This window comes from Amorphus coralli DSM 19760, from assembly GCF_000374525.1.
Taxonomy (GTDB): domain Bacteria; phylum Pseudomonadota; class Alphaproteobacteria; order Rhizobiales; family Amorphaceae; genus Amorphus; species Amorphus coralli.
This window is the reverse complement of the sequence record NZ_KB894571.1, coordinates 222,800-279,294: the sequence shown is the minus strand read 5'-3', so window position 1 is coordinate 279,294 and position 56,495 is coordinate 222,800. Positions and strand designations below refer to the sequence as shown.

The window sequence follows — 56,495 nt, the reverse complement described above, 5'->3', positions numbered from 1 at the left end:
CGGCATCTACTGGTTCCACTACACGCCGGACGCCATCGTCGTGCCGGCCGACAGCGACTTCCAGTCCCTGCAGGACCTGATCGACTACGCCAAGGAGAACCCGGGCAAGGTCACCATGTCCGGCTCCGGCAAGGGCACGGCCAACCACCTCGCCTCGATCCGCTTCGACGAGATGGCCGACATCAAGACCACCTACGTGCCGTTCAAGGGCACCGGTGCCGCGGTGACCGCGCTGCTGGGCAACCAGGTCTTGGCCGAGTGGGGCTACACCACCGTCGGCGCCCAGCAGGGCGACAAGGTGCGCATGCTCGCCGTGGCCATGGACGAGCGTCATCCGGCCTTCCCGGACGTGCCGACCTTCAAGGAACTCGGTTTCGACCTGGTCGGTGGCGCCTATCGCGGCATCGCGGTTCCGAAGGACACCCCGGAAGAGCTGCGCCAGAAGTGGTCGGACATCGTCGGATCGATCAACGCCGACGAGAAGTTCAAGAAGCAGATGCTCGACGGCGGCTTCGCACTGATCGACGTGCCCTACGACGAGGTCCCGGCCTTCATGGAGAAGCGCAAGGCCGAGTACCTGAAGGCCGCCAAGTCGGCCGGCATCGTCAAGTAGGACGGCTCTGCCGAACGCTTGAAACGGTTTGCCGGCGGCGCTTGCGTGCCGCCGGAACCTGCGGGCCCGGCCTGCGTGCCCACTCGGCCTTCGCCGGCCGGATCCCCGCTGCCCTTTCTCACAGTCGATCGATAGTCTCCGTCATAACCGCGCGGGCCTTGCCGCCTGCCGGCGGTTCGACAAAGCGATGAGGCCGCGATGCTCGGAGAGCACCTGGCGCAGGCACTGACGCCCCTCAACGTCCTTCTGGCGCTGGGCGGCGTCGCGGCCGGGACGATCATCGGATCGATCCCGGGACTGACGGCCACCATGGCCGTGGCGGTTCTCGTGCCGCTGACCTTCACGATGGATCCGGCGTCGGCGCTCATTCTCCTGGGCGCGATCTACACCGGCGCCATCTATGGCGGCGCCTACTCGGCGATCCTGCTCAACACCCCCGGTACGCCCTCGGCGATCGGCACCACCTTCGACGGCTACCCGATGGCCAAGCGCGGCGACGGCGACCTGGCCGTCACCATCGCCTGCCTGGGCAGCGTCGTCGGCGGCCTGGTGGGCGCATTCTTCCTGCTCACCCTGTCGCCGCCGCTGTCCGAGGTCGCGCTGGCATTCGGACCGGTTGAGTATTTCTGGCTCGCCATCTTCGGCCTGTCGCTGATCGCGGCCCTGTCTGAGGGCGCACTCGCCAAGGGGCTCATGGGCGCCTCGCTCGGCCTGCTCCTGTCCTGTGTCGGCGTCGCCGAGATCAGCGCCGACGTGCGTCTGACCTTCGGAAGCCAGACCATGATCGGCGGCATCGAGGTGGTTTCCGCCCTGATCGGCCTCTACTGCATCCCCGTGCTGATCGATCTCGTCGCCACGCCCGACCGTCACCTCAAGGTCGAAGCGGAGCAGCGCGGCTTCCGGCTGTCGGAGGCCGTGCCCATCGTCTGGCGCGAGAAGATCAACGTGGTGCGCTCGTCGATCATCGGCACCGTGGTGGGCATCCTGCCGGGCGCCGGTGGCTCGGTGGCCGGCCTCGTCGCCTATGCCGAAGCGCGGCGGGCGGCCCGCCAGGGCCAGAAATATGGCAGCGGCGAGCCGGGCGGCGTCATCGCGACGGAATCCGCCAACAACGCCACGGTGGGCGGCGGGCTGATCCCGACCCTGGTTCTCGGCATTCCCGGCACGCCGCCGGACGCCATCATCCTCGGGGCGCTGCTGGTGCAGGGGGTGCGGACCGGGCCCCAGCTCTTCGAGTCCCAGGGCTCCATCGTCTACACCTTCATCTACGGCCTGTTCCTGGCGACGCTTCTGATGCTGCCGGTCGGCCTGCTGATCGGCCGCTATGCCTACAAGACCGTCGTGACCCTGCCGAAGGCGCTGCTGGTGCCGTCGGTGGCCTTCATGACGATCATCGGCTCCTACGCCATCCGCAACTCCGTCTCCGACGTGATCATCATGATCTCGCTCGGCGCGGTCGGCTGGGTTCTGGCCCGGGTCGGCATCGCGGCCTCGCCCATCGTGCTGGGGATCATCCTCGGCCCGATCGCGGAACAGGGCTTCGTGCAGGCCTGGACCATCGGCTCGGCCATCGGCGATCTGCCCGGCATGTTCTTCGGCCGGCCGATCTCCATCGCCATCATCCTGTTCACCCTGGTGTCGCTGTTCCTGCCCGTCATCCAGGCCCGTATGCGTGCGCGGAGGATGCCCAATGCAGATTGATGCCCGTTCCACCGAGAGCCGCGATGTCGGCGGTGTCGTTGCCGCCTTCGCCCTGGTCGTCATCGGCGCCATCGCGCTCTACGATACCGCCGGCTACGCGGACATCGATTCCGCGGTGTTCCCGAGGACCGTCGCGATCGCGCTGATCCTCTCCTCGCTCGGCTACATCGTCTACGCGTTCCTGCGCCGGCCGCCGGCAGAGGAGCGCAATCCCGGCACCACGCCCCGGCGCGTGGCCCTGGTCGCGGTGATGCTCCTGTCGGTGGCGGCCATGCCGTGGATCGGCTTCATCGCCTCCGGGATCATCGCCTTCCTCTGCCTCATCCTGGTGGCGATGCACGACCCATGGACCCGGCAGCGGGCGATCCTCTACCCGATCGTTGGTATCGCTATCGTTCTCGGCTTCTTCGCGCTGTTCCGGTACGGCCTGCTGGTGCCGCTGCCGAAAGGCCGCCTGTTCTGATCCCCGGAGCGGGATGACGGCCCGGGCCCCTGGGCTCGCCGCCTCCCGCTCCCTCTCCTCGGCCCCGACCGCGGAGCGCGTGGTACTGGCTGCCATCGCGCGTCCGTGCTCCAACCCGATACAGGAACCTCCATGCGCATCCTCGACATCCGCGAGCGCTCGGCGTCCATCGAGTCCGACATCGCCAACGCCTACATCAACTTCTCCAAGATGACGGTCAGCGTCGTCGCGGTCGTCACCGACCAGATGCTCGACGGCAAGCCGCTGGTGGGCTTCGGCTTCTCCTCCAACGGGCGCTACGCCCAGGGCGGCATTCTGCGCGAACGGCTGATCCCGCGGATCATGGAGGCCGATCCCGACAGCCTGCTCGACGCCGACGGCATCCTCGACCCCGTCGCCGTGTCGAAGGCGGCGCTCACCAACGAGAAGCCCGGCGGCCACGGTGACCGGGCCGTCGCCATGGGCGCGCTGGACATGGCGATCTGGGACGCCACGGCGAAAGCCGCCGGCCAGCCGCTCTGGAAGCTGCTGTCGGAGCGCTATTCCGGCGGCCGGGCCGACGAGACGGTGATGGTCTATCCCGGCGGCGGCTACTACTACCCGGGCAAGGGGCTCGACGCGCTCCAGGACGAGATGCGCGGCTACCAGGACGACGGCTACTCCGTCGTGAAGATGAAGATTGGCGGCGCGCCGCTGAAGGACGACGTGGCGCGCATCGAGGCGGTGCTCAAGGTGGTTGGCGGCGGCCACAACCTGGCCGTCGACGCCAACGGCCGCTTCGACCTGGAGACCGGGCTTGCCTATGCCAAGGCGATCACCCCGTTCGAGCTGTTCTGGTACGAGGAGATCGGCGATCCCCTCGACTATGCCCTGAACGCCGCCGTTTCCGAGCTCTATCCCGGCCCCATCGCCACCGGCGAGAATCTGTTCTCCCACCAGGATCTGCGCAACCTGCTGCGCTATGGCGGCATGCGGCCCGATCGCGACTGGATCCAGCTCGATCCGGCGCTCTCCTACGGACTGACGGAATATCTGAACGTGCTCGCGGTGGTGGACCAGATGGGCTGGTCGCGGCGCCGCTTCATCCCGCATGGCGGCCACCAGCTGGCCCTTAATATGGCGGCGGGGCTTGGCCTCGGCGGGTCGGAGTCCTATCCCGGTGTCTTCCACCCGTTCGGCGGATTCGCCGACGACTGCGTCATCCGCGACGGCCGTGCGACCCTGCATGACACGCCGGGCCTCGGCGTCGAGCTGAAGCAGGTCCTTCACGCCCATCTTCGCGAGATACTGGAGCTCGACTGACCATGGCCGACGTCCTCATCACCGAATTCATGGACGAAACGGCCGTGGACCTGTTGCGGTCCCGCTATTCGGTCTACCACGATCCCTCTCTCGCCGACCGCCAGGGCGAACTGCCGGGCCTCATTGCGGATGCTCGCGCCATCATCGTGCGCAACCGCACGCAGGTGAACGCGGCGCTGCTTGCCGCCGCGCCGAAGCTGGAGGCCGTCGGCCGTCTCGGGGTTGGGCTCGACAATATCGACACGGCGGCCTGCGAGGCGCGTGGCGTGACGGTGTTCCCGGCCACCGGTGCCAACGCCATTGCCGTCGCCGAGTACGTCATCGCCACCGCTTTGGTGCTGGTGCGCGGCGCTTACCTGTCCTCCCAGCGCCTGGTGGCCGGTGAATTCCCGCGGGCCGAGCTCACCGGAGGCGAACTGCACGGCCGGCGCCTCGGCCTCGTCGGCTTCGGCGGCATCGCCCGCGAGGTCGCCACCCGCGCCCGTGCCTTCGGCATGGCGATCTCCGCCTACGACCCGTTCGTGGAAGCGGGCGATCCGATCTGGAAGGGGGTCGAGCAGGTCACCGACATCGACCGGCTGGCGGCGGAAGCCGACGTCATCTCGCTGCACGTGCCGCTCACCGACGCCACCCGCAACCTCTTCGGCGCCGAGACCATCGCCGCGATGAAGGACACCGCCATCCTCATCAACACCGCCCGCGGCGGCATCATCGACGAGCCGGCGCTGGTGGCGGCGCTGAAGGCCGGAACGCTGGGCGGCGCCGCCATCGACGTCTTTGCCGGCGAGCCGCTGGACGCGGAGAAGGGTGCTGTCTTCGCGGACTGCCCCAACCTGATCCTCACCCCGCACATCGGCGGGCTGACCGACGAGGCCAACGACCGCGTCAGCCGGCTCACCGCCGAGAACGTCCTCAAAGCGCTGGAGGCCCGTCGATGAGCGGTCAGACCGTATCCTTCGACGAAGCGGTCGCCTACGTCGCCCGCGTGCTGGAAGCCAGCAACACCAGCGCGCCCAACGCCCGCCGGGTGGCCGAGGCGCTGGTGCTGGCCGAGGCCGACGGCCTGAAGGGCCACGGCCTGTCGCGGCTCGACTCCTATGCCGCGCAGGCGGCGTCGGGGAAGGTCGACGGCTTCGCCACGCCCTCGGTGGCCCGTCGTGCCAGCGCGGCCCTGGCCATCGACGGGGCCAACGGCTTCGCCTATCCGGCCATCGATCTTGCCGTCGACGGCCTCGCCGGCCTTGCGCCGGTGACGGGTGTGGCCGCTGCCGGGGTGCGCCGCTCGCACCATTGCGGCGCGGCGGGGCACCACGTGGAGCGCCTGGCGGAAAAGGGGCTCGTGGCGCTGCTCTTCGCCAACACGCCGGAAGCCATCGCGCCCTGGGGCGGCTCGAAGGCCGTGTTCGGGACCAACCCGATCGCCTTCGCCACGCCGGCGGCCGGCGGCCTGCCCATGGTCGTCGACCTGTCGCTGTCGAAGGTGGCGCGAGGCAACATCATGAAGGCCAAGCAGGAAGGCGCGCCGATCCCGGAAGGCTGGGCGCTCGGCCCGGACGGAGAGCCGACCACCGATGCCGAGGTCGCTCTCAAGGGCACCATGGTCGCCATGGGCGACGCCAAGGGCGCGGCGCTGGCGCTGGTGGTGGAAATCCTGGCCGCCGGACTGACCGGGGCGAACTTCGCCACGGAGGCAACCAGCTTCTTCGATGCCGAAGGGGCGCCTCCCGGCACCGGCCAGCTGATCCTGGCCTTCGATCCGAAGGCGTTCGGCGGCGACGGATTCGCGGCCCGCATGGCGGCGCTCGCCGGCCTGATCGAGGCCCAGGACGGCACCCGGTTGCCCGGGCGCCGGCGCTACGCCAACCGCGAGAAGGCCAGGGCCGAGGGCATCGTTCTGCCCGCGGCCATGCTGGAGAAGTTCGGAGCGCTCTGAGCAATCCCAGGAAAAGTGGGAACCGGTTTTCCGTCCGGGATTGCGTTGAAAGAGAGCAATCCCAGGAAAAGTGGGAACCGGTTTTCCGTCCGGGATTGCGTAGGGAAAAGTCTTTTCCGCTCACGCGAGCTCACTTCGTTCGCCGCTGCGCGGGCGCGCCCTGACCGGGCGGCGCGCGGTCGCGCGCTGGCAAGAGCAATCCCAGGAAAAGTGGGAACCGGCTTTCGTCCGGGATTGCGCGGTAGGGGAATCTTTTTTCCCCTCACGCCGAGTTCGCTTGCGCTCACCGGCTCCGGGTGGGCGCCCTGACCGGGCGGCGCGCGGTCGCGCGCTGGCTTCCCGAATTCCGGTGGGCACCGGTTTGCCGGATCGGCAGGGAGGGCGCTTCTGCCTCAGTGGGCCATGAAGACCGGTACCGGCGATTCGGCGATCAGGTAGCGCGTGGCGCCGCCGAAGATCATCTGCCTGAGCCGGCTCTGGGTGTAGGCGCCCTTCACCAGCATGTCGCAGCCGAAGGCGTTGGCCTCGGCCAGGATCACCTCGCCGGAGCGGATCTTGCCGTCCGGCAGCAGCTTCAGCTCGGCGTCGACGCCGTTCTCGGCGAGCCGGCGCTGGATCTGCTCGCCGCCGGGGCGCAGTCCCATGCCGCCGTCGTCGGCGAAAATGATGGCGCGGCTGGCCTGGCAGATCAGCGGCTTGGAGAAGGCGATGGTGCGGGCCGTCTCGCTCGACCCGTTCCAGACGATGCCAACCGACGCGCCGAAGCTCTCCACCGGCTTCTGCGGCGCCACCATGATCGGCCCGCCACTGTCGAAGAGCGCGGCCTCCAGCGAGGTGATGGAGCTGCCGCTGGCGCGGGCGGTGGGCTGGCCGACGACGGTGAGGTCGAAGGCGCGTCCGAACGAGCCGAGAAACTCGTCGCCGCTGGCGGGGTCGGAGTGCCAGCGGAAGCGCGCCCCCTTCGGGGCCGGTATGTCCACCGATTCCGCCGTGCCCAGTCCCGCCTCTGTCATGATGCGTTCGAATTGGGCGCGCGCCTCCGCGTCGGAGCGCTGGTCGTCCCATTCCGGGTCGGTCACGATGGCCACGCTCGCCGGGTCCCAGCCGATGGCGGCGATCTGCGGGCGGCGCAGCGCGAAGCCCGTCACCACCGCGTCGAGCTTGCCCGCAAGCTGTGCGGCTAGCGACAGGATCCGGCCGCTTCCGTCATGCGGCTCGACAGGCACCAGGATTGTTTTCATCTCACCCCTCCGAAACGCAATTGCCGCTAGAGCATTTTACTCCCGAAGGAAACTCCCGAACCGGCCGGTGTCCCGGATTTCCGGACACCGGAGGCTCCCGCGCGGCCAGCCGGTGGTAGTGTGCGGCGCGAACATGGTCCGAGCCTGCCCTCGACTTCATCGAACCCAGACCCTAAAGACGCCTTCTCTCGTCTGCGCGACAACGCCACGTCGCGCGTTGCCAGTGTGAGAGCCTGCCGCCAGATGTCCACCTCCGAGCCCGAATCGCCCGTGGAAACGACTCCGCGGCAGCGCTCGGCCTTTCTGGCAATCTTTCCATCCATCATTCTGCCGATCTTTCTGGCGGTGGTCGATCAGACAATCGTCGCCACCGCGCTGCCGGCCATCGCCGCGTCGTTCGGCGAGGTCGACCGGCTGTCCTGGGTGGTGGTCTCCTACCTGGTGGCGGCGACCATCGCCGCGCCCGTCTACGGCCGGCTGGGAGACGTGCTGGGCCGCCGGCGGCTGATGTTCGTGGCGCTGTTCGTCTATCTCGGCGCCTCGCTCCTGTGCGGCCTGTCCGTCTCCATCGAGATGCTGACCCTCGGCCGGATCCTGCAGGGCTTCGGCGGCGGCGGGCTGATGACGCTTTCCCAGGCGCTGGTTGGGGAGACCGTCACGCCGCGCGAGCGGGCCCGCTATCAGGGCTACATCGCCACCGTCGCGGTCTGTTCCAGCACCTTCGGCCCGGTCGCGGGCGGCTTTCTCACCGAGCATTTCGGCTGGCAGTCGGTGTTCCTCATCAACCTGCCGCTTGGCGTGCTCGCCTTTGTGCTGGCGCTCAGGCTTCCCAGGCGGCCCGGCTCCGGCGAGCGCTTCCGCTTCGACGGGCTGGGGCTCCTGTGGTTCTCCATCTTCATCAGCTCGGTGCTTATCATGCTGGAGCAGGTGCAGGACGTGCTGCTCGGCGTCTGGGTCTGGCAACTGGTCCTGTTCGCCCTGGCCCTGCTGGCCATCGTGCTGCTTTTCCGGCGCGAGCGCCGCGCGTCGTCGCCGCTTCTGCCACTGCCGCTGATGGGCGCTCCCGCGATCTGGCGCTCCGATGCGCTGGCCGCGTGCCACGGCGGCATGCTGGTCGCCATGATCACCTACCTGCCCTTCTTCTACCGGGTGGCGCACGGGGCGTCCGCCGCGGAGACCGGCCTGCTGCTGCTGCCACTGACCGCCGGCATCGGCCTCGGCTCCATGGTGACGGGCCGTATCGTCGGCCGCACCGGCATGACCGCGATCTTCCCCTCGGTCGGGCTGACGGCGGCTGTCGCCATTCTGGTCTTCATCGCCTTTGCCGCGCCCAGCCTGACCACCAACCAGACCTCCGCCGTCTTCGGCGTCCTGTCGCTCGCCATGGGGACGGTAATGGGCGTGGTGCAGCTCACAGTGCAGCTCGAGGCCGGTGCCAAGCAGCTGGGCGCAGGCGCCGCCACCGTGCAGTTCTCCCGCTCGCTGGGCGCGGCCGTCGGGACGGCGCTGGTCGGCGTGGTGCTGTTCTCCTCCATGGCGGTCTCCAACCCGGAGGCCGCGGCGGCCTTTTCCAGCCTCGTTCAGGCCGGCCCCGAGGCGCTTGCCAGCCTGCCCCACGATCAGCAGGCGGCGATCCGCGAAGGGCTCGACGACGCCTTCCGCAACGCCTTCCTGTGCATCGCCGGCTTCGGCGCCATCGCCATGTATCTCGCCTGGTCGCTGCCGCTGCGGCGCATCTGACAGGGTCGAGAATCCCGCTCAGAATATCGAAATAACGGGCAGGGCGGTGCCGGCTCAATCGCAGGTGAGGGTGGCGTTCCGGCGCAGCCTGTGGCCGCTCAAGCCTCGTTTTGATCCACGATCTGCCCAGTTTTCGGGCGAAGCCTCCAAGCTTTGCGCAGCTCGCCCAAACGGTGCGTGCATTGCCCGAATTTCCATTGCAATATCGAAATTTGCTGCCCTATCCTGCGCCCGGACGAGGGATCCATCACCGTTTTGAGGGGAGAACGGGACATGGCAAGACTGGCCGCAACGCTCTTGGCGAGCGCGCTTTTCATCGGACAGGCCGCCGCCGCGGAGCCGCTGAAGCTGGGTTTCGTGGCCCCGATGTCGGGCGCCCAGGCCGAGTACGGCCTGCAGATGATGAACGGCATGAAGACCTACATGGCGCAGAACGGCGACAGCGTCGCCGGGCGCGAGGTCGAGATCATCGTCAAGGACAGCGGCGGGCCCAACCCGGACGTCGCCAAGCGCCTCACCCAGGAACTCATCGTCCGCGACAAGGTGGATTTCCTGGTCGGCTACGGCTTCAGCCCGAACGCCTTCGCGGCTGCACCGCTGGCGACCGATTCCGAAACGCCGCTGATCATCTTCAACGCCGCGACGTCCTCCATTCCGACGAAGTCGCCCTTCATCGCGCGGGTGTCCATGACGCTGGCCCAGCATGCCTATGGCATCGCCAAGTGGGCCAACGGCGAGGACATCAAGACCGTCTACACGCTTTACGCCGACTACGCGCCGGGCCGGGACGCGAACGCCCAGTTCACCAAGATCTTCACCGAGGGCGGCGGCGAGATCGTCGGCGAGATCGGCGTGCCGCTCTCCAGCCCCGACTTCGGCCCCTACATGCAGCGCATCAAGGACGCCAAGCCGGACGCCATCTTCATGTGGTTCCCGTCCGGCGAGCTGGCCAACACCATGCTCAAGGCCTACCGGGCGCGCGGTCTCGACGACGATGGCATCGTGGCGCTCGGCACGAGCGACCTGGTAGACGACAACTCGCTCGATTCCATGGGCGAGGACGCCGTCGGCCTGATCACCGCCGCCCACTATTCGGCCGCCCACGACAGCGAGCTGAACAAGGCTTTCGTAAAGGCCTACGACGAGGTCTCCGGCGGCTCGCCGCGGCCGAACTTCATGGGCGTCGCCGCCTATGACGGCCTCGCCGCGATCTACCACGTGACCGAGGAACTCGGCGGCGACGTCTCCGACGGCAAGAAGGTCATGGAGCTTCTAACCGGCCTGACCTTCGAGAGCCCGCGCGGGCCCATCGAGATCAGCGCCGAGGACCGCGACATCGTCCAGAACATCTACATCCGCGAGACCAAGGACACCGGCGAGGGGCTCTACAACATCGAGTTCGAGACGATGCCGATGGTGGTCGATCCGGGCAAGGACTAGGTGAGGGGGCCGGCGCGGGCCGGATGCCTTCGGGTGTCCGGCCCGCGACGAGCGGCCTGACCGGACTGAGAACAGAAGGCCGCGATGCGGTGCTTTTTATCGTGTCGACGGACTCGCTTTTGAAGGAAGGGCGCTTGGAATGGGAATTGTCGTCTTCGACGGCCTGGCGTTCGGTGCGCTTCTCTTCCTGATCAGTGTCGGCCTGTCGGTGACGATGGGCCTGATGAATTTCGTCAACCTGGCCCACGGCGCCTTTGCCATGGCCGGCGGCTATGCGGCGTCGGTGGTGATGAACGCCTATGGCTTCGGCTTTCCGGCCGCCCTGCTGGCCGGCTTCGTGGCCGGCGCGGTCAGCGGCGCGGCGGTGGAAGTCCTGTTCGTACGCCGGCTCTACCGCTCGCATCCGCTGGAGCAGGTGCTGTTCACCATCGGCCTCGTCTTCGCCTCCATCGCCACGGCCACCTATTTCTTCGGCCCGACGATGCAGCCCTTCTCCATTCCGCCGTACCTGGAAGGCAATTTCGCCTTCCTCGGCGCCGAGCTGTCCCGCTACCGGCTGTTCCTCATCGTGGTCGGCGTCATCGTCGTGGCGGCGCTGGTGCTCGGCCTCGACCGGACCCGGTTCGGCGCCATGATCCGCGCGGCGGTGGACAACCAGCGCGTCGCGCGCGGCTGCGGCATCAATGTCGACCGGCTGTTCCTGGCAACCTTCACGCTCGGCTGCGGCCTGGCGGGCTTCGGCGGCGCGCTCAGCCTCGGCATGCTGACGCTGAACCCGATCTTTCCGCTGAAATACATGGTCTACTTCCTGATGGTCGTCTGCGTCGGCGGCGCGGGCACCATCACCGGGCCGTTCCTGGCGGCGCTGATCGTCGGGATCGGCGACGTGGCCGGCAAGTACTACGTGCCGCAGACCGGCGGCTTCCTGATCTATCTCCTGATGCTGGCGCTGCTGCTCGCCCGGCCCAACGGCCTGGTCGTGAAGAAGGGGGCGCGCTGATGCCCCTCACGCTCCCCCGCCGCGGGCTCTTCGCCCTGGAAATCCTGTTCTGGATCGCGCTGGCCGCCAGCTTCTTCGTCTTCCCTGACCGGCTCTACCTGCTGACGCAGATCCTGATCGCGGCGCTGTTCGCCGTCTCGCTCGACATCGCGCTTGGCTATGCGGGCATCCTCACCCTCGGCCACGCCGTCTTCTTCGGCATGGGCGCCTATGCCGCCGGGCTTCTGGCCAAGGCCGGCTGGGCGGAGCCGCTCACCGGGCTGGCGCTCGCCTTCGTGCTTTGCGGCCTCGTCGCCTACGCGCTCAGCGTCATGATCGTGCGCGCCGGCGAGCTCACGCAGCTCATGGTGACCATCGCTGTCGGCGCCATCGTCGTGGAGATCGCCAACCAGGCCACCCCGATCACCGGCGGCTCCGACGGGCTGCAGGGCATCTCCATGTGGCCGGTGCTCGGCGCCTTCGACTTCGATCTCTGGGGCAAGACGGCCTTCGTCTACACCTTCGTCGTGGTGCTGGCGCTGTTCATCGTGGTGCGGCGGATGCTGCAGTCGCCCTACGGGCTGGCGCTGAAGGGCATCCACGGCAACCGCAAGCGCATGTACGCGCTCGGCTCGCCGGTGGAGGGGCGGCTGCGCTTTGCCTATGCCGCCTCCGCGGCGATTGCCGGCGTCGCAGGCGCGCTGCTTGCGCAAACCACCGAGTTCGTCGGCCTCGACACCCTGTCCATCGACCGCTCGGCGGCCGTCCTCATCATCCTGGTGCTCGGCGGCACCGGCCGGCTCTATGGCGGCATCGTCGGCGCCATCGTCTACATGGTGGTGCACGACTTCTTCGCCGACCTCTCGCCGGAATTCTGGATGTTCTGGCTCGGCCTGTTCCTCATGGCCATCGTCATGATCGGCTCGGGCGGCATCCTCGGCGGCCTGTCGCGGCTGGTGCGGAGCGAGCGCTCATGACCGCCGCTCCCGCGCTCTCGGTCGCCGGCCTGACGGTGGCGTTCGGCGGCATCGTCGCTGTCAACGACGTCACCCTCGACCTGCCGGTCGGCGCCCGCCACGCCCTCATCGGCCCGAACGGTGCCGGCAAGACCACCTTCGTCAATCTCCTCACAGGCACGCTGAAGCCCACCGCCGGCACCATCCGCATAGGGGATGAGGACGTCACCCGGCTGGACACCCGATCCCGGGTTAAGCGCGGCCTGACCCGCACCTTCCAGATCAACACGCTGTTCGCCGGGCTGACGCCGCTGGAGGCGGTGTCGCTGGCCATCGCCGAGCGCGACGATCTCGCCGGCATCTGGTGGCGCCGCCTCGGCGGCTTTCCCGCCGTGCGCGACGAGGCGGAGGCGCTGCTGTCGAGCCTTCGGCTGATCGAGCACGCCCGGGTGCCCACCGGCGAGCTCGCCTACGGCAAGCAGCGGCTTCTGGAGATCGCGCTGGCGCTGGCCGCCAAGCCGCGCATCCTGCTTCTCGACGAGCCCGCCGCCGGCATTCCGGCTGGCGAGAGCCGCGAGGTGTTCGAGGTGGTCGATGCGCTGCCCGACGACATCTCCGTGCTGTTCATCGAGCACGACATGCAGCTCGTGTTCCGCTTCGCCCGTCGCATCGTGGTGCTGACCTCCGGCTCGGTGCTGGCTGAAGGCACGCCCGACGAGATCCGCCGCAACGACGATGTGCGCGCCGCCTACCTGGGGAGCACCCATGTCTAGTGCCGGGACGGCTGACCTTCTGCGTCTCGAGGGCGTCACCGCCGGCTACGGCGACGGCATCGTGCTCGACGACGTTTCGCTGTCGATCGCGCCGGGCGAGAGCCTTGCCGTGCTCGGCCGCAACGGCGTCGGCAAGACGACGCTCCTGGAAACCATCGTGGGCAACACGCGGCTCAGGCGCGGATCCGTCCATCTCGGTGGCCGCGATGTGACGCGCCTGTCGCCGCACGCCCGGGTGCGCGCCGGGCTCGGCTGGGTGCCGCAGGAGCGCGAGGTGTTTCCCTCGCTCACGGTGGAGGAACACCTGACCGTCGTTGGCGGCGGTGGCCCCTGGACGGTTGCCCGCGTCTACGAGGTGTTTCCGCGCCTGGCCGAGCGTCGCCGCAACTACGGCAACCAGCTCTCCGGCGGCGAGCAGCAGATGCTGGCCATCGGCCGCGCCCTGATGACCAACCCGCGCCTCCTCTTGCTCGACGAGCCGATGGAAGGCCTCGCGCCCATCGTGGTGGAGGATCTCTCGCGCCGCGTGGTGGCGCTGTCGCGCGAGGAGAACCTCACCTGCATCGTCGTGGAGCAGCACCCGATCGTGGCGCTGACGCTCTCGACCAACGCCCTGTTCCTGGAGCGCGGCCAGGTCGTGCACACCGCCCGCTCGGAGGATCTGGCCGGCGACCACGAGACGCTCGACCGGCTGCTCGGGGTCGGCGACGAGCCGGAGGGGGCCGAGCCGGCCGGGGCGCAGGGCGCATAGAAAATTCGTGCTGACCGTCCGCGGACCCGGTGGGGATCGGTCCGCAGACGGGGACGGATGACGAGAAGACATCAGAGGGGAAAGGATCCGACGATGACACGCATGACGAAACTGATGGCGGCCACGGCCGCGCTGCTGACACTTGGCGCCGGCGCCGCGATGGCGGACACGGTGAAGGTGGGTCTGGTGGGCGAGATGTCCGGCCCATTCGCCGTCTTCGGCGAGCAGTTCAAGGGCGGGGTCGAGGCCTTCCAGGCGATCAACGGCACCGAGGCCGGCGGCAAGACCGTCGAAGTCATCATCAAGGACGTCGGCGGCCCGAACCCCGACGTCGCCAAGCGCCTCGCGCAGGAACTTGTCGTGCGCGACAAGGTGGACATCCTGACCGGCTTCGGCTTCACGCCCAACGCCGCCGCCGTGGCCCCGATCGCCACCGAGGCGAAGGTGCCGATGGTGATCATGAATGCCGCTGCCGGCGGCCTCACCGGTGCGTCCGACTACATGGTCCGGGTGTCGTTCAGCCTGCCCACCGTGGTGCCGCCGATGGCCCAGTGGCTGGTGGATAACGGCTACGAGAAGGCCTACGTCATCGTCGGCGACTACCGTCCCGGCCACGACACGGAAGCCGCCTTCCTCGAAGCCTTCCCGAAGGCCGGCGGCGAGGTGGTGGGCAACGTCCGCACGCCGCTGATGACCGTCGATTTCGCCCCCTACATGCAGAAGATCAAGGACGCCAAGCCGGACGCGATCTTCGCCTTCGTCAACGCCGGCGACGTGATGGCCGGCCTCATGAAGGCGTACCGGGAGAAGGGACTGGAGGAAGCCGGCATCAAGCTTGTCGGCACCGGCGACATCACCTTCGAGCCGTCCATGCCGGCGGTGGGCGATGCGGCGGATGGCGTGGTCACCTCCTACCCCTATTCGATGGAGCACCCGTCGGAGCTCAACAAGGAGTTCGTGAAGGCCTTCAGGGAAGCCGCCGGTTCCGATGCCATGCCGTCCATCATGGCGGTGGGCGGCTACGACGCCATGGCGGTCATCTACGCCGCGCTGGAGAAGACCGGCGGCGACACCGACGGCACCGCCCTGGTGGACGCGATGAAGGGGATGGAATGGGAGAGCCCGCGCGGGCCGATCTCCATCGATCCGGAAACCCGCGACATCGTGCAGAACATCTACCTGCGCAAGGTCGAGAATGTCGGCGACCACTACGGCAACGTCGAGTTCGAGACGTTCGAGCCGGCCAAGTAGCGCACCCGCGCCACCATCAAGGCCCGGACGCGCTGGCGTCCGGGCAGGGAGAACATCGATGCCCAAAGAGATCATCCAGTCGAAGAGCGCCCCGGTCACGGGCTTTACCGACCAGACCAAGCCGTCGCCGCTCGCCCAGGCAATCCGCGCCGGTGACTTCCTCTACGTTTCCGGCCAGGGGCCGCTCGATCCGGAGACCAAGCAGGTCGTTTCCGACGACATCCGCGAGCAGACCCTGCAGACGCTCACGAACCTCAAGAACGTGCTCGACGCCGGCGGAGCCACGATGGAGCATGTGGTCAACATGCGCGTCTGTCTGCGCGACGTTGCCGACTTCCCTGTGTTCAACGAGGTCTTTCGCGACTTCATGGACGGGGTGAAGGTCACCCGCACCTGCATCGGCGGCACGCCGCACCGTACGGGCGTGAACGTCGAGATCGACTGCGTCGCCTATCTGGGCTGACGCAACCAGCGGCGCCGCAAAGGGCCCACGCAACAGGGAGAAGAGACCGATGTACTACGAGCGCTCATTGTCGAATGCGCCGGTCATCCAGCTCGAGGACGCCGTCAAGGAGCTGTCGGAAACCGGCAAGCGCGTGAAGGTGCTGTGGCAGGAGCCCGACGCGCTCACCTTCGTCGCCCGCGGCCGCGAATATCGCAGCGAGTTCCACATCAATCCGTCCGACGAGATCATGTACATGATCCGCGGCCAGATGAACCTGCACATCCGCAAGGAGGACGGTAGCGAGGAGATCGTCGTCGTGCCGGAGGGCGGGCTCAACTTCACCCCGGCCGGGATGCCGCATTCGCCGCGCTTTCCCCCCGACGCCTTCCTGCTCGTGTCGGAGCGTGTCCGCCGCCAGGGCGAGGCCGACCGCTTCCAGTGGTACTGCCCGAGCTGCGATGCGCTGCTGCACGAGGAGACCTTCACCGTCTCCGACTATCGCGCCGATCCCGTGTCGAAGGCCTACGCGAATTTCTTCGACAGCGAGGAGAACCGCACCTGCGGCAAGTGCGGCAACACCATGCCGCGTCCCGAGGGCGTCTGAGGCGCACGTCTCGACCCGCGTCGCGGCGGAGATCGCGGCGCTCCGCCTTCCTGTTGCGTGCCAACGGCGAACCTGACCCCGCTTCGCCCGGAAATGCTTGAGCCGAGGCTATCCATGCGCCAGTCCGGACCGCCCGAACCCGACCGGATCCTCCACAACGCCAAGATCGTCACGGCCGACGCTGATTTCTCGGTCGTCTCCGCGCTGGCCATCAAGGGCGAGCGGATCGTGGCCACCGGCACCGACGCCGAGGTGCTTGGCCTCGCCGGGCCGGCGACCGTGGTGGAGGATCTCGGCGGTGCCACCATGCTGCCCGGCCTGATCGACACCCATGTCCACGTGGAGGAGGCTGGCCTCCTCAAGCACACGGTCGATTTCCAGGGTGTGCGCAGAGTCGACGAGGCGCTGGCGCGCCTCAAGCAGTTTGTCGACGGCCGCGCGCCGGGCGAATGGATCATGGGCCAGCTCTGGCACCCGCAGTCGCAGCTTGCCGAGAAGCGCTTTCTCACGCGCGCCGAGCTCGACAGCGTCGCGCCGGACAACCCGCTCTACCTGCCGGTCGGCCACTTCTCGATGCTGAACTCGCTGTCGCTGGCCGCCGCCGGCGTCACCCGCGACACGCCGGACCCCGAGGGCGGCACCATCCACCGCGACGCCGACGGCGAGCCCTCCGGCGTGCTGGAAGAGGCGGCCGAGCGCATGGTGATCGCGGCCTTTCCGGGCTGGAGCCCCGAGGCGCGCCGCCAGCAGCTCGTGGACGCCCAGGCCCATCTCAATTCCTTCGGACTGACGAGCGCCATCAGCGCCGCCGTCAATCCGCAGGACGTGCGCCACTACAATTCCATCCGGCTCGCCGGCGAGCAGACGCTACGCCTCAGCCTGATGTTCGCGCCCACCGGCGACCTCAACCCGGCCATGACGGCGGAGGAATGGGAGCGGTTCTTCGCGCTCACCGGCGCCACCTCGGACTTCGGCGACGAGTGGCTCAGCCTCTCCGGCGTCAAGCTGCAGGTCGACGGCGGCATGACGCTGCGCACCGCGGCCATGCGCGAGCCCTATCCCGACGACCCCGACTATCACGGCACCTGGGTGATCGAGCCGCGCCGGCTCGACCATCTGGTCGCGGTCGCCAACCGCAACGACTGGCGCGTCGGCATCCACGCCGTCGGCGACGCGGCCATCGACGCGGTGCTCGACGCCTACGAGGCGGCCGACGCGGAACGCTCCATCCGCGAGCGCCGCTTCATCGTCATTCACGGCAGCCTGATGCAGCCCGACCAGATGGACCGGGCGAAGCGCCTCGGCGTGCGGGTCGATGCCCAGCCCACCTTCCTGTGGACCAAGGCCGCCGCCGTTGCCCGCTTTCTCGGGCGGGAGACAGCCGACCGGGCGGTGCCCATGCGCTCGATGATCGACCGGATGGGGCTGGATCTGCTCGGCGCCGGCACCGACTACGGCATCAACGACCTGGATCCGTTCATCAACATCGCCTTCATGGTGACGCGCCGCGATGCCGGCGGCACCGTCTACGGGGCAGGGGAGGCGATCAGCCGCGAGGAGGCCATCCGCCTCTATACGAGCGCGGCCGCCCGTTACGCCTTCCAGGAACACCGCACCGGTTCGCTGGAGCCCGGCAAGCTCGCCGACCTCACCGTCCTCTCCGACGACATCCTCACCGTGCCCGACGACAAGCTCCCCACCATCCGCGCCCTGCGCACAATGGTCGGCGGCCGCACCGTCTACGAGGCCTGAGCCCGGCTGCCCGGAACCTCGCAGACGCGAATCTGGGGCGGCAGACGCGATTCGGCCGCACATGCGGCAGAGCCGGACGGACGATCGATCGATTCGAAATTCAGGAGAAGGTGAGGGGACATGCGCCGGTCGCGGCCGGCGGCCCTTCCACGCGACGAGGGGACGTCGCGGCGGCTCTTCAGATCATCGATGTCTGGAGAGAAATGGAGCGGGCGATGGGATTCGAACCCACGACCCCAACCTTGGCAAGGTTGTGCTCTACCCCTGAGCTACACCCGCATTCGCCGAAGCGCGTCGCGTCCGGCGTCCATTGAGGTTGTCGATATGGCGGATCGCGCCGGGGAATGCAACACCCTTTCTCGTGCCTGTGGGAAAATCCTTTCATCCGGCAAGGATGCGCACGAAGTGCGCGCTCTTGCGGCCTGGAGTGGTCCTCCCGCTTGATCGCGGTGCGTCCGCCGTTGCGTCTCACCGCCTTGGCTTACTTGGGCTGGAAGCGGCGGCCCTGCAGCGACATGGCGAAGCGCGTCGGGGTGCGGGCAAAGGCGGCAAGGCCTTCCAGGGCCGGGCGCTCGTGCGTGACGAGCGCGGTCGGGATCGTCCGCATGATCGCCTCGTGCGGCGCCTTGGCCTCGAAGGCCGCGCGGAAGTGGCCGTCGGTGAGGAAGCGGCGGATCTTCGGCGCGATGCCGCCGGCGATGAACACGCCGCCATGGGCGAGGAAGATCAGCGCCAGGTCACCGGCGAAGCGCCCCAGATAGGTGCAGAAGAGGCGCATGGCCTGCCGCGCGATCTCGTCGCCGGCCTCCGCCAGCTCGCTCACCTGCTCCGGCGTTTCCAGCGTGGCGGGCGCGTCGTTGTGCGCGCAGATGCCCCGGTAGAGCCGCACCAGTCCCGAGCCGGACAGCAGCGCCTCGCCGGTCACCCGGCCGTGGAAGCGCTCGTAATGCGGCCACAGCGCGAAGTCCTCGTCGGTCTCCGGGCCGAGTGCGATGTGCCCGCCCTCGCCGGGAATCGGTGTCAGCCGGCCGGCGCTCGAAACGAGCGCGGCGACGCCCAGCCCGGTGCCGGGACCGATGGCCACGCGCGGCGCGTGCGCCCGCGTCGTGCCGCCGCCCATCTGGAAGAGGTTGGTCTCGTCGAGAGAGGGCAGGGCCAGCGCCAGCGCCTCGAAATCGTTGACCACCACCACGTCCCGGAACCCGAACGTCTCGATCAGATGGTCCGGCTCGATGGTCCAGTCGGCGTTGGTGAGCGTGATCGGCGGCAGGTCCACCGGTCCCGCGATGGCCATCACGATCGATTTCGGCAACAGCGAGGTGCGCGCCAGCACCGCCTGCTCGATGGCGGCAGCCGGCGAGGGGTAGTCGGACGTCGACACCGTCGGGAAATGTTTCAGATCGCCGTAGGCATCGCGGATCATCGCGAAGCGGGCATTGGTGCCGCCGATGTCCGCGATGAGGACGGGGAAGGCCAGCGGCTCGTTGTCGCCGTGCTGTCGCGCCATGGAATTTCCTCGAAACTCGTGTCGTCGATCGTTGTAGGAACGCGCAAGATCCGGCTTGGATCGCCGCGGCCGGGCGCGGGGCCGAAGTCTGTCGGCAAGGAAGCGGTGCGAGCCCCCATTTGGCCGCGTGCGATGGCACCGGTCAACGCTTGACGGGCGAACGGGACCGACGCCCGCCCGGCAACTTCATGGCGCCACGCCAGGTTCATCCCGATATGAGACCCATCGTATCCCCTTCGGCAAAGATTGCTCCGCCCATGCCAACCCCGCTGAACCGCGCCTCCCATATCCGGCTGACGTCCCATCCCGGAGCCGGCGCGCCGGTGCGCTTTCCCATCCGCTGGGGCGCGCCGACGCCGGCCGCGCGCGGTCCTGTCATCGGCTCCGTCACCCGGCCGTCCGACCGCAACGTCATCGGGACCCATGGCGGCGCCTATTCGCTCTATCGGGCGCTCGCCGTCGCCGCCGGCGCGCTCAACCCGCTGCAGCGTCCCGACCTCGCAAACACCGCGCCAATCGTCGACATCCCCGAGGTGGCGGCGTGGCGCGACCCGGCCGCCATCGTCGCGCTCGACCCGTGGGGGCACCTGGCGGGCGAGGTCTTCGCGCGGGAGATCGGCGAAGGCATCGATATCCGGCCGACCATCGCTGTCACCCGGTCGCGGCTGACGCTGGCAGAGGTGGCCGGTGCCGTGGCGGACGGCCGGCTGACCCCCGACGGACGGATCCTGCTCGCCGCCGGCGAAGTCGCCGTCACCAAGATCGCCGTCGATCCTGTCTGGTACCTGCCGGGCATCGCGGAGCGCTTCGGTGTGGCGGAAAGCGCGCTGCGGCGCGTCCTCTTCGAGCAGACCGGCGGCATGTATCCCGAACTCGTCACCCGGCCGGACATGCATGTCTTCCTGCCGCCCATCGGTGGCGCCACGATCTACATCTTCGGCGATCCGGCCGGCCTGTCGGATCCGAAGCGCGCCGTCACCTGCCGCGTCCACGACGAGTGCAACGGGTCCGACGTGTTCGGCTCCGACATCTGCACCTGCCGGCCCTACCTGCTGCACGGCATCGAGGAATGCATCCTCGGCGCCCAGGCAGGCGGCACCGGGCTCGTGGTCTACAACCGCAAGGAGGGCCGGGCGCTCGGCGAGGTCACCAAATTCCTCGTCTACAACGCCCGCAAGCGTTCCGGCGACACGGCCGACGCCTACTTCGAGCGCACCGAATGCGTCGCCGGCGTCCAGGACGCGCGGTTTCAGGAGCTGGTGCCCGATATTTTCCACTGGCTGGGTGTCTCGCGCATCGACCGGTTCGTCTCCATGTCGAATATGAAGTACGACGCCCTTGTGAAGGCCGGGGTCTCCATCGGCGAGCGCGTGCCGATCCCGGAGGACCGGGTGCCGGCCGACGCGCACGTGGAGATCGAGGCGAAGAAGGCGGCCGGCTACTACACGCCCGAGCCGTCGACCGGCGGCTCGCTGTCGGACGTGCGCGGACGGAGGATCGATGACGGCTGAAGCCAGCGAAGACGACCAGCGCGCCCTGCGCCACCGCCTGTCCACGGCGGCCGCCGTGCGCGACAGCGCCGAGCGCGCTTACGCGCTCGCCGAGGCGGGCGCGCTGCCGGGCCTGACCCTGCATCCAGAGCGGCTGGACGAGGTGGCCGAGCGGGTCATCGCCGTCACAAGGGCCCGCTATCCGGATCTCTCCGTGCCGCTGCATTCGCGCTGGCGCCATTTCGAGACCGGCGGCCTGGATCGTTGGGGCATGCTCGCCGCCGCCCGGGAGTTTTCAGACCCGCGCCAGGCGGCGCGGGCCGCGGGCGATCTCGCGGTCGTCAGCGTGCTTCTCGATGCGGGCGCCGGGCCGGACTGGTCGTTCCGCGAAGACCTCACCGGCGAGACGCATCACCGCTCCGAGGGGTTGGCCATCGCCTCGCTCGCCATGGTCGCCGCCGGCGTCTTCTCCGGCGTTCCCGCCGACCCGCTGCGCGCCGATGCCGTGGTGCTCGCCCGCATCACCGAGGACGAGATCGCCGCCGGCATGCAGGCCGGACCGGACAATCCGATGGTCGGGCTGGCCGGCCGGGCGACGCTGCTCGCCCGGCTCGCCCACGTGATGGAGAATCGCCGCGACCTGTTCGCCGTCGACGACGATCCGCGCCCGGGCGGGCTGGTCGACGCGCTGGTGGCGCGGGCCGAGGACGGGGTGCTGCCGGCCGCCACCATTCTCGACGTGGTGCTCGACGGCCTCGCGCCGGTCTTTCCCGGCCGGCTGGAGCTTGCCAACCTCCCGGTCGGCGACGTCTGGCCGCTGCCGGCGCTCGACACCGGCGCCTACGGCTCGGAGCTTGCCGCCTTCCACAAGCTTTCCACCTGGCTCGCCCTGTCGCTGATCGAGCCGCTGGATCTCGCCGGCATCGCGGTTGCCGATCTCGACGGGCTGCCGGGCCTTGCCGAATATCGCAACGGCGGTCTGTTCCTCGATGCCGGCGTGCTGGCGCTGGCCGATCCGGACGACGCGGAGCGCCTCCACGCCGTCGACAGTCCGCTGGTTGTCGCCTGGCGGGCGATGACCGTGGCGCTTCTCGACCGCCTCGCGGCGGCGGTGCGGACCCGTCTCGGGGTCGACGCGGAGACCTTCCCGCTGGCCTGCGTTCTGGAGGGGGGGACCTGGGCCGCCGGCCGGGCGATCGCCTGGGAGCGGCGCGCCGACGGCGCCCCGCCGCTGCGGGTGGAGAGCGACGGCACGGTGTTCTAGATTGGCCGGATGCGCTTCAGCCCGTCTTTCATCCCTGGTCGCGACATCGGACCGGTCCACCCGACCTCGCCATCTTCTCCGCTCACCCCGGCGAAAGCCGGGGTCCAGGGCGGAGACCTCAGGCGCTTCGGCTTGCGGCCCTGGATTCCGGCTTTCGTCGGGATGAGCGGTGGTGTTTTTGACGGCTTCCCAGACCCCAATCGTGGGCCGGAGGGAAGCGTCCAGTTCCGAAAGGATGACCCATGCAGGGCGTAACGGTCGCTGACCACCCGCTGATCCGCCACAAGCTGACCCTTCTGCGCCGCAAGGAGACGTCCACGGCAAGCTTCCGCCGGCTGGTGCGCGAGGTGGCGACGCTGCTCTGCTACGAGGTCACCCGCGACCTGCCGATGGAGGACGTGGAGATCGAGACGCCGGTGGCGGTGATGCAATCGCCGGTACTGTCCGGCAAGAAGCTCGTCTTCGCCTCCATCCTGCGCGCCGGCACCGGCCTTCTCGACGGGATGCTCGACCTGGTGCCCTCCGCCCGCGTCGCCCATGTCGGCCTCTACCGCGATCCCGACACGCTGCAGGCGGTGGAATACTACTTCAAGGCGCCGGAAGGCCTGGCCGAACGCCTGACCATCGTCGTCGATCCGATGCTCGCCACCGGCCACTCGGCGATCGCCGCCATCGACCGGCTGAAGGAGGCGGGCGCCGCCGAACTGCGCTTCGTGTGCCTGCTGGCCGCGCCCGAGGGCGTTTCGGCGCTGCGCGACCACCATCCCGACGTGCCGATCCTGACCGCGGCCATCGACGAACGCCTCGACGAACACGCCTACATCGTGCCCGGCCTGGGCGATGCCGGCGACCGGCTGTTCGGCACGAAGTAATTTCGGCCGGGCCTATCCCCCGCCGGCAGAAGGATTTCGCGCCTATCGAGTTTTCAACGTCGGTGCGGTGCGCTACGACAAAACCCACCGAACGAAGACGACGCGGACCGAGGAAGCTCCCGATGTTCCCCACGCCGAAGCCCCAGCTGACGCCGAACACCTACGCCTATGAATCCGAGCCGATGGTCAAGGCGACCGGCTTCCGCGAGTACGACGCGCGCTGGATCTTCGGCCAGGAAATCAACATCATGGGCGTCCAGGCGCTCGGCATGGGCCTCGGCACGCTGCTCAAGGAAATGGGCAAGCCGCCGGAGATCGTCACCGGCCACGATTTCCGCTCCTATTCCGCCAACATCAAGATGGCGCTGGTCACCGGCCTGATGGCCGCCGGCTGCAAGGTGCACGACATCGGCCTCGCCGTGACCCCGATGGCCTATTTCGCCCAGTTCGAGCTGGACGTTCCGGCCGTTGCCATGGTCACCGCCTCGCACAACGAGAATGGCTGGACCGGCGTGAAGATGGGCGCCGACAAGCCGCGCACCTTCGGTCCCGACGAGATGGGCCGGCTGAAGGAGATCGTGCTGTCCGCCGCCTTCGACCTCTCCGGCGGCGGCTCCTACGCCTTCGTGGAGAATTTCCCGCAGCGCTACATGGACGACCTGGTGAAGAACCGCGGCATCAAGCGGCCGCTCAAGGTCGTGGCGGCGTGCGGCAACGGCACCGCCGGTGCCTTCTCGCCGCAGGTGCTGGAGCGCCTCGGCGTGGAGGTCGTGCCGCTCGACACCGAGCTCGACCACACCTTCCCGAAATACAATCCGAATCCGGAAGACCTGGAGATGCTCCACGCCATCCGCGACGCGGTGCTGGAGCACAAGGCCGATGTCGGCTTCGGCTTCGATGGCGACGGCGACCGCTGTGGCGTCATCGACGAGAAGGGCCAGGAGATCTACGCCGACGTTGTGGGCGTGATGCTCGCCCGCGATCTCTCCAGGCTGCATCCGGGCGCGACCTTCGTCGCCGACGTGAAGTCCACCGGCCTTTACCAGACCGATCCGGTGCTGAAGGAAAACAACGTTACAATCGACTACTGGAAGACCGGCCACTCGCACATCAAGCGCCGGGTGACCGAGCTGCAGGCCGTCGCCGGTTTCGAGAAGTCCGGCCACTTCTTCTTCAACCCGCCGGTGGGCCGGGGCTACGATGACGGCCTCGTCTCCGCCATCGCCATCCTGGAGATGCTCGACCGCAATCCGTCCAAGTCCATGTCGGACCTGCGCGGCGAGCTGCAGAAGACCTGGCAGACGCCGACCATGTCGCCGCACTGTGACGACGAGACCAAGTACGGCGTCGTCGACAAGGTGGTGAAGCGCTTCCAGGACATGAAGGCGAACGGCGAAGAGGTGGCGGGCCATCCGATCGCCGACCTCATCACCGTCAACGGCGTCCGCGTCGTGGCCGACGACGGCACCTGGGGGCTGGTCCGCGCCTCCTCCAACAAGCCGGAGCTCGTCGTGGTCATCGAGAGCCCGGTGTCGGAAGAGCGTATGCGGGAGATGTTCAAGGCCGTCGACGACGTGCTGCGCGAGAACCCGGAAGTCGGCGCGTATAATCAGAGTATCTGATTTTTTGTTTCCCTCACGCCGAGTGCGCTTCGCGCACCGGCTCCGGGTGGGCGGCCTGACCGGCCGGCGCTCGCTCGCCCGGCGCGCGGTCGCGGGCCGGTTGGAGTGATACGGCTAGGGCGGTGGCGCTCTCTTTCCGCCGCCCGCCGCCCCGCTAGACTGCCCCCATGAAAACCGTCTTCTCGCCCGCCCACGCCCGCCATCATCCCCACCACGAGATTTCCGACGGCACGCTGAAGCCGGCCGTGGAGATCCCGAGCCGGGCGGAGATGGTGCTGGCCGCCATTGAGGCCGCCGGCCTGGGCGAAATCCTGCCGCCCGAGCCCATCGACCGGGCACTCCTGGAGCGCATCCACGACCCCGCCTACGTCGCCTTCCTGGAAACGGTGTGGGACGCCCACCGCGCTGCCGGCCGCGCGGAAGACGAGGCCTTTCCCTTCGTCTGGCCGACCCCGGGCCTGCGCCCCGACCGGGCGCCGCGCCATCTCGATGGCCGCATGGGCTTCTACTCCTTCGATGCCGGCACGCCGCTGACGGCGGGCACCTTCGAGGCGGCGCTGGCCTCCGCTTCCGTGGCCGTCACCGGGGCGGGGCTGATCGCGGCGGGCGAACGCTCCGCCTTCGCGCTGTGCCGGCCGCCCGGGCATCATGCGATGGCCGACCGCTACGGCGGCTACTGCTTCTTCAACAACGCCGCCCTTGCCGCCGAACGGCTCGTGGCCGACGGGCGACGGGTGGCCATCCTCGACGTCGACTATCACCACGGCAACGGCACCCAGGCGATCTTCTACGACCGCGGCGACGTGCATGTGGTTTCCATCCACGCCGATCCGGACGATGAGTATCCCTATTTTCTCGGACATGCCGACGAGATCGGCGAGGGGCACGGGGAGGGCGCCAACCTCAACCTTCCGCTGGCGCTTGGCGCCGACTGGCCGGTCTGGTCGCAGGCGCTGGAGATCGCGCTCGGATCAATCGAGCGCCACCGGCCCGACGCGGTCGTCGTCTCGCTCGGCCTCGATCCGTACGAGGCCGATCCGATCTCGCACTTCCGGCTGACGAGCGACGACTTTTCCCGGCTCGGAGCGCGGCTTGGCCGTATCGAATGTCCGGTGCTGTTCGTGCTGGAAGGCGGCTACGCCGTCGAGGCGCTCGGCGCGAACTGCGCAGCGGTGCTTACGGCGTTCGAGGGTGGGTGAACCCCTTCTCCGCTCATCCCCGCCCAGCGTTCGAAGGGCCCGGCGGTGAGGCAGTCTTCAAGCGCGGGAATCGGGAAGAGCCGGACCCCTCAGCCCGGCCGGCCGGCGATCAGGTAGCGGTAGGCGAAATCGGCGACGATAACGCCGTCCTGGTTGCGGATCCGGCAGTTCAGCCGGGCAAAGCCGCGGTCCGGCTTGGAGGACGAGCGTTTCAGGTCGGCCCACCAGGCGTCGATAGTCAGCCGGTCGCCGGCCATCACCGGGGCGGAGAAGGACACCGAATCCAGCCCCAGCCCCGACAGGACCACGAGCCCGTTCTGGCCGTCCACCACCAGCTTGGTGCACGCCGCCAGCGTGTGGATGCCGGAGGCCACCAGGCCGCCGAAGATGGACTCCGACGCCTGCTCGGGGTCGACATGGAAGGGCTGCGGATCATAGGCGGCGGCAAAGCCGACGATGTCGGACTCGCTCAGGGTGACGGACAGCGACGGCAGCCGCTCGCCCTCCGACAGATCCTCGAAAAAGCGGGGTGCCGGCCGATCGCCCGCAGGCCGTGCCTCGGACCGCGACGCATCCGCTGCCGCCATCTGGATCTCCTTCCCCATTGCAGGCGCGCGAATCCACGCGCGCGTGGCCTGTCGTAGCATTACCCGCGAAACGCGATCCACTCTTTCGTCGGCTTTCCGCCAAGCCCTTGGCGCGGGTCGCGAATTGACCGGCAAGACCGCGGAATCGAAACGGCCCCGCGCCCGGTGTCGGGCGGCGGGGCCGCATTCTGGAGGCTCGCGAACGACGAAAGGCGCGCTCCCTTTGGAACACGCCTTTCGGTCAACCGTTTAGGGACGGGACATAATCCACTGCCACGCACCGCGCGTGGACTCGGAAATGCGGCTCGTGGTCCGCTGTCCGTCATTTTTCTTCCGCGGGCGGACATAAAGTGCCCGACCGAGAACGAGTTCGTTCAACATGGCGGCCTCCTTGTTCTCTCTCATCAGCCTGTAGCCTAATATGCACTTTGTGCGCTCGAGTTCAAGAGGAAAATGCACAAGGTGCGTTTTGGTTCCCGGTCCGGCCGAAAAATGCCCTCGGCATTAGGCGCATAATGTGCGCCTCTTGGGGGTGGTGCGCAATGCCCATCGCATGGTGCGATGGGAGATTTCGTACATCGGCAGGGTTGGCGACCCGCTGCGACCCGGCCTGCAGCCCCGGGGTGTACCGATAATCCGCCGCAATTCGCTTAGAAGAAATTAACCACGGAGCCTGATTCGCCACGGTTGGCAGCAGTCTCGACGGTCCGGTTAACGCTTGCGCAAGGGGCCGATCTTCATGGTCTCGCTCGTGAGGCAGTCGTCACGAGTGAGCCAGAAGAAGATCGGCGTGACGCATTACAAGCGAACAAGCGGGAGTAGGGTCATGCGGACCCGCGTCAAACAGTTGAGCCCGATGGGACGGGACGGAAGCGCCGGTGAGCTTGGGCTCGTCGCGGCTCTTCTCGCATCCGCCATCGCCGTCGCCCTGATGGCGGTGGGCGGTCCCATCGCGGGTCTGGTGGGCTGGATCTTCGGGGCCGGAATCTGATCCGTTTCCGAAAAAGCGGCCGACGGCCTCCGGACCGTCGCCATCGAAGGGCCATGCCTTTCCGCCATCCAACAAGCTGCTAAAAGGTCTCCGGTTCGTCCGCCGCCCTTCCGGGGCGCCGGCGATCGTCCCCGTCGCCCTGGCGGCGGCACCGGACCTCGAAGGAGTGCAGAAGTTGGACGCGTGTCTTGTCGACACCTCGGCCGAAGCCGGGGCCATTCCCGTATATGCCGCCACCACCGACACCGCCGGCGCCGTCGTCGACGGCCTGTCTGCGCCGATGGCCGCCTGGGCCCGGTCGAACGGGTTCACGGGTGCCTCCGGCAGCGTCGTCGCGCTGCCCGACGGCGAGGGGGGTGTCGCCGCGGCGCTGCTCGGGCTCGGCGCGGGCGATGAGCCCTTCGCCGCCGCCGCGCTGCACAAGCTGCCTGCCGGCACCTATAGGCTGGCCGACGGCTTCGACGATCCGGCGGAGGCCGTCCTCGGGTTCGCGCTGTCGGGCTACCGGTTCGAACGCTACCGCAAGCCGAAGGACGTGGACGTCCGCCTGGTGATCCCGGCCACCGTCGACGCCGCCGAGATGACCCGCCTGGCTGCCGCGGCGAAGCTCGCCCGCGACCTCGTCAACACCCCGGCCAACGATCTCGGCCCGGCCGAGATCGCGGAGACCATCCAGGCGCTCGGCGAGCGTTACGCCGCCGCCGTCACCGTTACGGCTGGCAAGGCGCTGGAAGACGGGTTCCCGATGATCCATGCGGTCGGCAAGGCCAGCCCCCGCGCGCCGCTTCTGGTCGACCTGAAGTGGGGGCCGGAGGATGCGCCGAAGGTCACGCTCGTCGGCAAGGGCGTGGTGTTCGACACCGGCGGCCTCGACATCAAGCCGGCCAGCGCAATGCTTCTTATGAAGAAGGACATGGGCGGCGCGTCCCACGCCATCGCGCTCGCCCAGCTGATCATGGACGCCGCGCTTCCCGTGCGCCTGCGCCTGCTGGTGCCGACGGTGGAGAACGCGATCGCCGGCAACGCCTTCCGGCCCGGCGACGTGCTGAAGAGCCGCAAGGGGCTCACCGTCGAGATCGGCAACACCGACGCCGAGGGCCGGCTGATCCTGGCCGACGCCCTGGCGCTTGCCGACGAGGAGGCGCCGGAGCTGATGATCGACTTCGCAACGCTCACCGGCGCCGCCCGGGTGGCGCTTGGCCCGGAACTGCCCGCCCTGTTCACCGACGACGACGAACTCGCCGCCGCCATCGACCGGCACGGCCGTGAGACCGCGGATCCGTCCTGGCGGCTGCCGCTGTGGCCAGGCTACCGCTCCTGGCTGAAGTCGGACGTGGCCGACATCAACCACATCTCCAGCCAGCCATTCGCCGGCGCCTCGACGGCCGCGCTGTTCCTGCAGCGCTTCGTGGAGAAGACGCCCGCCTGGGCCCATTTCGATCTCTATGCCTGGACGCAGACCGACCGGCCCGGCCATCCGAAGGGGGCGGCCGCCCAGACCATCCGGGCGCTCTACTCGCTGCTGAAGGAGCGCGCCGGAGGGGCGAAATGAGCGGCGAGGCACCCGACCGCCGTCTGAACGCCGTCCGTCCTGACCTTGCCGATGCCCGCCTGGAGGGAACGGTTGCGGCCGAGCGCTTCGTGGAGGGCACGCCGCGCCGCGTGGTCGCGGCCACTGCGTCCCTGCGCCGCGAGCCCCGTGCCGACGCGGCCCTGGACAGCGAGGCGCTGGCCGGCGATCTCGTGCGCGTCTTCGAGGAGACGGGCGAGGGCTGGGCCTGGTGCCAGCGCGAGGAGGATTCCTATGTCGGCTATGTGCCGTCCGAGGCGCTGGGTCCGGTCGATCCCGCGCCCACCCATCGCGTGACCGTGCCGGCGACCTTCCTGTTTCCGGAGCCGGACCTGAAGCTTCCGCCGCTCGCCACCCTGCCCATGGGCGCCGCGGTGGCGGTGGAGAGGGTGGAGGAGCGCAACGGCCTGTCCTATGCGCTGGTCGCCGGGGGCGGCGCCGTCGTCGCCGGTCATGTCGCGTCACCGGCGGAACTCGCGCCCGACTGGGTCGCGGTGGCGGAAACCTTCCTCGGCACCCCCTATCTCTGGGGCGGGGTTACCCGGGCCGGCATCGACTGTTCCGGCCTGGTCCAGATCGCCGCGCGGATGGCGGGCATTGCCGCGCCGCGCGATTCCGACATGCAGGAGGCGGGGCTCGGGACGGCGATCGAAGACGGCCGGCTCGCCCGTGGAGACCTCCTGTTCTGGCCCGGCCATGTGGGCATCATGGTCGACGAGCATCAGCTGCTGCACGCCAACGGCTTCCACATGATGACGGTGATCGAGCCGGTCGATGGCGCCCGCGAGCGCATTGCGGCGACCGCCGGGCCGGTCCGCACCGTGAGGCGGATCCTGACGGCGGGGTAAGAGCAAATCCCAGGAAAAGTGCTCTTGCGGTTTTTCCGTCCGGGATTGCGACTTAAGAATTCCGCTCGGTTTTCTTTCCCCTCACGCCGAGTTCGCACTCGCTCACCGGCTCCGTGTGGGCGGCCTCCGGCCGTCGGGCGGTCGCGGGCTGGATAGAGCAAAGCCAGGCGAAGTGAGCACCGGTTCGCCGTGGTGGCCCCGGCCTGGCTGGTGGAGAGGCTCCCGACCCGGACCCGCGACCTGCCGCCATAGCGTAGGGAGGCGGGCAACGGTGCGTTGACTGGGACTGTACGGCCGCAGCCGACCCCACCTGGAAGCGGCGGCCGTGGGACGAGAGGCCCCCCACTCGCCTCTCGTCCCACCCCCGGTTCTCTCCCGCCCGGCGGTCCTCCGCCCCCAGGACACGAGTTCGATCATGCCCTTTCTTCCCCGCGCAGCCCGCCCCCTGGTCGTCTTCGGCGCTCTCCTCGCGCCGACCTTTGTCGGTGCCTTTTCCGGAATGGCCGCCATGCCCGTCGGCACGGTCGTCGATCATGCGCGTGACACGAGCGTGTTCGAGGACAGCGGCAACACCACCATCCTCATCCGCACCGCCGGCCAGCGGCCGGGCGGCGGCGCGCACGGGCAGGTGCCTCCCGGTTTCGACGAGGCGGCGGCATCTCTCGGCGTCACGACGCAGCAGCTGATGGACGCCCTTGGCGATCCGCGGCGCGGCCGGCCGGACCTCGATGAGGCAGCCCGCAAGCTCGGCGTCTCGACGGGCCAGCTCCAGGCGGTCCTGCCTGCTCCGCCGAAGCGGTAGACCGGGCTTAATACCCCAGCGCGCGATCCACCACGTGCTTCAACTCCTCGCCGCGCTCGTGCGCCTCGATCTGGGCGACGATGCCGCGGCAAAGGGCCGACGGATCGCTGATCGCCGCCACGTGCGGGGTGATCACCACGTCGTCGCGCTCCCAGAGCGGGCTCGTGGCCGGCAGCGGTTCCGTCCCGAACACGTCCAGCGAGGCCGCCTTCAGCACGCCCGCATCCAGCGCGGCCAGGATGTCGGCCTCCACCTGCAGCCCACCGCGCCCGGCATTGATCAGCACCGGACCACCCAGCGCCCCGTCGCGGGCGAGTTTGGCGAACAGGCCGGCGTTCAGGATGCCCCGGGTCTCGTCGGTCAGCGGCAAGAGGACCACGAGGATGTCGGTGCGGGCGAGGAAGGCGTCGAGCCCGGCCGCACCCGAATGGGTCTCGATGCCCGGCACGGTCCGCGCAGACCGGCTCCATCCGGCCACCTGGAAGCCGAGCCGGACGAGCACCTCGACCGCATCCCGGCCCAGTTCGCCGAGCCCCATGATGCCGACCCGGACGGCGCTAGCCGCCGGAGAAGCCTCCTCCACCCACTCGTGCGCCTTCTGGCGGGCGAGGAAGGCGAGGGCGGAGCGCTGGTGGGTCAGCACCTGCAGCGTCACCCATTCCGTCATCCGGCCGGTGAGATTGGGGTCGACCACCCGCACGATGGGCACGTCGGGCAGTGTCGTGTCGGCCATCAGCCGGTCGACCCCTGCGCCGAGATTGAAGATTGCCTCAAGGTTCGGAAGCGCGGCGAGGAGGCCGGCCGGCGGCTGCCAGACGAGGGCATAGCGGATGGCGGCCGGGTCGTAGGCATCTGAGCCCTCGACGGCGATGGCGCGTCCGCCCGCCACGGCGGCGATGCGGCGGCGCCAGGCATCGGCGTCGAACTCGGGGGCGGCGAAAAGGATGGTCATGGGCTCAATCGTTCGCTGAGGCGTGCAGACCCTCGTCTAACCGTCTGCCCGTCGCGGGGGAAGGGCGAGCCGGTCGCTGAGGGCGTGCCCGTCATCCCGCCAACTCAGGGACGCCTGTCGGACCTCTGACCCCGATGTTCCAGCACCCGCCCCCCGGCCGCCGCCTCACTCCCCCGCCGCGCGCGCCTCCTCCGGCTCGATCTCCAGCGATTCGATCCGGGCGCCGCGCTTGGCGACCTTCTCGGCGGAAATGACGATCTGCTCCACGTCGCGCTGGGCCTGGCCGAAATGCTGCTGCAGCTTCATCACCCGCTCGAACATCCGGTCCACGTCCTGCATCAGATGGCCCACCTCGGCGCGGATCACGTGCGCCTCCTCGCGGATGCGGGCATCGCGGATCACCGTCACGACCACCTGGATGGCGAGTTGCAGCAGCGTCGGCGACAGGATCACCACCCGGGTCCGGTAGGCGCGCTGCACCACCTCCGGGAAGCGGTCGTGGATCTGTCCGAACAGCGATTCCGATGGGACGAACACGAAGGCGAGGTCCTGGGTCTCGCCGGGCACGAGGTACTTCTTGCGCACGTCGTCGACGTGCTTGATGAGATCGCGCCGCGCCGCCTGCTGCGCCTCCTTCAGCGCCGCGTCGGTCTCCGCCGCCTCGATGCGGGCGAACGCCTCCAGCGGAAATTTGGCATCGATGCACAGCACCGGCGCGCCGTTCGGCAGCCGGATGATGCAGTCGGGCCGCACGCCGGACGACAGCGTCGGCTGGAACGAATAGGCGCCCTCCGGCAGCCCGTCGCGGACGATGGCTTCCATCCGGCCCTGGCCGAAGGCGCCGCGGCTCTGCTTGTCGGCGAAGATGCGCTCCAGCTGCGAGACCTGGTCGGACAGTCCGCTCATGGTCCGCTGCGCCCGGTCGATGACGGCAAGGCGCTCGTGCAGCTGGCGCAGCGTCTCGTGGGTGGCGTTGGTGGATTGCGACATAGACGAGCCGATCCGGTGGCCCATGCCGTCGAGGCGTTCCGACACCGCCCGGGTCAGCTCCGACTGGCGGTTGCCGAACACCTCCGCCACCGTCTGCAGCCGGCCGGAGGTTTCCGCCTGCATGCGCGCAAGCTCCGCCATCTGCGCCTCGAGGGCGCGGGCATCGCCGCCGCCGCGCCCGCGCGCCAGCCGCAGGACGGCGATGAGCAGGATGGCGATCACCAGCCCGCACCCGGCTAGCAGCGCCTCGCCTTGCGTGACCGCATGGCCTTGAAGAAAGAAGACCGGATCCGACATGGAAGGGACGATAGCGCGATTCGCGGTTTGTTCTGCCTTGTCGGTGCGCCGAAGCTTGCGCGAGGGTTAACGCCGACGGCAGCGCGCGCACGGGTGCGTTGACCCGGCGCGTTTCACCCCATAAATCGGCAGTCATGTCCAAACGCTCGATCCTCGTGATACCGGATCCCGTTCTCCGCAAGGTCGCCGCCCCGGTCGGCACGGTCGATGACGGCGTGCGCGCCCTTATCGACGACATGCTGGAGACCATGTACGCCGCCCCCGGCATCGGCCTCGCCGCGCCACAGATCGGCGTGCTCGACCGCGTCGTGGTCCTCGACGTCTCCGGCGACGACGAGGAGAAGCAGCCGATGGCGCTGGTGAACCCGGAGATCGTCTGGTCGTCTGAGGAGCTCAGCATCCACAACGAGGGCTGTCTCTCGATCCCGGAATATTACGAGGAGGTCGAGCGCCCGGCCGAGGTCGGGGTCCGCTTCCTGGACCGCGACGGGGCGGAGCAGGAGATCCGCGCCGACGGGCTCCTCGCCACCTGCATCCAGCACGAGATCGACCATCTGAACGGCGTGCTGTTCATCGACTATCTGTCGCGGCTGAAGCGCGACCGGGTCACCAAGAAGTTCGCCAAGCAGGCCCGCCTCGCGGCCCTGGAAAAGGCGTAACTTTCTCCGGTTTGCCCTGACCTCGAACACACGGGACTCGCGATGCCCCTCAGGCTCGTCTTCATGGGCACGCCGGATTTCGCCGTGCCCACCCTCACCGAGATCGTCGGCCAGGGCCACGACGTGGCCGCCGTCTACACCCGCGCGCCGGCCCGCTCCGGCCGGGGCATGGAGGCGCGGAAGTCGCCCGTGCACGAGCAGGCCGAGCGCCTCGGCCTGCCGGTGCTCACGCCCACCACGCTGAAGGGCGAGGAGGCGGCCGCCGCCTTTGCCACCCACGGCGCCGACGCAGCGGTCGTCATCGCCTACGGCATGATCCTGCCGCGCTCGATCCTGGAGATCCCGGAGGAGGGCTGCTTCAACATCCATGCCTCGCTGCTGCCGCGCTGGCGCGGCGCCGCGCCGATCCAGCGGGCCATCATGGCCGGCGACGCGGAAACGGGCGTTGCCGTCATGCAGATGGAGGCCGGTCTCGATACCGGCCCGGTCTGTATGGAGGAACGCGTCGCCATCGGCGCCGACATGACGGCCTCCGAACTCCACGACGTGCTCGCCCGGCTCGGCGCGGACCTGATGGTCCGGGCGCTGGGCGCGCTGGAGCGCGGCACCCTCGATGCCACGCCGCAGCCCGACGCCGGCATCACCTACGCCGACAAGATCGATAAGGCGGAGGCGCGCATCGACTGGTCGCGTCCGGCCGGCGAGATCCACAACCTCGTGCGCGGCCTGTCGCCCTTCCCGGGCGCCTGGTGCGAGATCGCCAACGGCGAGAAAACCGAGCGGCTGAAGGTGCTGCGGTCACAGCACGTGGCGGGGGAAGGCGCTCCGGGCACAATTCTCGACGCCGACGGAACGGTGGCCTGCGGCGAGGGCGCGCTGCGGCTCGTCCAGGTCCAGCGCGCCGGCAAGGGGCCGATGGCGGCCGACGAGGTCTTCCGCGGCCTGCGGCTGGAGCCGGGTGGACGGCTCATCTAGCAATCGCAGGAAAAGTGGGAACCGGTTTTCCGTCCGCGATTGCGGGTTAAGCAGCTGATCGCAGGAAAAGTGGGAACCGGTTTTCCGTCCGCGATTGCGGGTTAAGCAGCTGATCGCAGGAAAAGTGGGAACCGGTTTTCCGTCCGCGATTGCGGGTTAAGCAGCTGATCGCAGGAAAAGTGGGAACCGGTTTTCCTGCGATCAAACAACCCCTCGCGCGGCGTACGCTGCGCTCACCGGCTCTGGGTGGGGGCGGCCATCTTGGCATAAATGTCTGCAACGCCTGGCATTTGCCATTTTTTGTAACTACAAGAATGCATGGATACGCCGCGCCGTTTCGAAGCAGATCCGGAAAAGGATGTCCGAAACGTCTCGCTCCGCGGGCTGTCATTGCTGGCTGCTGCGGATTTCGATTTCGAGGGAGCGGTCGTTCGCATCGATGACCGCTTCGACTACGGCGAGGAACGGCGGGTCGCGATCGGGATGATCGGGACCCGTCCCCACGTTCTTGTCTTCACGTTGCGTGGCGACACCTGCCGGGTGATATCGCTGCGCAAGGCGAACGGTCGGGAGGCCAGAGCCTATGCCGAAGCTGTCACGAAGCGCTGAAGAGCTTAGCCGGCTCGCGCGTCAATATGCGGACGACATGACACCGGAAGAGGATGCGGCGATCACGGCCGATGCGCTTGCGGATCCGGACAATCCGCCTGCAGACGTCCTGATCCGTCGTGGGCGGCCGCCGCTCGAGAACCCGAAGGTTCCCGTCACGATCCGCCTGGATCCGGAGATCGTCGACTATTTCAAGGCCGGCGGTCGTGGATGGCAGACCCGTATCAATGAGATCCTGCTGGATTTCACCAGGAGCGCCAAGGGCAGGCGGTGACCTGACCACGCACCTCACGCACAGGAAGCGGCCGCAAGAGCGGCGCCAGTAGGAACCATCGGCCGCTCCTTGCGGATTGTCACTCTTGAAAGCATGAGTTGAATGCCCCGCTACAGGCTCACCATCGAATATCACGGCGGTCCGTTCGTCGGCTGGCAGCGCCAGGCGCAGGGCCGGTCGGTGCAGGGCCGGCTGGAGGCGGCGATCGCCGGCTTCAGCGGCGAGACCGTCACCGTCGGCGGGGCGGGCCGCACCGACGCCGGCGTCCACGCGCTCGGCCAGGTCGCCCATGTGGATCTCGCGAAAGACTGGGCACCGGACCGGGTGCGCGATGCCATCAACGCACATCTGCGCCCGGACCCGATCGCCGTCGTCGCGGCGCAGGCCGTGCCGGACACGTTCGATGCCCGCTTCTCCGCCACCGCGCGCCACTATCTCTACCGGATCGTCAATCGCCGGGCACCGCTCACCGTGGATCGCGGCCTCGCCTGGCAGGTGGGCATGGCGCTCGACGCCGACGCCATGCACGCCGCCGCACAGGCCCTCGTCGGCCACCACGACTTCACCACCTTCCGCTCCGCCCAGTGTCAGTCGGCGAGCCCGGTGAAGACGCTCGACCGGCTGACAGTGCGCCGCGCCCTCGCCGAGATAACGGTGGAGGCCTCGGCGCGCTCCTTCCTGCACAATCAGGTCCGGTCCATGGTCGGCTCGCTGGTGCAGGTGGGGCAGGGCAAGTGGCGCCCGCGCGACATGGCGGCGGCGCTCGAGGCGGCCGACCGGACCCGCTGCGGCCCCGTCGCTCCGCCCGACGGGCTCTACCTGGTTCGGGTGGATTACTGAGCAATCCCAGGAAAAGTGGGAACCGGTTTTCCGTCCGGGATTGCGGGGAGAAGGCCAATCCCAGGAAAAGTGGGAACCGGTTTTCCGTCCGGGATTGCGGGGAGAAGGCCAATCCCAGGAAAAGTGGGCACCGGTTCTCCGTCCGGGATTGCGACTAAAGAGACATCCCTCACGCCGGGTTCGCATTCGCTCACCGGCTCCGGGAGGGCGGCCTGACCGACCCGCCACCCTTCCCCGTCCTTGTCAGGGCGGGGAAAGCATCCTATCCGGACGGGACGAAATCGGGCCGTGTCACGTGCCGCCCGCATCGCCCCGTCCGGGGCCTTTCCGGCTGAAGGACCGACCCGCCGCATGTCCGACTATGTGAAGCCCGCGCTCGTCGACCTGGTCCGCACCATCCCTGACTATCCGAAACCCGGCATCCAGTTTCGCGACATCACCACGTTGATCGCCGACCCGGTTGGCCTGCGGACGGCAGTGGACGGTCTCCTGTGGCCCTATCTGCGCGAGCCGGTGGATATCGTCGTCGGCATCGAGGCGCGGGGCTTCATCCTGGGCGGTGCGGTGGCGCACGAGCTGGGCCGCGGCTTCGTGCCGATCCGCAAGAAGGGCAAACTGCCCGGCAAGACCATCGGGCAAGACTACACGCTGGAATACGGCGTCGACACGATCGAGATCCACGCCGATGCCATCCAGCCCGGCCAGCGGGTGCTGGTGATCGACGACCTGATTGCCACCGGCGGCACGGCGGACGCGGCCATCGAACTCCTCAAGCGTTCCGGCGCGGACATCGTCGGTGCGGCCTTCGTGATCGACCTGCCGGCGCTCGGCGGGTCGCAGAAACTGCGCGACAAGGGCCTCGTCGTCCACTCGCTGATGTGTTTCGAGGGGGACTGAGCAAAGCCAGGAAAAGTGCGCTTGCGGTTTTCCGTCAGGGTTTGCGGTGAATAGAGAGCAAAGCCAGGCAAAGTGCACTTGCGGTTTTCCGTCCGGGATTGCGACCGGGAAAAGAGGCGGCCGGCACGGCCCCCCAGCCATGTGTGCCGGCCGCTGGTCCCGCTGCGGGCCGCAGCGCCGACAGATCGCCGGCCCGGGGCGCGCGGGACATTCGATGCGTTTTGGTAGGCGGACCGGGGAGGGGAGGCGTGATTCGGTCGCCGCGGGCGACCCTAGGCGCCACCCCGTAGGCCGGGTACCCCCGAATAGCGGTGGGCTGGGCGGGGCCTCCCGGCGCCCGCGGCCCGGTCCGGACGCGGCTTTCCCGACCTGCCCGGCCGCTCAGGCGGAGAGGTGATGCAGCACGATGCCGGAGGTGGTGGCCACGTTCAGGCTGTCGAAGCCGGCTGCCATCGGAATGCACGCCGGTCATCCGCGCCACGACGTCCTTGGGGAGGCCCGGCCCCTCGGCGCCCAGGACAATGGCGGCGCGCTCCGGCGGTGTCAGACCGGCCAGCGTTTCCGACCCGTTGAGCGCCAGCGCCAGCGGTTCGATGGATGCGGCGCGCAACCCGTCGACGAGCGCGGCCGGATCCTCGAAACGGGCGAACGGAACCGTCAGGCTGCCGCCCACCGACACCCGGATCGCCTTGCGGTAGAGCGGGTCGCAGGAGACGGGATCGAGGAGCACGGCGTCGGCCCCGAAGGCGGCGGCGTTGCGGAAAACGCCGCCGACATTGTCGTGGTTGGCGAGGCCCATCAGCACCACGATGCGGGCCCGCTTCCCCGGCGCCGGCAGCAGGTCGCGCCAGTCGGGCAGGGGACCGCGGAGCCCGTGCGCCAGCAGCCCGCGATGCAGGTGAAAGCCGGCGATTTCGTCGAGCACCGGCTTGGACGCGACAAAGACCGGAGCATGTCCAGGAAAAGTGGGCGCCGGTTTTCCGTCCGGACATGCGGCTGAAGGATTCCCCTCACGCCGAGTTCGCTTGCGCTCACCGGCTCCGGGTGGGCGGCCTGACCGGCCGGCGCGCGGTCGCGCGCTGGGGAAAGCAAGACCAGGCGAAGTGGGAACCGGTTTGCCGTCCGGGAATGCGCACTCCTCAAAGATCCGGCTCAGCGCCTCCACCCGGTTCTCGCCGATGAGAAACGACTGCGGCTGAAAGCGCGCGCGCGTCAGCAGCACCTTCAGCACCACCGCGCCCTCGGCGATGAAGCCCTCCATGCGTCCGACGAGATCCTTTTCGCGGATGGCGCGGTAGGGAGCGATCCTCGGGTCGTCGGGATCGTCGATCCGCGCGAAGCCGGGTGGCAGCGCGCTATCGGTCCCGCCGCCGGCCGCCCCGCCGCTCACGAGCGTGCCGCCTCGAGTTCTTCCTTCAGGAGCTCCAGCTCCAGCCAGCGCTCCTCGGCCTGGTCGCGCTGGGCGGCCTTGGCCTCCAGCTCGGCGGTGGCCTTCTGGAAGGCGGCGGGGTCGCGCGTGAAGAGGGATGCGTCGGCGAGCTTGTCCTGCAGCCTGGCGATCTCCGCCTCGAGCCCCTCGATGGTCTTCGGCAGCGTTTCCAGGTCGTGCTTTTCGCGGAAGGAAAGCTTGCGCTTGCCGCCGGCGCTGGACTTCGGCTTCTCCTTCGGCCGGTCGCCGCCGCCGGAGGCCTTCGCGTCGCCGTCCCCCTTCGCCGCGCCCGGCCGGCTGCCGCGCTGGGCCAACATGTCGGTGTAGCCGCCGGCGTACTCGATCCAGCGGCCCTCGCCCTCTGCCACCAGCACCGAGGTCACGGTGCGGTCCAGGAAGTCGCGGTCATGGCTGACCAGCAGCACGGTGCCGGAATAGTCGGCGACCAGTTCGGCCAGCAGGTCGAGGGTTTCAAGGTCGAGGTCGTTGGTCGGCTCGTCCAGCACCATGAAGTTCGACGGCCGGGCGAAGGCGCGCGCCAGAAGCAATCGACCGCGCTCGCCGCCGGAGAGGGCGGAGACCGGCGAGCGCGCCTGTTCCGGCAAGAACAGGAAGTCCTTCAGATAGCCGGCCACGTGGCGCGGCTGGCCGCCCACCATCACCGTGTCGCCGGAGCCGCCGGTCAGCGTCTTCCACAGCGTCTCGTCGGGGTCGAGCTGGGCGCGGCGCTGGTCGAGCGTCGCCATTTCCAGCTGCGTGCCGAGCCGCACGGTGCCGCTGTCCGGTGCCAGCGCGCCGGTGAGCAGGTTGATCAGCGTCGTCTTGCCGGCGCCGTTCGGCCCGACGATGCCGAGCCGGTCGCCGCGGTTGATCTCGATTTCGAGATCCTGGACGATCGGGCGTCCCTCGAAGGCCTTGGAGATCGCTTCCGCCGCGATCACCCGCTTGCCGGAGGTGCCGGCCTCCGTGACCGCCATCTGCGCAGTGCCGGCATGGTGGCGGAGGTTGCGGCGTTCCTCGCGCAGGGCGCCGAGGGCGCGCAGCCGTCCCATGTTGCGCTTGCGCCGTGCCGTCACGCCGTAGCGCAGCCACTCCGTTTCCTGGGCGATCCGCTGGTCGAGCCGGGCGCGCTCCTTCTCCTCCGCCGCCAGAACCTCGTCGCGCCAGTCCTCGAAATGGCCGAAGCCCCGGTCGAGGCGCCGCGTCGTGCCGCGGTCCAGCCAGACGGTGGCGGTGGAGAGCTGCTCCAGGAAGCGACGGTCATGGCTGATCAGCACCAGCGCGCCGCGCCGCGCCTTCAGGGTGGCTTCCAGCCACTCGATGGCCGGCAGGTCGAGATGGTTGGTGGGCTCGTCAAGGAGCAGCACGTCGGGCTCCGGCGCCAGCGCCCGCGCAAGCGCGGCGCGGCGCGCCTCGCCACCGGAAAGGTGCGCCGGATCCTCGTCGCCGGTTAGGCCGAGCGCCTCAAGCAGGATCTGCCCGGAATGGCTGGAATCGCCCGGCGCCAGCCCGTCGTCGACATAGGCGCGCACGGTCTCGAATCCGGAGAGGTCCGGCTCCTGCACCAGGTAGCGGATGGTGGCGCCCGGCTGCACGAAGCGACGACCGGAATCGGCCTCCACGATGCCGGCCGCGATCTTCAGGAGCGTCGATTTGCCGGAGCCGTTGCGCCCCACCAGGCAGAGCCGCTCCTGCGGCCCGAGCGCCATGTCCGCCCCGTCCAGAAGGGTGGTGCCGCCGAAGGTGAGGCGGATGTCCTGAAGGGTCAGGATCGGGGGCTGGGCCATGAAGGAAACGCTCGAAAAAGGGGCTGATCGGTGGGCGAGAGATAAACGCGGCGCGGGGGCGAAACAACGGGGCGGGCGAAAATCGGCCACGGACGGGCGGCATTGAAATCGCGGGCTCGGGCCCCCTCTCGCCGTCTTGGTTAACCGGCCATTAACCATGTCGGGGCGACCATCCTCTCAGTCGGGACAGCCGCCTCGCCGTGGTCGCAACAGGCGGGCCGGGCGGGCGCAACGGAGGACCGGGGCCATGACGATCTACGCCGTCTATTACGGGTCGAGCGAAGCGCGCGCGCGGGCCTTCGACCGGGAACTGGAAGAGCGCTTCGGCGACACCTACCGGGTCAGCGCCGACTTCTGGCTGATCGACACCGGGCGCGAATCCGACGCCATCTACGGCAGCCTGCGCAAGTCCGTGGCCCAGGGCGACCGCCTGTTCATCGCCGAGATCACCCGCGACTTCTTCCCCTGGCTGTCCCAGAGCGCGCTCGGCTGGCTGTTCTCGCCACAGCGCTCCTGGAAGGGCCGGTACGTCGCCCGCGACGTTGCGGAACGCATCTACGCGGCCGCGGCGTAAAGTTCGCCACGGTCGGACACTCCGCATTTCCGCGATGCGCCGATCCGCTCTAAGGTCCTCTCGCTGACAAGAGGGGAGAGCCATACATGGCCGGACTGGTGCAGAGCCTGATCGAGACCGTCATCGGAGAAGCCGCCGGAGAGGCGGTGCTGCCGGCGGTGGACCACCGCATGGTCTACATCGTGGAGGGCGAGGTCACCGTGACCGACCGGCGCGACATCCGCCGGCTCGGCGAGAACAGCGGCACCTATGTTCAGGGCGAGGTGACGCTGCACGCCGAGGTGCCGTCCCGGATCTGGACCTTCCAGCTGTCCCCCGACGCCGCCGACCCGGCCGCCTATGCCGGCTCGCATGTCCGCCTGGAACGCCCGCTCGACGACATCGCGGTTCCCGGCCGCTACGTCATGCGCCTCGACCGGGTCGACTTCCCGCCCGGCGCCGTCGCCCACACCCACACCCACACCGGTCCGGGCATCCGGGTGGTGAAGACCGGCGCGATCGAGATCCAGGAGCACGGCACCTCCCACCACTACCGCGCCGGCGAGGCGTGGTTCGAGCGCGGTCCCGACCCGGTGCGTGCGCCGACGACGGAGGCCGAGCCCACCGCCTTCATCCGCTGCATGGTGGCGACCCCGGAATGGCGCGGCCGCAGCACGATCGCCTATGTCGATCCCGCCGATGCCGACCTGCCGAAGCTGCAGCGCTACTTCCGCTTCATCGATACGCTGATTGAGGTCTGAGCAATCCCAGGAAAAGTGGGAACCGGTTTTCCGTCCGGGATTGCGACTCAAAAAGCCTCCCCTCACGCCGAGTGCGCTTGCGCGCACCGGCTCCGGGTGGGCGCCCTGACCGGGCGGCGCGCAGTCGCGCGCTGACAAGCAATCCCAGGAAAAGTGGGAACCGGTTTTCCGTCCGGGATTGCGATGAAAGAGAGCAATCGCAGGAAAAGTGGGCACCGGTTCGCTGTCCGCGATTGCGATCAAACAAACCCCTCACGCCGAGTGCGCTCCGCTCACCGGCTCCGGGCGGGCGGCCTGACACTTCAGGTCGCGAGCGGAAAACGTAAAAGCAAGATCCCGCTTCCTTGAGGTGCGCGGGCGGCGATCCCGCCGCCTTCACCGGCGCGGGTGCCCTGCAAACCCTGTCCTCCCAATCTCCATCCGACTGCCTGTCACCATGCTCTGCCCCGTCCGGGCGGTGAGCGAGCGCGTCCGCGTGTCATCGGTTGACGCTCCACTTGTCTCGATATACGGATCATGAGTATCGAACAAAGAAACACTTTAGGAGGAAGCGATCATGGCGGCTAAGCTGCTCGGACTGGCTCTCGGCCTCGCGTTCGCAGGCGCGGTGACGGCCCAGGCCCAGGACACGACCATCAATCTCGGCCACGTCACCCAGCCGAGCCACCCGTTCCACACCGGCGCGGAAATGTTCAAGGAAGCCGTCGAGGCGAAGACCGACGGCGCCGTCGAGGTGAAGATCTTCCCCTCCCGGCAGCTCGGCGACGACAAGGAGCTCCTGGAAGGCGTCCGGCTCGGCACCGTCGACGCCGCCGTGATCTCCTCGGCGATCTTCGGCGGATCCACGCCGCTGATGGATTCCCTGCAGCTTCCCTTCCTGATCGAGAACTACGACGATCTCTCCGTCGTGCTGACCTCCGACGAGGCGCAGGCGCTGCTGGACGGCCTGTCCGAGATCGATCTCAAGGGGCTTGGCTACTACGAGGGCGGCCAGCGCCACTTCCTCGCGAACGGCACCGAGGCGACGACCATCGACGCCATGCAGGGCCTGAAGACCCGCGTGGTGCCCGCCAAGCTGCATCTCGACATCTGGAACGAGGTGGGCGTCAGCCCGACGCCGATGCCCTATGGCGAGATCTACACCTCGCTGCAGACTGGCGTCCTGGATGCCACGGAGATCAACCTCACCTCGATCTTCTCCGAGAAGCTCTACGAGGTCGCCGACAACGCGGTGCTGACCAGCCACTATTTCTGGCCGGGGGTGCTCGTCATCAACCCGACGCGCTTCGCGGGCCTGAGCGAGGAACAGCAGGCGGCGATCATCGCGGCCGCCGAGGAAACCATTGCCCCGCAGATCGCGGCGGCAAAGGAGCAGGACGCTGACGCGCGCGGCAAGATCGAGGCCGAGGGCGTCACCGTTTCGGAGTTCCAGCAGCTCCCCGAGGTGCGCGAGAAGCTGCAGGGCATCTACGAAACTTACGAGGCGAAGGATCCGCGGGTGAAGGCTTTCGCCGACAAGGCGCGCTCCGTCGCCCAGGACTGATCCCTCCGATGCAACGGGTCCCGCCGGTTCCGCCGGCGGGGCTCGCTCCGGCAGGCTGCCGGTCACTTTCCTTCCCCATTCAAATCAAGCGATGGACGCGCGTGATGGCTGGCCTCGTGCTCACTCTGATCGAAACGGTTCTGGACTCCCAAGGCACCACCACGGTGCTGCCCGAGGGACCGCACCGCATGGTGTATGCGGCGTCGGGCGACATCACCGTCACCGACCGGCGCAACGTGGTGCGTCTCGGCGAGGGCATGGGCTGCTACTGCGAGGGCGAGGTCGAAATCCGGGCCGAGGCGCCGTCCCGGGTGTGGACCTGGCAGCTCGGTCATGGCGCGACTGATCCGGCGTCGGTGGCCGGCTCCGACATCCGCATCGAACGCGCGCTCGAGGATCTTGCGCCGTCCGGCCGTTACGTGCTGCGCCTCGACCGCGTCTACTTCCCGCCGGGGGCAACCGCCTTCACCCATGTCCATCCCGGCCCCGGTATCCGCATGGTCCAGAGCGGCGCCATCAACATCCAGCAGAACGGCGAGTCTTACTGGTACAAGGCCGGTGATGTCTGGTTCGAGCGCGGTCCGGATCCGGTTCTCGCGCCAACCACGGAAGAGGAATCCACCACCTTCGTGCGCTGCCTGGTGCTGCCGGAGGAGTGGCGTGGAAAGAACACGATCAGCTACGTCGATCCCGCCGACAACGAGCGACCGAAGCTGCAGCAATATCACCGCTTCATCGACACGCTGATCGACGTCTGAGGCAATCGGGAACGCACGGACGCAAGGAAGGCGAGGCGGTGAGCACGAACCGGACAGACGGGGCAATCGCGGCGGTGAAGGTCCTCATCCGGATCTATCGTTCGATCATGTTCACCGCCGGCGCCATTGGCATGGCCACGCTCATGGGCGTGGTCGTGGCGCAAATCGTCTGCCGCTATTTTCTGGGGTTCTCGCTGGTCTGGTCGGAGGAGCTAGCTCGCGTGCTCCTCGTCTGGATCACCTTCCTGTTTGCGGCGGTCGCGCTCGAGCGCGGTGAGATCATCGCCGTAGAAAGCCTGATCAACGTCCTGCCGCGCGCGCTGCGGGTGCTCGCCATCCTCGCCGGCGGGGCGGTTTCGCTCTGGGTGGTCTACCTGCTCATCAAGACCGGCATCCGCTACGCCGAGTTCAACGCCGGCCAGGTCATCCCGGCGCTGCAGCTCTCCCGTTTCTGGGTCTATCTATCCGTGCCGGTCGGGCTGGCACTGTTCGAGATCCAGCTCTTTCTCAACCTGATCGTCCAGGTGCGCGAGGCTCTGCGCCCGGACCGCGAGAAGGCCGCATGATCGCATTCGGATCCGCACTGGCTGGTTTCATCGCGCTTGGCGTGCCGATCACGCTGGCGCTGGCCATCGCCGCCGTGGCGTTCGTGGCCTGGAACGATCAGTGGATGCTGCTGGCCGCCTTTCCCCAGCGCATGGTATCCGGCGTCGACCAGTTTGTGCTCCTCACGGTGCCGTTGTTCATCCTCGCCGGCAACCTGATGAACGCCGGCAAGATCACCGACCGGATCATCCGCTTCTGCCAGGTCCTGGTCGGCCGTTTCCGGGGCGGCCTCGGCCTGGTCAACGTCTTCTCAAGCATGCTGTTTTCCGGGGTCAGCGGATCGGCGACGGCGGATTCCGCGGCGCTCGGAACGGTGCTGATCCCGGGCATGAAGCGCGAGGGCTACGGGGTGGAGTTCGCCGCGGCGCTGACGGCCGTAAGCTCCGTCATCGGTCCGATCATCCCGCCGTCCATCGCCATGATCGTCTTCGCCGTCCTGAGCGGAACGTCCATCGCGTCGCTGTTCCTGGCGGGGGTCGTGCCGGGCATGCTGATGGGCGTCGGTCTGATGATCTACACGGTGATCGTGGCGCGGGTTCGTGACTATCCCAAGGAGCCGCCGGCCTCGGTGCGCGAGATCGGCTCCGCCACTGTCGGCGCGCTGCCGGTTCTGCTCCTGCCGCTCATCATCCTCGGCGGCATCCTCAGCGGCATGTTCACCCCCACCGAAGCGGCCGCCGTCGCGTCCGCCTACGCGCTCGTGGTGGGGTTGGTGATCTATCGCACGCTCACGCTCAGGGCGATCACCGAGGTCTTCTACCAGACCTGCGTCACCACGTCGGCCATCCTCCTGGTGGTTGCCATGGCGTCGATTGTCTCGTTCGTGTTCAGCCTCGGCTCGGTCCCGCAGAAGGCGGTGGAACTGATCCTGTCGGTATCGGACAACCGGGTCGTGATCCTGCTTCTGGTTACCGTCTGCCTGCTGGTCCTGGGGGCCATCCTTGAACCGATTGGAGCGTTGATCCTGACGGTTCCCATCCTGCTGCCGCTCGGGGCCCAGCTTGGGCTGGAGCCGTTGCACCTGGGCGTCGTCGTGGTGCTCAACCTGGTGATCGGACTGGCGACGCCGCCGGTCGGGCTCTGCCTGTTCATTGTCTGCTCCATTTCCGGCCTTTCGCTTGGCCGGGTGAGCTGGGCGGCGCTGCCACCGCTTGCAATCTGTCTGCTGGTGCTTCTTCTCGTAACCTTCGTCCCGGATGTCGCCTTGCTGTTGCCGAGGGCGTTTGGGTATTGAGGAGAGACATGGCTACAACCGGTGATGCACCCCAGAGCGCGCGCAAGCCGCGATCGGTCTTTTCCGCCGCATCGGATGGGCGCACCGACGGGCTGCAGACGCTCATCCTCGGCCTCAAGATTATCGAGTATTTCGCGCGCCAGACCGAGCCGGTCGGCGTCACCCAGGTGGCCAATGCGCTCTCGCTGCCGAAGGCGCGGGCGCACCGCTATCTCTCCACCCTGCGCGACATGGGCTACCTGCTGCGCGATCCGGCGACGGACCGCTACAAGGCCGGGTGGGGGCTCTACATCCTGAGCCAGGACGTCAGCCATCACTTCACGCTGACGCGGTTCGCGCTGCCGGTGATGGAGGGGCTGCGCGACGAGATCGACAAGACGGTGGTGCTTTCGACCTATTCCGGCACCGATTTCGTCGTGCTCGACTTCGTGCCCCAGCGCAGCCCGCTGGAGATGGGGCTGCGTCCCGGCAGCCGCTTCAAGGTCAACGCGGCCGCGCAGGGCAAGATTGCGCTCGCCTTCGGCGACGACGATCTGCTTGAACGGGTGATAGGCGAGGGGCTCGGCAAGCTGACTGACCGGACGGTGGACGATCCGGAGGCTTTGAGGGACCAGGTCGCCCGCATCCGCGAGCGGGGCTGGGCCGATGCGCCCGACGAACTCTTTCCAGGCATCAACGCGGTGGCCGTGCCGATCTTCGGCCAGGGCCACCACCTCTTGGGCGCGCTGGCCGCAGTGAGCACGACGGTGGCGATGCCGCCGCCGCCCGGTGCCGAGTTGGTGGCGGCCATTCAGGCAGCGGCCGGACGGATCTCGCAGGCGCTTGGCGTTCCGCCGCAGGGCTGATCTGCCTTAACGGCCTCTCAGTTCACCGTCGAGCCGGAGGGGGCCTCGCGCTGGCCGGCCAGGCGCTGCTCCTCGCGTGCCAGGATGGCGTCCGCCTGAAGCCCGCCGATGCTCTGCGACAGCGCGCTCGGGATCTCGCCCGTCGCCATCAGGCTGTGATAGCGCCCGCAGCACACCCGCAGGAACGAGGTGAAGTTGCCGATGTCGTGATCGGCGTCCATCGCCTCGTGGTAGAGCTTGGTGATGAGCTGGTTGGTGGTCATGGCATCGCGCGCGGCGATCTCGTCCAGCGTGATCCAGAAGAAGGTCTCCATCCGGATGCTGGTGGCGACGCCGTCGATCCGGAGCGACTTGGCGCGGCTTTCCCAGAGATCGCTGCGCGCGCCGATGAACAGCCGGCACATGGCCTGTCTCCCTTTCATGACCGGGTGAAGCGGGAGGCGAGGCCGGTGGTCCAGCCCGTCTCCCGCCCGCGTCGGATGCTACAGGATCGCCATGAACTGCGACAGCCACGCCGGATGGGCTGGCCAGGCCGGCGCGGTCACCAGGTTGCCGTCGGTGACGGCGCCGGTCACCTCGATGTCGGCATAGCGGCCGCCGGCGAGCGTCACTTCCGGCGCGCAGGCCGGGTAGGCGGAGCAGGTGCGCCCCTGCAGCACGCCCGCGGCGGCGAGAAGCTGGGCGCCGTGGCAGATGGCGGCCACCGGCTTGCCGGCCTCGAAGAAGTGACGCACGGCGGCCAGCACCGCCTCGTTGAGGCGCAGATATTCCGGCGCCCGGCCGCCGGGGATGACCAGCGCGTCGTAGGAGGCGGGGTCGATGGCGTCGAACGTGGCGTTCAGCGCGAAGCGGTGGCCCGGCTTCTCCGAGTAGGTCTGGTCGCCCTCGAAGTCGTGGATCGCGGTGGGCACGGTGTCGCCGGCGGCCTTGCCCGGGCAGACCGCGTCCACCGTGTGGCCGCACGCCAGCAGCGTCTGGAACGGCACCATCGTCTCGTAGTCCTCGGTGAAATCACCGGTAATCATCAGAATTTTGGCCATTGTTTCCTCCCTTGGATACGGGAGGACGAGGCTAGCAGCGCGCCGGACGCAGCCGGTGTTAGGGGAATACTACGTCGGCGTGCGCTTGGCTGACGCTCAGCCGCCGGTGACCGCGCCCACGCCGAGGATCCAGGCCGCGGTCACCGCCACGGACACCAGCCCGATGGGCAGCACCGCCCGGGTGAACTCGGTGAAGGTCAGCGTCGGTCCGCCCAGCCGTTCGGCCTGCTGCACGACGATGACGTTGCTGGCGGCGGAGATGATGAAGACGTTGCCGGCCAGCGTCGAGATCGCCGCGAGCATCATCAGCGTGGCGGTGTCGTCGGCGGGCGTGAGCTTCAGGTACATGTCCACCAGCGGCACGTTGGAGAAGACCTGGCTGCCAAGGAAGCTGACCACGGCCGCCACCAGCGGCTCGCCCAGCTCGTCCTGAAACCCGCCCAGGATCGCCTGCAGCGAGCCGGATTCCACCAGCGATCCGGTCACCACGAACATCGCCACGAAGAAGATGAGCGTCGGCCAGTCGGCCTCCTTCAGCACCGTCAGGCGGCCGCGCGAGAAGAGATAGGTCGGCACGGCGGCCGCGCAGGCGATCAGCCCGAGCGGGATCTTCGGGCCGATGCCGAGCGCGTCCATCAGGCTTTCCGCCACCACCAGGACGGCCAGCACGGCCGAGGAGGCGACCGCCGGCCACATCCGCTCGCTGCCGTCGGCTGCCGCTGCAGCCGCCGCGGCCGCCACGGAGCCCTCGCTCGGTGCGATCCAGCGGGTGATCCACCAGACCGACAGCGCCAAGAGCAGAAGCGTCGGCACGAGGAGCCATGCGAGAAAGGTGAGAAGCGGCGCGTCCAGCCGGCCGCTGGTCGCCACAAGCAGGTTCTGCGGATTGCCGATGGGCGTCGCCATGGAGCCGACGGTGACCGCGATGCACAGGCCGATCAGCAGCGGCTTCACCTGAATGCGCGCGTGGGTCGCCAGCACGAAGGCGATGGGCGTGCCGATGATCGCCGCCGCGTCGTTGGTGAGCAGCATGGAGATGAAGGCGAAGGTGAAGACGAAGGCGGCGACCAGCGCGGTTGGCGAGGTGAACCGCGACAGGCGCTCGGCGATACTGTGGGAGACGCCGGAGCGGTAGAGCGCCGCGCCGATGGAGAACACGGCGAACAGATAGGCGATCACGTTCCAGTCGATGGCGTCGAGCGCGTCGGGCGGCGCGATCTCGCCGCTCGCCAGGAGCACGATCGCCCCGGCAAGCATGACGTGCCAGATCTTCAGCCAGGCCGGCAGCCATTCGCGGGCGGCAATCAGCGCGAAGATCGCGCAGGAGACGGCAAGGCTCAGCGACATCGCAAATGGCCCGTCGCGCGACGCGGCGCCGCCGCGAGAGGCCTCATGCCGCCGGCTCCGGGCCGGGCGGGTCTGGCTCTCTGCCCTTCTTCGCGTGCGCCGCCGTCTCCGGCATGAGGAACAGGAACAGGGTGGCGCCCACGACGGCGACCAGCGCCAGCGCGTAGAAGGCGGCGTCGTAACTCACCGCCTGCACGATCTCCTCCGCCACCAGGTTGGACAGCGACGCCCCGACGCCGACCAGCGTTGCCAGCGCGCCCTGGGCCAGGTTGAAGCGGCCGGTTCCGTTGGTGAGGTCGGCGACGATGAGCAGGAACAGAATGGCGAAGATGCCGTTGGCCACCCCGTCGAGCGCCTGAATCGCCACCAGCAGCACCGAGTTGTCGGTCAGCGTGTAGAGGATCGCGCGGATCGGCAGGATGGCGAAGGCCAGGAGGAACAGCGGCTTGCGGCCCCAGGTGTCGGCGGTGGCGCCGCACAGGGCCGCCATGCCGATCATGACGAACTGCGCGGCGATGATGCAGGCGGAGGTGAATGCGATGCCGGTGCCGGAATCGCCGCCCAGCGCCAGCTTCTGGCTGACCAGCGGCAGCATCGCCGCGTTGGCGAAATGGAACAGCGTGATGCAGACGGCAAAGATCAATAGGCTTCGCTCGGCGGCCACCACGGCGAAGCCGGACTGCTTCTTGCCGCTGACGAGCTCGGTGCCGCCCCTGGCGGCGTCGTTATCGATTTCGGAGCCCTTCACCATCAGGGTCGAGACGATCATGCCGACAGCCATGACGGCAATCAGCACGAACACGCCCGCGGTGTAGCCGGCGAGCGCCAGGCCGGCCGCCAGGGCGGCGGCGAACACGTTGCCGCCGTGGTTCCAGGCCTGGTTGGCGCTGGTCTGACGGGTGAACATCTCGCGCCCGACAACGCCCAGCGTGATCGCCGCGATCAGCGGGCCGAGGAAGGCCAGCGCCGCGCCGATGGAGGCCTGCGCCCCGAAGATCACGAACGGGTGGTCCGCGATGACGATCAACAGGGCTGCGGCGCCGACCACGCCGGCGCACAGGACCATCAGTTCGCGCTTGCGGGTCGTCCAGTCGATCAGCACGCCGGCCGGTGTCTGCACCACCACGGTGACGATGGAGCCGAGCGCCAGAACCAGGCCGATGGAACCGGGCTGCCAGTGCAGTTGCGCCAGAAGGTAGATCGCGAGATACGGGCCCAGCCCCGCCGTCACGTCGCCGGCGAAGAAGTTCATGCTGAGCAGCGGTCGGTTCAATCGCCCGGACACGATCGGTCTTGCCCCCTCGTCATGCAGCCGAGGCGTCTCCATAAGGCGGAGGTCGCCCCCGGACACCGCGCCCCCACGCGTCTGTCCGGCTTGCTGGATGGGACCCTAGCGGCAAATGGTGTCGGGGCAACAGCGCTCCCCGTTTTTCGCGGGGCGGCCGGCAGCGCGCGCGGGCGGTGCGGCCGAAGCAAAAGTGTCATGCGCGGGTGCTAGGTGTGAGCTTTCTTCCATCACTCCCCCCGAACCGGAAATCGATCGCCATGAAGATGCTTCTTCTCGCGGCAGCCGCCCTTGCGGCCCTGGCTGCCCCCGCCAGCGCCCAGACCTCCGACGCCGTGTCGGGCAAGCTGGTGCTTTACACCTCGCAGCCGAATGCCGATGCCCAGGCGACCGTCGATGCCTTCAAGGCCAAGCATCCGGACGTCGAGGTGGAGTGGTTCCGCGACGGCACCACCAAGGTGATGGCCAAGCTTGCCGCCGAGTTCGAGGCCGGCCAGCCGCAGCCCGACGTGCTCCTGATCGCCGACACCGTCACCATGGAAGGCCTGAAGCAGGACGACCGCCTGCTGGCCCTGCCGAATGTCGACGTCTCCGCCTACGACCCGGCGATCATGGACGACGACGGCACCTATTTCTCCACCAAGCTCATCACCACCGGCATCGTCTACAACACCGGCGCGGAGATGAAGCCGACCTCGTGGAAGGATCTGCTGAAGCCGGAGGCGAAGGACAAGATCGCCATGCCGTCGCCGCTCACCTCGGGCGCGGCCACCATCCACATGATCGCGCTCACCGGTCATCCCGACCTCGGTTGGGACTACTACGAGGGCCTCGCCGACCAGGGTGCCAACCCGCAGGGCGGCAACGGCGGCGTCTACAAGGCCGTCGCCGGCGGCGAGAAGCTCTACGGCTTCGTGGTCGACTTCCTGCCGATCCGCGGCAAGGCCGACGGTGCGCCGGTGGAGTTCGTCTTCCCGGAAGAGGGCGTTTCCGCCGTGACCGAGCCGGTGGCCGTGCTGAAGACCGCGCAGAACCCGGCCGCTGCCGAGGCGTTCGTTGTGTTCCTGTTGTCGGAAGACGGCCAGGCGCTGGCCGCCAGCCAGGGCTACCTGCCGGCCGACCCGGCCGTGGCGGCGCCGGAAGGCTTCCCGGCCTGCGACGCCATCAAGCTGATGGAGTTCGATCCGGCCGAGGCGCTGAAGAACGATACCGGGTACAAGATGCGCTTCGAGGAAACCTTCGGAGGCTGATTTCGCCTTGGCTTCATCGCTGAAAATCCGCTTCAGGGGCGGCGAGGGGCTCACCCTCGCCGCCCTTGCGCTTGTCGTGACCGTCTTCTGCGGCCTGCCGCTCCTGATGCTGTTCAGGGTCGGGGTGGCGCCCGAGGGCGTGCCCTCGCTCGCCCCGTTTCTGGAGGCGCTCGGCAGCCGCTCCGCCCTCTGGAACTCGGTGGAATCGGGGCTGCTCTCCGCGCTCGTGGCAACCATCGTCGGCACCGCGCTGGCGCTCGCCATCGGCCTCACCAACGTGCGCTGCAAGGGGCCGCTGGTCTTCCTCATCCTCCTGCCGATGATGATCCCGCCACACGTCACGGCCATCGCCTGGATCCAGGCGCTGGGGCCGGCTAGCCCGGTCCTGCGCTGGGTCGGGCTTGCGCCGGAGATCGGCTCCACCCATCCGATCTATTCGCGCGAGGGGCTGGTGACGCTGCTCGCCATCCAGCACATGCCGCTGGTGTTCTTGGTGGTGCGCGCCAGCCTGCGCACCTTCCCGCGCGAGTTGTCCGATGCCGCGCGCATCTGCGGGGCAGGGGCTTTCCGGCTGCTCGCCCGCATCACCCTGCCGCTCCTGGCGCCATCGCTGGTGGCCGGCTTCTCGCTCGCCTTCGTCGCGGCGCTGGGCAATTTCGGCATCAACGCGCTGATCGGCATTCCGGCGCGCTACACCACGCTGCCGGTGCTGATCTGGCGGCGGCTGGCCAGCTACGGGCCGGACGTGCTCGGCAACGTCGCGGTGATCTCCGTGCTCCTCGCGCTGATCGCGCTGGTGGCCGGCGGGCTGCAGCTTCTCGTCCAGCGCCGGATGCGCACCGCGCTGGTCGGCCCGCCGCAGGCGCCACTCGCCATCGATCTCGGCCGCGCCCGGCCACTGGTCGAGGCGGCCCTGTGGGCCGTCGTTGCCGCCACCCTGGTGCTGCCGTCGGTGTCGCTGATCGCCACCGCGCTGGTGAAGACCTACGGCCTGCCGCTCACCGCCGACACCTTCACGCTCGCCAATTTCGAGGAGGTGCTGGTGCGTCAGGAGGTGACGCTGCGCGCCTTCGCCAACTCCACCGCCATTGCCGCCATCGCCGCCGGGGTCATCGCGGTCGTGGCCATCGGGCTTGGCTATTTCCTGACCCTGAAGCGCGGGCCGGCGCGGCGGGTGGCGGGGGTGGTTGCGAGCCAGGCGAATATCGCCTTCGCGGTGCCCGGCCTGGTCGTCTCCATCGCCTTCATCCTGGCCTTCATCCGCCCGGTGCCGGGGCTGGGCGTCAGCCTCTACGGCACGCTTTGGATCATCCTGATGGCCTATCTGGCGGCCTTTCTCGCCATCGGGCTCAACCCGGTTTCGGCCGCCTACGGCCAGATCGACGGGGCGCTCGACGATGCCGCCCGGGTCTCCGGCGCCGGGTTCGGCCGGCGGCTCGGCGCCATCTTCGCGCCGCTGGTGGCGCCGGCCGCGGCGTCGGGCGCGATCCTGGTGTTCCTCACGGCCTACAACGAGGTCACCGTCTCCGCGCTCCTCTGGTCGGCCGGCAACGAGACCATCGGCACGGTAATCTTCAACTACGAGGACGGCGGCTACACCACGCTCGCCGCCGCCATGGCCGCCGTCACCGTCGTCGCGACGATCCTCATCATGACGGCGATGAACGCGCTCGCCCGCCTCGCCCCGCCCGGCACCATCCCCTGGCGGGACTGAGCAATCCCAGGAAAAGTGGGAACCGGTTTTCCGTCCGGGATTGCGGAGTGAGAAACCCAATCCCAGGAAAAGTGGGAACCGGTTTTCCGTCCGGGATTGCGGAGTGAGAAACCCAATCCGAGGAAAAGTGCCCTTGCGGTTTTCCGTCCGGGCTTGCGGTGGGAAGAGTCTTTTTATCCCTCACGCGGAGTTCGCTCCGCTCACCCGCTCCGGGTGGGCGGCCTGACCGGTCTGCGCGCGGTCGCGCGCTGGTGGGAATGGTACGGATGAGCGGTGCCTTTTACTCCGCTCATCCCCGCGCAGGCGGGGATCCAGGGCCGCAGGCCGTCGCCTCGCCTTCGCTGCCTAAAGCGTCACCGGCCGCGCCGCCTCCGCCGGCAATTCGTAATCCCCGAACTGCTCGCGCAGCGCCGTCTTCTTGATCTTGCCGGTGGCGGTGTGCGGGATCTCCTCCACCAGCACCACGTCGTCCGGCAGCCAGAACTTGGCGACCTTGTCGCGCATGTAGTCGATGATCTCCGCCTTGTCCGGCGCGTGGCCGTGCTTCGCCACCACGATCAGCAGCGGCCGCTCACCCCAGGTCGGGTGGCCGACGCCGATCACCGCCGCCTCCGCCACGTCCGGGTGGCCGACGGCAACATTCTCCAGCTCGATGGACGAGATCCACTCGCCGCCGGACTTGATGACGTCCTTGGAGCGGTCTGTGATCTCCATGTAGCCGTAGGGGTCGATGGTGGCGACGTCGCCGGTGTCGAAGAAACCGTCCGCGTCGAGGATCTCGCCGCCGGCGCCCTTGTAATATTCCCGCGCCACCGCCGGGCCGCGCACCTTGAGCCGGCCGAATGTGGTGCCGTCCCAGGGCAGGTCGCGGCCCTCGTCGTCGGTGACCTTCATCTCCACGGTGAGCGCCGGATAGCCCTGCTTCTCCTGCAGGCGGAGCGTCTCCTCCTCCGACAGGTGGCCGAGCTCGGGACGCACGGTGCACACGGTGCCGAGCGGGCTCATCTCCGTCATGCCCCAGGCATGGCAGACATGGACGCCGTAGCGCTCCTGAAAGGCCTCGGTGATGGCACGCGGGCAGGCCGAGCCGCCGATCACCACGCGCCTCAGATCGGGCAGCGCGCCGCCGTGCTCGTCGAGGTGAGCGAGCAGCATCAGCCACACCGTCGGCACCGCCGCCGTCACCGTCACCCCGTAGCGGGTCAGCATCTCGTAGATCGACGCCCCGTCCATCTTCGGCCCCGGCATCACCAGCGCCGAGCCGTTCAGCGGGGCGGCGAAGGGCAGGCCCCAGCCATTGGCGTGGAACATCGGCACCACCGGCATCACCATGTCCTGGCAGCCGATGTTCATCATGTCGACGCCCGACACGGTCATCGCGTGCAGCATGTTGGAGCGGTGCGAGTAGAGCACGCCCTTGGGGTGGCCGGTGGTGCCGGAGGTATAGCAGAGGCCGGCCGCCGTTCCCTCGTCGAAGTCGGCCCAGCGGAAGTCGGCGTCCACCTCTGCGATCCAGTCCTCGTAGGCGACGGCGTTCGGCAGGGCCGTCTCCGGCATGTGGGCGGCGTCGGTCAGCACCACGACGCGCTCCACGGTGGAAAGCTCCCCGGCGATGGCCTCCAGGATCGGCACGAAGGTCAGGTCGACGAAGACGATCTGGTCCTCCGCGTCGTTGATCAGCCAGGCGATCTGCTCGCGGAACAGGCGCGGATTGACGGTGTGGTAGATGGCGCCGAGGCCCAGCAGCCCGTACCAGACCTCCAGGTGGCGCTCGGTGTTCCAGGCGAGCGTCGCCACCCGGTCGCCGAGCCGGATGCCGTCGCGCTCCAGCCGCTTCGCCACCTGACGGGCGCGCCGGGCGATGTCGGCATAGGTGGTGGTGCGGATCGGCCCCTCGACGGAGCGCGACACCACCGGCCGCGCGCCATGGATGGCGGCGGCGTAGTCGATGATCTTGTGGCAGACGAGCGGCCACTCCTGCATCAGGCCCTGCATGGGCGGGTCTCCCTCTGGAAGTGCGCGGTGTCGGCGTCTTCTGGTTTTTCGGGTGAGGGTAGGGAGAACGGGCGGGGGGTGTAAACAAGCAAAGCCCCATCCTCCGCTCATCCCCGCGAAGGCGGCGATCCAGGGCTGCGGGGCGAAGCTTGTCTTTTTGCCCCTCACGCGGAGTTCGCTCCGGCTTCTTTCCGCTCACGCGGAGTTCGCTCCGCTCACCCGCTCCGGGTGGGCGCGCCTGGCTTCTTGAGCCGCAATCGCGGACGGAAAACCGCAAGGGCACTTTTCCTGCGATTGCTTGGCCGGCGCACGGTCGTGCGCTGGTGGGAGAGGTCCGGCAATGCAGAGGTTGGTTCACTCCGTCACCCGCCCCATCCTCCGCTCATCCCCGCGAAAGCGGGGATCCATAGGGCCCATCGACAGGCTTAAACGGAATGCTGGATTACTCCAGAACCCGCCTCAAACCCCGCTCATTCCGGCGAAGGCCGGAATCCAGTTGCCGAGCCTGCTGCATGGGGCGCGGTGGGTTGAGGCCCGTCGCCGATGGCTGCGCGTATCCTCTCAGCCCGTAATCCGAGCGTCCGCCGCAACTGGATCCCCCGAGTTCACGAACGACGTGCAACACGCGGATGCTCCGGCTCCCCCCCCCCACCCCACACGCCATGGCTGTACAGAGGGGTTCCACGGGTTATTCTCCCACCCTGGAACGGGTGCAGAGAGCGCCCGGAGAACACCCGGGGGAGGGGACATGGCCGAGGAGAAGCCCGCGCGCGACAGGGACCGGCATCCGCCCGACGAGGCGCCGGTGATCCGTACCGTCGCCATGCCGGCCGACACCAACCCGGCCGGCGACATCTTCGGCGGCTGGCTGATGGCGCAGATGGACCTGGCCGCCGGCAACGTCGCGGCGCGGCGCGCCAAGGGGCGCTGCGCCACCATCTCGGTGGAAGCCCTGACCTTCCTGTCGCCGGTGCACGTGGGCGACGAGGTCAGCCTCTACGCCGACATCGTCCACACCGGCCGCTCGTCCCTCGGCATCCACGTGGAAGCCTGGCGCCGCCCGCGCGAGCGCGAGGAATGCATCAAGGTGACCGAGGCCAAATTCACCTTCGTGGCGATCGGGGCCGACGGGAAGTCGCGGGCTTTGCCGTGACTCTCC

The 56,495-nt window shown here is 68.5% G+C and carries 53 protein-coding genes and 1 tRNA gene (1 of these 54 cut by a window edge); 41 read left to right on the top strand and 13 right to left on the bottom strand.

Features of this window, described 5'->3' with window-relative positions; all coding sequences use genetic code 11:
• From C507_RS0105420 to C507_RS0105395, 6 genes are all read left to right on the top strand, one after another.
• Positions 1-613 carry the 3' portion of a Bug family tripartite tricarboxylate transporter substrate binding protein gene (locus tag C507_RS0105420; RefSeq protein WP_018698650.1) on the top strand. It extends 350 nt beyond the left edge of the window, so only the last 613 of its 963 coding nucleotides appear in the window; its start codon lies off the left edge, out of view; the stop codon is at positions 611-613.
• Positions 614-811: 198 nt separating this feature from the next.
• Positions 812-2,314, top strand: coding sequence for a tripartite tricarboxylate transporter permease (locus C507_RS0105415; RefSeq protein ID WP_018698649.1), 1,503 nt, complete (start codon positions 812-814; stop codon positions 2,312-2,314).
• The gene (locus C507_RS0105410) at positions 2,304-2,777 is read left to right on the top strand and encodes a tripartite tricarboxylate transporter TctB family protein (protein ID WP_018698648.1); all 474 of its coding nucleotides are present in this window, start codon (positions 2,304-2,306) and stop codon (positions 2,775-2,777) included. The genes C507_RS0105415 and C507_RS0105410 overlap by 11 nt, the downstream gene beginning before the upstream one ends.
• A gap of 132 nt (positions 2,778-2,909) precedes the next feature.
• A complete protein-coding gene (locus tag C507_RS0105405) occupies positions 2,910-4,079 on the top strand; it encodes a mandelate racemase/muconate lactonizing enzyme family protein (protein WP_018698647.1) in 1,170 nt (389 codons plus the stop codon).
• Between the two features lie 2 nt (positions 4,080-4,081).
• Entirely contained in the window at positions 4,082-5,017 is a 936-nt protein-coding gene (locus tag C507_RS0105400; protein ID WP_018698646.1) for a hydroxyacid dehydrogenase, read from the top strand.
• Positions 5,014-6,012 (top strand): Ldh family oxidoreductase, encoded by a 999-nt coding sequence (locus C507_RS0105395; RefSeq protein ID WP_018698645.1) that lies wholly within the window; start codon positions 5,014-5,016, stop codon positions 6,010-6,012. The genes C507_RS0105400 and C507_RS0105395 overlap by 4 nt, the downstream gene beginning before the upstream one ends.
• A 392-nt stretch (positions 6,013-6,404) precedes the next feature.
• On the opposite strand, the gene C507_RS0105390 is transcribed toward C507_RS0105395, so the two are convergent.
• Positions 6,405-7,253: a universal stress protein gene (locus tag C507_RS0105390; RefSeq protein ID WP_018698644.1), complete on the bottom strand. Its 849-nt coding sequence runs from the start codon at positions 7,251-7,253 to the stop codon at positions 6,405-6,407.
• A gap of 270 nt (positions 7,254-7,523) precedes the next feature.
• Here C507_RS0105390 and C507_RS0105385 point away from each other — a divergent pair, with 270 nt between their 5' ends.
• The 10 genes from C507_RS0105385 to C507_RS0105340 all read left to right on the top strand — a co-directional run bounded on the left by C507_RS0105385 (position 7,524) and on the right by C507_RS0105340 (position 17,944).
• Complete coding sequence (locus tag C507_RS0105385; protein ID WP_040400713.1) at positions 7,524-8,993, top strand: MFS transporter; 1,470 nt, start codon at positions 7,524-7,526, stop codon at positions 8,991-8,993.
• Positions 8,994-9,266: 273 nt separating this feature from the next.
• Positions 9,267-10,433 (top strand): ABC transporter substrate-binding protein, encoded by a 1,167-nt coding sequence (locus tag C507_RS0105380; RefSeq protein WP_018698642.1) that lies wholly within the window; start codon positions 9,267-9,269, stop codon positions 10,431-10,433.
• Positions 10,434-10,572: 139 nt separating this feature from the next.
• Complete coding sequence (locus C507_RS0105375; protein ID WP_018698641.1) at positions 10,573-11,433, top strand: branched-chain amino acid ABC transporter permease; 861 nt, start codon at positions 10,573-10,575, stop codon at positions 11,431-11,433.
• Positions 11,433-12,389 carry a branched-chain amino acid ABC transporter permease gene (locus C507_RS0105370; protein ID WP_018698640.1) on the top strand — a complete coding sequence of 319 codons (957 nt, stop codon included), beginning with the start codon at positions 11,433-11,435 and terminating at the stop codon, positions 12,387-12,389. Before C507_RS0105375 ends, C507_RS0105370 begins: the two co-directional genes overlap by 1 nt.
• On the top strand, positions 12,386-13,141 hold the full coding sequence (locus C507_RS0105365; RefSeq protein ID WP_018698639.1) for an ABC transporter ATP-binding protein: 756 nt from the start codon (positions 12,386-12,388) through the stop codon (positions 13,139-13,141). The genes C507_RS0105370 and C507_RS0105365 overlap by 4 nt, the downstream gene beginning before the upstream one ends.
• Positions 13,134-13,892, top strand: coding sequence for an ABC transporter ATP-binding protein (locus tag C507_RS0105360; RefSeq protein ID WP_018698638.1), 759 nt, complete (start codon positions 13,134-13,136; stop codon positions 13,890-13,892). The genes C507_RS0105365 and C507_RS0105360 overlap by 8 nt, the downstream gene beginning before the upstream one ends.
• A gap of 93 nt (positions 13,893-13,985) precedes the next feature.
• On the top strand, positions 13,986-15,143 hold the full coding sequence (locus tag C507_RS0105355; RefSeq protein ID WP_018698637.1) for an ABC transporter substrate-binding protein: 1,158 nt from the start codon (positions 13,986-13,988) through the stop codon (positions 15,141-15,143).
• 58 nt (positions 15,144-15,201) lie between these two features.
• Positions 15,202-15,606 carry a RidA family protein gene (locus C507_RS0105350; protein ID WP_018698636.1) on the top strand — a complete coding sequence of 135 codons (405 nt, stop codon included), beginning with the start codon at positions 15,202-15,204 and terminating at the stop codon, positions 15,604-15,606.
• Between the two features lie 49 nt (positions 15,607-15,655).
• Positions 15,656-16,192: a 3-hydroxyanthranilate 3,4-dioxygenase gene (locus C507_RS0105345; RefSeq protein WP_018698635.1), complete on the top strand. Its 537-nt coding sequence runs from the start codon at positions 15,656-15,658 to the stop codon at positions 16,190-16,192.
• A 114-nt stretch (positions 16,193-16,306) separates the two neighbouring features.
• Positions 16,307-17,944: an amidohydrolase gene (locus tag C507_RS0105340; protein ID WP_018698634.1), complete on the top strand. Its 1,638-nt coding sequence runs from the start codon at positions 16,307-16,309 to the stop codon at positions 17,942-17,944.
• A gap of 204 nt (positions 17,945-18,148) precedes the next feature.
• Here the strand turns inward: C507_RS0105340 and C507_RS0105335 are convergent.
• A tRNA-Gly gene (locus tag C507_RS0105335) sits at positions 18,149-18,223 on the bottom strand.
• A 202-nt stretch (positions 18,224-18,425) separates the two neighbouring features.
• The gene (gene glk / locus C507_RS0105330) at positions 18,426-19,451 is read right to left on the bottom strand and encodes a glucokinase (RefSeq protein WP_018698633.1); all 1,026 of its coding nucleotides are present in this window, start codon (positions 19,449-19,451) and stop codon (positions 18,426-18,428) included.
• Between the two features lie 257 nt (positions 19,452-19,708).
• Here glk and C507_RS0105325 point away from each other — a divergent pair, with 257 nt between their 5' ends.
• From C507_RS0105325 to C507_RS0105305, 5 genes are all read left to right on the top strand, one after another.
• On the top strand, positions 19,709-20,962 hold the full coding sequence (locus C507_RS0105325) for a GTP cyclohydrolase II (protein WP_018698632.1): 1,254 nt from the start codon (positions 19,709-19,711) through the stop codon (positions 20,960-20,962).
• Complete coding sequence (locus C507_RS0105320; protein ID WP_018698631.1) at positions 20,952-22,205, top strand: DUF1688 family protein; 1,254 nt, start codon at positions 20,952-20,954, stop codon at positions 22,203-22,205. The genes C507_RS0105325 and C507_RS0105320 overlap by 11 nt, the downstream gene beginning before the upstream one ends.
• A gap of 242 nt (positions 22,206-22,447) precedes the next feature.
• Entirely contained in the window at positions 22,448-23,077 is a 630-nt protein-coding gene (gene upp / locus C507_RS0105315) for a uracil phosphoribosyltransferase (protein WP_018698630.1), read from the top strand.
• A 122-nt stretch (positions 23,078-23,199) separates the two neighbouring features.
• Entirely contained in the window at positions 23,200-24,699 is a 1,500-nt protein-coding gene (locus C507_RS0105310; RefSeq protein ID WP_018698629.1) for a phosphomannomutase/phosphoglucomutase, read from the top strand.
• Positions 24,700-24,866: 167 nt separating this feature from the next.
• Positions 24,867-25,898: a histone deacetylase family protein gene (locus C507_RS0105305; protein ID WP_018698628.1), complete on the top strand. Its 1,032-nt coding sequence runs from the start codon at positions 24,867-24,869 to the stop codon at positions 25,896-25,898.
• A gap of 89 nt (positions 25,899-25,987) precedes the next feature.
• Here the strand turns inward: C507_RS0105305 and C507_RS20430 are convergent, their stop codons facing one another.
• Entirely contained in the window at positions 25,988-26,485 is a 498-nt protein-coding gene (locus C507_RS20430) for a MaoC/PaaZ C-terminal domain-containing protein (RefSeq protein ID WP_169508948.1), read from the bottom strand.
• An 826-nt stretch (positions 26,486-27,311) separates the two neighbouring features.
• On the opposite strand from C507_RS20430, the gene C507_RS0105295 reads away from it, so the two are divergent.
• From C507_RS0105295 to C507_RS0105280, 4 genes are all read left to right on the top strand, one after another.
• A complete protein-coding gene (locus tag C507_RS0105295; protein ID WP_156829167.1) occupies positions 27,312-27,476 on the top strand; it encodes a hypothetical protein in 165 nt (54 codons plus the stop codon).
• A 175-nt stretch (positions 27,477-27,651) separates the two neighbouring features.
• Positions 27,652-29,028, top strand: a complete 1,377-nt coding sequence (locus C507_RS0105290; RefSeq protein WP_018698625.1) for a leucyl aminopeptidase family protein — start codon at positions 27,652-27,654, stop codon at positions 29,026-29,028.
• A complete protein-coding gene (locus C507_RS0105285) occupies positions 29,025-29,894 on the top strand; it encodes a C40 family peptidase (protein WP_018698624.1) in 870 nt (289 codons plus the stop codon). The genes C507_RS0105290 and C507_RS0105285 overlap by 4 nt, the downstream gene beginning before the upstream one ends.
• A 415-nt stretch (positions 29,895-30,309) precedes the next feature.
• On the top strand, positions 30,310-30,696 hold the full coding sequence (locus tag C507_RS0105280) for an E2F family transcription factor (protein ID WP_018698623.1): 387 nt from the start codon (positions 30,310-30,312) through the stop codon (positions 30,694-30,696).
• A gap of 7 nt (positions 30,697-30,703) precedes the next feature.
• Here C507_RS0105280 and C507_RS0105275 read toward each other — a convergent pair whose 3' ends face one another.
• Together C507_RS0105275 and C507_RS20425 are read right to left on the bottom strand one after the other, a co-directional pair.
• Positions 30,704-31,648, bottom strand: a complete 945-nt coding sequence (locus tag C507_RS0105275; RefSeq protein ID WP_018698622.1) for a 2-hydroxyacid dehydrogenase — start codon at positions 31,646-31,648, stop codon at positions 30,704-30,706.
• A 165-nt stretch (positions 31,649-31,813) separates the two neighbouring features.
• Positions 31,814-32,860 carry a DNA recombination protein RmuC gene (locus C507_RS20425; protein WP_245559653.1) on the bottom strand — a complete coding sequence of 349 codons (1,047 nt, stop codon included), beginning with the start codon at positions 32,858-32,860 and terminating at the stop codon, positions 31,814-31,816.
• A gap of 209 nt (positions 32,861-33,069) precedes the next feature.
• Between C507_RS20425 and C507_RS0105265 the strand changes: the two genes are divergently transcribed.
• The 6 genes from C507_RS0105265 to C507_RS0105240 all read left to right on the top strand — a co-directional run bounded on the left by C507_RS0105265 (position 33,070) and on the right by C507_RS0105240 (position 37,189).
• On the top strand, positions 33,070-33,594 hold the full coding sequence (locus C507_RS0105265) for a peptide deformylase (protein ID WP_018698620.1): 525 nt from the start codon (positions 33,070-33,072) through the stop codon (positions 33,592-33,594).
• Positions 33,595-33,636: 42 nt separating this feature from the next.
• Entirely contained in the window at positions 33,637-34,569 is a 933-nt protein-coding gene (gene fmt / locus C507_RS0105260) for a methionyl-tRNA formyltransferase (protein WP_018698619.1), read from the top strand.
• A gap of 318 nt (positions 34,570-34,887) precedes the next feature.
• A complete protein-coding gene (locus C507_RS0105255; protein ID WP_018698618.1) occupies positions 34,888-35,178 on the top strand; it encodes a BrnT family toxin in 291 nt (96 codons plus the stop codon).
• Entirely contained in the window at positions 35,153-35,452 is a 300-nt protein-coding gene (locus C507_RS0105250; RefSeq protein WP_245559652.1) for a BrnA antitoxin family protein, read from the top strand. Before C507_RS0105255 ends, C507_RS0105250 begins: the two co-directional genes overlap by 26 nt.
• A 102-nt stretch (positions 35,453-35,554) precedes the next feature.
• Positions 35,555-36,292, top strand: a complete 738-nt coding sequence (gene truA, locus C507_RS0105245) for a tRNA pseudouridine(38-40) synthase TruA (RefSeq protein WP_018698616.1) — start codon at positions 35,555-35,557, stop codon at positions 36,290-36,292.
• Between the two features lie 351 nt (positions 36,293-36,643).
• On the top strand, positions 36,644-37,189 hold the full coding sequence (locus C507_RS0105240; RefSeq protein ID WP_018698615.1) for an adenine phosphoribosyltransferase: 546 nt from the start codon (positions 36,644-36,646) through the stop codon (positions 37,187-37,189).
• A 34-nt stretch (positions 37,190-37,223) separates the two neighbouring features.
• On the opposite strand, the gene C507_RS23420 is transcribed toward C507_RS0105240, so the two are convergent.
• Both C507_RS23420 and C507_RS0105230 read right to left on the bottom strand, forming a co-directional pair.
• The gene (locus C507_RS23420) at positions 37,224-38,579 is read right to left on the bottom strand and encodes a TrmH family RNA methyltransferase (protein WP_051089702.1); all 1,356 of its coding nucleotides are present in this window, start codon (positions 38,577-38,579) and stop codon (positions 37,224-37,226) included.
• Complete coding sequence (locus C507_RS0105230; RefSeq protein WP_018698614.1) at positions 38,576-40,405, bottom strand: ATP-binding cassette domain-containing protein; 1,830 nt, start codon at positions 40,403-40,405, stop codon at positions 38,576-38,578. The genes C507_RS23420 and C507_RS0105230 overlap by 4 nt, the downstream gene beginning before the upstream one ends.
• A 247-nt stretch (positions 40,406-40,652) precedes the next feature.
• On the opposite strand from C507_RS0105230, the gene C507_RS0105225 reads away from it, so the two are divergent.
• From C507_RS0105225 to C507_RS0105195, 7 genes are all read left to right on the top strand, one after another.
• Entirely contained in the window at positions 40,653-40,979 is a 327-nt protein-coding gene (locus tag C507_RS0105225) for a hypothetical protein (protein WP_018698613.1), read from the top strand.
• An 86-nt stretch (positions 40,980-41,065) separates the two neighbouring features.
• Positions 41,066-41,719, top strand: coding sequence for a cupin domain-containing protein (locus C507_RS20415; protein WP_018698612.1), 654 nt, complete (start codon positions 41,066-41,068; stop codon positions 41,717-41,719).
• A 556-nt stretch (positions 41,720-42,275) separates the two neighbouring features.
• Positions 42,276-43,262: a TRAP transporter substrate-binding protein gene (locus C507_RS0105215; RefSeq protein WP_018698611.1), complete on the top strand. Its 987-nt coding sequence runs from the start codon at positions 42,276-42,278 to the stop codon at positions 43,260-43,262.
• 104 nt (positions 43,263-43,366) lie between these two features.
• Positions 43,367-44,020, top strand: a complete 654-nt coding sequence (locus C507_RS20410; RefSeq protein ID WP_018698610.1) for a cupin domain-containing protein — start codon at positions 43,367-43,369, stop codon at positions 44,018-44,020.
• A 38-nt stretch (positions 44,021-44,058) separates the two neighbouring features.
• Complete coding sequence (locus C507_RS20405; RefSeq protein WP_018698609.1) at positions 44,059-44,586, top strand: TRAP transporter small permease; 528 nt, start codon at positions 44,059-44,061, stop codon at positions 44,584-44,586.
• Positions 44,583-45,860, top strand: a complete 1,278-nt coding sequence (locus C507_RS0105200; RefSeq protein ID WP_018698608.1) for a TRAP transporter large permease — start codon at positions 44,583-44,585, stop codon at positions 45,858-45,860. The genes C507_RS20405 and C507_RS0105200 overlap by 4 nt, the downstream gene beginning before the upstream one ends.
• 8 nt (positions 45,861-45,868) lie before the next feature.
• Positions 45,869-46,705: an IclR family transcriptional regulator gene (locus C507_RS0105195; protein WP_018698607.1), complete on the top strand. Its 837-nt coding sequence runs from the start codon at positions 45,869-45,871 to the stop codon at positions 46,703-46,705.
• A gap of 17 nt (positions 46,706-46,722) precedes the next feature.
• Here C507_RS0105195 and C507_RS0105190 read toward each other — a convergent pair whose 3' ends face one another.
• The 4 genes from C507_RS0105190 to C507_RS20400 form a co-directional block, all read right to left on the bottom strand.
• Positions 46,723-47,109 (bottom strand): ribbon-helix-helix domain-containing protein, encoded by a 387-nt coding sequence (locus tag C507_RS0105190; protein ID WP_018698606.1) that lies wholly within the window; start codon positions 47,107-47,109, stop codon positions 46,723-46,725.
• Positions 47,110-47,187: 78 nt separating this feature from the next.
• Entirely contained in the window at positions 47,188-47,745 is a 558-nt protein-coding gene (locus C507_RS0105185) for a DJ-1/PfpI family protein (protein WP_018698605.1), read from the bottom strand.
• Between the two features lie 96 nt (positions 47,746-47,841).
• Positions 47,842-49,092 carry an ArsB/NhaD family transporter gene (locus C507_RS0105180; RefSeq protein WP_018698604.1) on the bottom strand — a complete coding sequence of 417 codons (1,251 nt, stop codon included), beginning with the start codon at positions 49,090-49,092 and terminating at the stop codon, positions 47,842-47,844.
• 43 nt (positions 49,093-49,135) lie between these two features.
• Positions 49,136-50,344, bottom strand: coding sequence for an MFS transporter (locus tag C507_RS20400; RefSeq protein ID WP_245559651.1), 1,209 nt, complete (start codon positions 50,342-50,344; stop codon positions 49,136-49,138).
• Positions 50,345-50,637: 293 nt separating this feature from the next.
• Between C507_RS20400 and C507_RS0105170 the strand changes: the two genes are divergently transcribed.
• Together C507_RS0105170 and C507_RS0105165 are read left to right on the top strand one after the other, a co-directional pair.
• Positions 50,638-51,627: an ABC transporter substrate-binding protein gene (locus C507_RS0105170; protein WP_018698602.1), complete on the top strand. Its 990-nt coding sequence runs from the start codon at positions 50,638-50,640 to the stop codon at positions 51,625-51,627.
• 7 nt (positions 51,628-51,634) lie between these two features.
• Positions 51,635-53,341, top strand: coding sequence for an ABC transporter permease (locus C507_RS0105165; protein ID WP_018698601.1), 1,707 nt, complete (start codon positions 51,635-51,637; stop codon positions 53,339-53,341).
• A 345-nt stretch (positions 53,342-53,686) separates the two neighbouring features.
• Here the strand turns inward: C507_RS0105165 and C507_RS0105160 are convergent, their stop codons facing one another.
• Positions 53,687-55,336, bottom strand: coding sequence for a long-chain-fatty-acid--CoA ligase (locus C507_RS0105160; protein WP_018698600.1), 1,650 nt, complete (start codon positions 55,334-55,336; stop codon positions 53,687-53,689).
• Between the two features lie 748 nt (positions 55,337-56,084).
• Here C507_RS0105160 and C507_RS0105155 point away from each other — a divergent pair.
• Complete coding sequence (locus tag C507_RS0105155; RefSeq protein WP_018698599.1) at positions 56,085-56,489, top strand: acyl-CoA thioesterase; 405 nt, start codon at positions 56,085-56,087, stop codon at positions 56,487-56,489.
• Positions 56,490-56,495: the final 6 nt, after the last annotated feature.

Coding starts and splice junctions, on each gene's coding strand:
- C507_RS0105405 (WP_018698647.1), top strand. CDS start 2,910: ATGCGCATCCTCGACATCCGCGAGCGCTCGGCGTCCATCGAGTCCGAC.
- glk (WP_018698633.1), bottom strand. CDS start 19,451: ATGGCGCGACAGCACGGCGACAACGAGCCGCTGGCCTTCCCCGTCCTC.
- C507_RS0105375 (WP_018698641.1), top strand. CDS start 10,573: ATGGGAATTGTCGTCTTCGACGGCCTGGCGTTCGGTGCGCTTCTCTTC.
- C507_RS0105240 (WP_018698615.1), top strand. CDS start 36,644: ATGTCCGACTATGTGAAGCCCGCGCTCGTCGACCTGGTCCGCACCATC.
- C507_RS0105325 (WP_018698632.1), top strand. CDS start 19,709: ATGCCAACCCCGCTGAACCGCGCCTCCCATATCCGGCTGACGTCCCAT.
- C507_RS0105265 (WP_018698620.1), top strand. CDS start 33,070: ATGTCCAAACGCTCGATCCTCGTGATACCGGATCCCGTTCTCCGCAAG.
- fmt (WP_018698619.1), top strand. CDS start 33,637: ATGCCCCTCAGGCTCGTCTTCATGGGCACGCCGGATTTCGCCGTGCCC.
- upp (WP_018698630.1), top strand. CDS start 22,448: ATGCAGGGCGTAACGGTCGCTGACCACCCGCTGATCCGCCACAAGCTG.
- C507_RS20415 (WP_018698612.1), top strand. CDS start 41,066: ATGGCCGGACTGGTGCAGAGCCTGATCGAGACCGTCATCGGAGAAGCC.
- C507_RS0105195 (WP_018698607.1), top strand. CDS start 45,869: ATGGCTACAACCGGTGATGCACCCCAGAGCGCGCGCAAGCCGCGATCG.
- C507_RS0105305 (WP_018698628.1), top strand. CDS start 24,867: ATGAAAACCGTCTTCTCGCCCGCCCACGCCCGCCATCATCCCCACCAC.
- C507_RS0105255 (WP_018698618.1), top strand. CDS start 34,888: ATGGATACGCCGCGCCGTTTCGAAGCAGATCCGGAAAAGGATGTCCGA.
- C507_RS0105365 (WP_018698639.1), top strand. CDS start 12,386: ATGACCGCCGCTCCCGCGCTCTCGGTCGCCGGCCTGACGGTGGCGTTC.
- C507_RS0105155 (WP_018698599.1), top strand. CDS start 56,085: ATGGCCGAGGAGAAGCCCGCGCGCGACAGGGACCGGCATCCGCCCGAC.
- C507_RS0105390 (WP_018698644.1), bottom strand. CDS start 7,253: ATGAAAACAATCCTGGTGCCTGTCGAGCCGCATGACGGAAGCGGCCGG.
- C507_RS0105380 (WP_018698642.1), top strand. CDS start 9,267: ATGGCAAGACTGGCCGCAACGCTCTTGGCGAGCGCGCTTTTCATCGGA.
- C507_RS20400 (WP_245559651.1), bottom strand. CDS start 50,344: ATGAACTTCTTCGCCGGCGACGTGACGGCGGGGCTGGGCCCGTATCTC.
- C507_RS20430 (WP_169508948.1), bottom strand. CDS start 26,485: ATGGCGGCAGCGGATGCGTCGCGGTCCGAGGCACGGCCTGCGGGCGAT.
- C507_RS0105225 (WP_018698613.1), top strand. CDS start 40,653: ATGACGATCTACGCCGTCTATTACGGGTCGAGCGAAGCGCGCGCGCGG.
- C507_RS0105250 (WP_245559652.1), top strand. CDS start 35,153: ATGCCGAAGCTGTCACGAAGCGCTGAAGAGCTTAGCCGGCTCGCGCGT.
- C507_RS0105345 (WP_018698635.1), top strand. CDS start 15,656: ATGTACTACGAGCGCTCATTGTCGAATGCGCCGGTCATCCAGCTCGAG.
- C507_RS0105230 (WP_018698614.1), bottom strand. CDS start 40,405: ATGGCCCAGCCCCCGATCCTGACCCTTCAGGACATCCGCCTCACCTTC.
- C507_RS0105355 (WP_018698637.1), top strand. CDS start 13,986: ATGACACGCATGACGAAACTGATGGCGGCCACGGCCGCGCTGCTGACA.
- C507_RS0105185 (WP_018698605.1), bottom strand. CDS start 47,745: ATGGCCAAAATTCTGATGATTACCGGTGATTTCACCGAGGACTACGAG.
- C507_RS0105320 (WP_018698631.1), top strand. CDS start 20,952: ATGACGGCTGAAGCCAGCGAAGACGACCAGCGCGCCCTGCGCCACCGC.
- C507_RS0105400 (WP_018698646.1), top strand. CDS start 4,082: ATGGCCGACGTCCTCATCACCGAATTCATGGACGAAACGGCCGTGGAC.
- C507_RS0105190 (WP_018698606.1), bottom strand. CDS start 47,109: ATGTGCCGGCTGTTCATCGGCGCGCGCAGCGATCTCTGGGAAAGCCGC.
- truA (WP_018698616.1), top strand. CDS start 35,555: ATGCCCCGCTACAGGCTCACCATCGAATATCACGGCGGTCCGTTCGTC.
- C507_RS0105310 (WP_018698629.1), top strand. CDS start 23,200: ATGTTCCCCACGCCGAAGCCCCAGCTGACGCCGAACACCTACGCCTAT.
- C507_RS0105280 (WP_018698623.1), top strand. CDS start 30,310: ATGCCCTTTCTTCCCCGCGCAGCCCGCCCCCTGGTCGTCTTCGGCGCT.
- C507_RS0105295 (WP_156829167.1), top strand. CDS start 27,312: ATGCGGACCCGCGTCAAACAGTTGAGCCCGATGGGACGGGACGGAAGC.
- C507_RS0105285 (WP_018698624.1), top strand. CDS start 29,025: ATGAGCGGCGAGGCACCCGACCGCCGTCTGAACGCCGTCCGTCCTGAC.
- C507_RS0105370 (WP_018698640.1), top strand. CDS start 11,433: ATGCCCCTCACGCTCCCCCGCCGCGGGCTCTTCGCCCTGGAAATCCTG.
- C507_RS0105415 (WP_018698649.1), top strand. CDS start 812: ATGCTCGGAGAGCACCTGGCGCAGGCACTGACGCCCCTCAACGTCCTT.
- C507_RS0105200 (WP_018698608.1), top strand. CDS start 44,583: ATGATCGCATTCGGATCCGCACTGGCTGGTTTCATCGCGCTTGGCGTG.
- C507_RS0105410 (WP_018698648.1), top strand. CDS start 2,304: ATGCAGATTGATGCCCGTTCCACCGAGAGCCGCGATGTCGGCGGTGTC.
- C507_RS0105360 (WP_018698638.1), top strand. CDS start 13,134: ATGTCTAGTGCCGGGACGGCTGACCTTCTGCGTCTCGAGGGCGTCACC.
- C507_RS0105350 (WP_018698636.1), top strand. CDS start 15,202: ATGCCCAAAGAGATCATCCAGTCGAAGAGCGCCCCGGTCACGGGCTTT.
- C507_RS0105170 (WP_018698602.1), top strand. CDS start 50,638: ATGAAGATGCTTCTTCTCGCGGCAGCCGCCCTTGCGGCCCTGGCTGCC.
- C507_RS0105180 (WP_018698604.1), bottom strand. CDS start 49,092: ATGTCGCTGAGCCTTGCCGTCTCCTGCGCGATCTTCGCGCTGATTGCC.
- C507_RS0105395 (WP_018698645.1), top strand. CDS start 5,014: ATGAGCGGTCAGACCGTATCCTTCGACGAAGCGGTCGCCTACGTCGCC.
- C507_RS0105340 (WP_018698634.1), top strand. CDS start 16,307: ATGCGCCAGTCCGGACCGCCCGAACCCGACCGGATCCTCCACAACGCC.
- C507_RS0105275 (WP_018698622.1), bottom strand. CDS start 31,648: ATGACCATCCTTTTCGCCGCCCCCGAGTTCGACGCCGATGCCTGGCGC.
- C507_RS20410 (WP_018698610.1), top strand. CDS start 43,367: ATGGCTGGCCTCGTGCTCACTCTGATCGAAACGGTTCTGGACTCCCAA.
- C507_RS0105160 (WP_018698600.1), bottom strand. CDS start 55,336: ATGCAGGGCCTGATGCAGGAGTGGCCGCTCGTCTGCCACAAGATCATC.
- C507_RS0105215 (WP_018698611.1), top strand. CDS start 42,276: ATGGCGGCTAAGCTGCTCGGACTGGCTCTCGGCCTCGCGTTCGCAGGC.